Origin of the sequence: Amycolatopsis sp. cmx-4-83 (assembly GCF_046548815.1) — a bacterium.
GTDB lineage: Bacteria > Actinomycetota > Actinomycetes > Mycobacteriales > Pseudonocardiaceae > Amycolatopsis > Amycolatopsis pretoriensis_A.
Window position 1 is genome coordinate 1 of record NZ_JAEBEF010000026.1, and the last position, 55,540, is coordinate 55,540.

The 55,540-nt window shown below is 71.5% G+C and carries 54 protein-coding genes, 1 tRNA gene and 1 pseudogene (1 of these 56 cut by a window edge); 33 read left to right on the plus strand and 23 right to left on the minus strand.

The window, feature by feature from the left end; all coding sequences use genetic code 11:
* Positions 1–440: 440 nt before the first annotated feature.
* Positions 441–683 carry a transposase gene (locus ACLJQM_RS47770; protein ID WP_410636622.1) on the minus strand — a complete coding sequence of 81 codons (243 nt, stop codon included), beginning with the start codon at positions 681–683 and terminating at the stop codon, positions 441–443.
* Between the two features lie 129 nt (positions 684–812).
* Here ACLJQM_RS47770 and ACLJQM_RS47775 point away from each other — a divergent pair, with 129 nt between their 5' ends.
* On the plus strand, positions 813–1,346 hold the full coding sequence (locus ACLJQM_RS47775) for a TetR/AcrR family transcriptional regulator (RefSeq protein WP_360783050.1): 534 nt from the start codon (positions 813–815) through the stop codon (positions 1,344–1,346).
* Between the two features lie 4 nt (positions 1,347–1,350).
* On the opposite strand, the gene ACLJQM_RS47780 is transcribed toward ACLJQM_RS47775, so the two are convergent.
* Genes ACLJQM_RS47780 through ACLJQM_RS47790 form a run of 3 tightly spaced genes read right to left on the minus strand, consistent with a single transcriptional unit; the run spans position 1,351 to position 2,930 of the window.
* Positions 1,351–1,626, minus strand: coding sequence for a hypothetical protein (locus ACLJQM_RS47780; RefSeq protein ID WP_410636623.1), 276 nt, complete (start codon positions 1,624–1,626; stop codon positions 1,351–1,353).
* Positions 1,627–1,662: 36 nt separating this feature from the next.
* Complete coding sequence (locus ACLJQM_RS47785) at positions 1,663–2,337, minus strand: ubiquinol-cytochrome c reductase iron-sulfur subunit (protein ID WP_360783056.1); 675 nt, start codon at positions 2,335–2,337, stop codon at positions 1,663–1,665.
* Positions 2,334–2,930, minus strand: coding sequence for an RNA polymerase sigma factor (locus ACLJQM_RS47790; RefSeq protein ID WP_410636624.1), 597 nt, complete (start codon positions 2,928–2,930; stop codon positions 2,334–2,336). Before ACLJQM_RS47790 ends, ACLJQM_RS47785 begins: the two co-directional genes overlap by 4 nt.
* A gap of 112 nt (positions 2,931–3,042) precedes the next feature.
* On the opposite strand from ACLJQM_RS47790, the gene ACLJQM_RS47795 reads away from it, so the two are divergent.
* Together ACLJQM_RS47795 and ACLJQM_RS47800 are read left to right on the plus strand one after the other, a co-directional pair.
* Complete coding sequence (locus tag ACLJQM_RS47795) at positions 3,043–3,885, plus strand: hypothetical protein (RefSeq protein ID WP_410636625.1); 843 nt, start codon at positions 3,043–3,045, stop codon at positions 3,883–3,885.
* The gene (locus ACLJQM_RS47800; protein WP_410636626.1) at positions 3,828–4,298 is read left to right on the plus strand and encodes a vanadium-dependent haloperoxidase; all 471 of its coding nucleotides are present in this window, start codon (positions 3,828–3,830) and stop codon (positions 4,296–4,298) included. Before ACLJQM_RS47795 ends, ACLJQM_RS47800 begins: the two co-directional genes overlap by 58 nt.
* Positions 4,299–4,305: 7 nt before the next feature.
* Here ACLJQM_RS47800 and ACLJQM_RS47805 read toward each other — a convergent pair whose 3' ends face one another.
* From ACLJQM_RS47805 to ACLJQM_RS47815, 3 genes are all read right to left on the minus strand, one after another.
* Positions 4,306–5,106, minus strand: a complete 801-nt coding sequence (locus ACLJQM_RS47805; RefSeq protein WP_410636627.1) for an LLM class flavin-dependent oxidoreductase — start codon at positions 5,104–5,106, stop codon at positions 4,306–4,308.
* Between the two features lie 218 nt (positions 5,107–5,324).
* Positions 5,325–6,917, minus strand: coding sequence for a hypothetical protein (locus tag ACLJQM_RS47810; RefSeq protein ID WP_410636628.1), 1,593 nt, complete (start codon positions 6,915–6,917; stop codon positions 5,325–5,327).
* 574 nt (positions 6,918–7,491) lie between these two features.
* Positions 7,492–7,770 (minus strand): hypothetical protein, encoded by a 279-nt coding sequence (locus ACLJQM_RS47815; RefSeq protein WP_410636629.1) that lies wholly within the window; start codon positions 7,768–7,770, stop codon positions 7,492–7,494.
* A gap of 132 nt (positions 7,771–7,902) precedes the next feature.
* Here ACLJQM_RS47815 and ACLJQM_RS47820 point away from each other — a divergent pair, with 132 nt between their 5' ends.
* A complete protein-coding gene (locus ACLJQM_RS47820; protein ID WP_410636630.1) occupies positions 7,903–10,485 on the plus strand; it encodes an ATP-binding protein in 2,583 nt (860 codons plus the stop codon).
* Positions 10,486–10,638: 153 nt separating this feature from the next.
* Here ACLJQM_RS47820 and ACLJQM_RS47825 read toward each other — a convergent pair whose 3' ends face one another.
* The 3 genes and pseudogenes from ACLJQM_RS47825 to ACLJQM_RS47835 all read right to left on the minus strand — a co-directional run bounded on the left by ACLJQM_RS47825 (position 10,639) and on the right by ACLJQM_RS47835 (position 13,100).
* Complete coding sequence (locus ACLJQM_RS47825) at positions 10,639–12,054, minus strand: M1 family metallopeptidase (RefSeq protein ID WP_410636631.1); 1,416 nt, start codon at positions 12,052–12,054, stop codon at positions 10,639–10,641.
* Between the two features lie 98 nt (positions 12,055–12,152).
* Positions 12,153–12,625 (minus strand): annotated as a pseudogene (locus ACLJQM_RS47830) (nitroreductase).
* Between the two features lie 49 nt (positions 12,626–12,674).
* Positions 12,675–13,100, minus strand: coding sequence for a MarR family winged helix-turn-helix transcriptional regulator (locus ACLJQM_RS47835; RefSeq protein WP_360783091.1), 426 nt, complete (start codon positions 13,098–13,100; stop codon positions 12,675–12,677).
* Between the two features lie 104 nt (positions 13,101–13,204).
* Between ACLJQM_RS47835 and ACLJQM_RS47840 the strand changes: the two genes are divergently transcribed.
* Entirely contained in the window at positions 13,205–14,413 is a 1,209-nt protein-coding gene (locus tag ACLJQM_RS47840) for an Ig-like domain-containing protein (protein WP_410636632.1), read from the plus strand.
* Positions 14,414–14,473: 60 nt separating this feature from the next.
* Positions 14,474–15,211 (plus strand): hypothetical protein, encoded by a 738-nt coding sequence (locus tag ACLJQM_RS47845; RefSeq protein ID WP_410636633.1) that lies wholly within the window; start codon positions 14,474–14,476, stop codon positions 15,209–15,211.
* An 11-nt stretch (positions 15,212–15,222) separates the two neighbouring features.
* Here ACLJQM_RS47845 and ACLJQM_RS47850 read toward each other — a convergent pair whose 3' ends face one another.
* Positions 15,223–16,668 (minus strand): FAD-dependent monooxygenase, encoded by a 1,446-nt coding sequence (locus tag ACLJQM_RS47850; protein ID WP_410636634.1) that lies wholly within the window; start codon positions 16,666–16,668, stop codon positions 15,223–15,225.
* 116 nt (positions 16,669–16,784) lie between these two features.
* Here ACLJQM_RS47850 and ACLJQM_RS47855 point away from each other — a divergent pair, with 116 nt between their 5' ends.
* Positions 16,785–17,744, plus strand: a complete 960-nt coding sequence (locus tag ACLJQM_RS47855; protein WP_410636635.1) for an Lrp/AsnC family transcriptional regulator — start codon at positions 16,785–16,787, stop codon at positions 17,742–17,744.
* Positions 17,745–17,793: 49 nt separating this feature from the next.
* Entirely contained in the window at positions 17,794–18,144 is a 351-nt protein-coding gene (locus ACLJQM_RS47860) for a barnase inhibitor (protein WP_410636636.1), read from the plus strand.
* A gap of 74 nt (positions 18,145–18,218) precedes the next feature.
* Here ACLJQM_RS47860 and ACLJQM_RS47865 read toward each other — a convergent pair whose 3' ends face one another.
* Both ACLJQM_RS47865 and ACLJQM_RS47870 read right to left on the minus strand, forming a co-directional pair.
* Entirely contained in the window at positions 18,219–18,854 is a 636-nt protein-coding gene (locus ACLJQM_RS47865) for a TMEM175 family protein (RefSeq protein ID WP_410636637.1), read from the minus strand.
* Between the two features lie 6 nt (positions 18,855–18,860).
* A complete protein-coding gene (locus tag ACLJQM_RS47870) occupies positions 18,861–19,364 on the minus strand; it encodes a DUF6790 family protein (RefSeq protein ID WP_410636638.1) in 504 nt (167 codons plus the stop codon).
* Positions 19,365–19,420: 56 nt separating this feature from the next.
* On the opposite strand from ACLJQM_RS47870, the gene ACLJQM_RS47875 reads away from it, so the two are divergent.
* A complete protein-coding gene (locus ACLJQM_RS47875; protein WP_247013952.1) occupies positions 19,421–19,840 on the plus strand; it encodes a MarR family winged helix-turn-helix transcriptional regulator in 420 nt (139 codons plus the stop codon).
* A gap of 71 nt (positions 19,841–19,911) precedes the next feature.
* Here the strand turns inward: ACLJQM_RS47875 and ACLJQM_RS47880 are convergent.
* Positions 19,912–19,984 (minus strand) — tRNA-Ala (locus ACLJQM_RS47880).
* Between the two features lie 274 nt (positions 19,985–20,258).
* Here ACLJQM_RS47880 and ACLJQM_RS47885 point away from each other — a divergent pair.
* The 10 genes from ACLJQM_RS47885 (at position 20,259) to ACLJQM_RS47930 (ending at position 33,129) form a co-directional block, all read left to right on the plus strand.
* Complete coding sequence (locus ACLJQM_RS47885) at positions 20,259–22,439, plus strand: RICIN domain-containing protein (RefSeq protein WP_410636639.1); 2,181 nt, start codon at positions 20,259–20,261, stop codon at positions 22,437–22,439.
* Between the two features lie 160 nt (positions 22,440–22,599).
* Positions 22,600–23,154: an HdeD family acid-resistance protein gene (locus ACLJQM_RS47890; RefSeq protein WP_410636640.1), complete on the plus strand. Its 555-nt coding sequence runs from the start codon at positions 22,600–22,602 to the stop codon at positions 23,152–23,154.
* A 13-nt stretch (positions 23,155–23,167) separates the two neighbouring features.
* The gene (locus ACLJQM_RS47895) at positions 23,168–24,094 is read left to right on the plus strand and encodes a ribonuclease Z (protein WP_410636641.1); all 927 of its coding nucleotides are present in this window, start codon (positions 23,168–23,170) and stop codon (positions 24,092–24,094) included.
* Positions 24,095–24,104: 10 nt separating this feature from the next.
* Complete coding sequence (locus tag ACLJQM_RS47900) at positions 24,105–25,757, plus strand: response regulator (protein ID WP_247013925.1); 1,653 nt, start codon at positions 24,105–24,107, stop codon at positions 25,755–25,757.
* A complete protein-coding gene (locus tag ACLJQM_RS47905; protein ID WP_410636642.1) occupies positions 25,754–27,172 on the plus strand; it encodes an ATP-binding protein in 1,419 nt (472 codons plus the stop codon). The genes ACLJQM_RS47900 and ACLJQM_RS47905 overlap by 4 nt, the downstream gene beginning before the upstream one ends.
* Entirely contained in the window at positions 27,172–28,665 is a 1,494-nt protein-coding gene (locus tag ACLJQM_RS47910) for a carboxylesterase/lipase family protein (RefSeq protein ID WP_410636643.1), read from the plus strand. Before ACLJQM_RS47905 ends, ACLJQM_RS47910 begins: the two co-directional genes overlap by 1 nt.
* Positions 28,666–28,747: 82 nt before the next feature.
* A complete protein-coding gene (locus ACLJQM_RS47915) occupies positions 28,748–29,827 on the plus strand; it encodes a hypothetical protein (RefSeq protein WP_410636644.1) in 1,080 nt (359 codons plus the stop codon).
* A gap of 1 nt (position 29,828) precedes the next feature.
* Complete coding sequence (locus ACLJQM_RS47920; protein WP_410636645.1) at positions 29,829–30,956, plus strand: toxic anion resistance protein; 1,128 nt, start codon at positions 29,829–29,831, stop codon at positions 30,954–30,956.
* On the plus strand, positions 30,953–32,566 hold the full coding sequence (locus ACLJQM_RS47925; RefSeq protein ID WP_410636646.1) for a substrate-binding domain-containing protein: 1,614 nt from the start codon (positions 30,953–30,955) through the stop codon (positions 32,564–32,566). The genes ACLJQM_RS47920 and ACLJQM_RS47925 overlap by 4 nt, the downstream gene beginning before the upstream one ends.
* Complete coding sequence (locus tag ACLJQM_RS47930; protein WP_410636647.1) at positions 32,563–33,129, plus strand: hypothetical protein; 567 nt, start codon at positions 32,563–32,565, stop codon at positions 33,127–33,129. Before ACLJQM_RS47925 ends, ACLJQM_RS47930 begins: the two co-directional genes overlap by 4 nt.
* Positions 33,130–33,678: 549 nt before the next feature.
* On the opposite strand, the gene ACLJQM_RS47935 is transcribed toward ACLJQM_RS47930, so the two are convergent.
* From ACLJQM_RS47935 to ACLJQM_RS47945, 3 genes are all read right to left on the minus strand, one after another.
* On the minus strand, positions 33,679–34,491 hold the full coding sequence (locus tag ACLJQM_RS47935) for an LmeA family phospholipid-binding protein (RefSeq protein WP_360783134.1): 813 nt from the start codon (positions 34,489–34,491) through the stop codon (positions 33,679–33,681).
* Between the two features lie 81 nt (positions 34,492–34,572).
* Complete coding sequence (locus ACLJQM_RS47940) at positions 34,573–34,827, minus strand: hypothetical protein (protein WP_086865576.1); 255 nt, start codon at positions 34,825–34,827, stop codon at positions 34,573–34,575.
* A 161-nt stretch (positions 34,828–34,988) separates the two neighbouring features.
* Entirely contained in the window at positions 34,989–35,888 is a 900-nt protein-coding gene (locus ACLJQM_RS47945; protein WP_410636648.1) for an ornithine cyclodeaminase family protein, read from the minus strand.
* Between the two features lie 42 nt (positions 35,889–35,930).
* Between ACLJQM_RS47945 and ACLJQM_RS47950 the strand changes: the two genes are divergently transcribed.
* Genes ACLJQM_RS47950 through ACLJQM_RS47960 form a run of 3 tightly spaced genes read left to right on the plus strand, consistent with a single transcriptional unit; the run spans position 35,931 to position 37,881 of the window.
* The gene (locus tag ACLJQM_RS47950) at positions 35,931–36,539 is read left to right on the plus strand and encodes a pentapeptide repeat-containing protein (protein WP_410636649.1); all 609 of its coding nucleotides are present in this window, start codon (positions 35,931–35,933) and stop codon (positions 36,537–36,539) included.
* Positions 36,540–36,568: 29 nt separating this feature from the next.
* On the plus strand, positions 36,569–37,168 hold the full coding sequence (locus ACLJQM_RS47955; protein ID WP_410636650.1) for a sulfite oxidase-like oxidoreductase: 600 nt from the start codon (positions 36,569–36,571) through the stop codon (positions 37,166–37,168).
* Complete coding sequence (locus ACLJQM_RS47960; protein WP_360783144.1) at positions 37,138–37,881, plus strand: ferredoxin reductase; 744 nt, start codon at positions 37,138–37,140, stop codon at positions 37,879–37,881. The genes ACLJQM_RS47955 and ACLJQM_RS47960 overlap by 31 nt, the downstream gene beginning before the upstream one ends.
* Before the next feature lie 342 nt (positions 37,882–38,223).
* Here ACLJQM_RS47960 and ACLJQM_RS47965 read toward each other — a convergent pair whose 3' ends face one another.
* Together ACLJQM_RS47965 and ACLJQM_RS47970 are read right to left on the minus strand one after the other, a co-directional pair.
* On the minus strand, positions 38,224–40,632 hold the full coding sequence (locus tag ACLJQM_RS47965; protein WP_410636651.1) for a LuxR C-terminal-related transcriptional regulator: 2,409 nt from the start codon (positions 40,630–40,632) through the stop codon (positions 38,224–38,226).
* Positions 40,629–41,771 carry a molecular chaperone DnaK gene (locus ACLJQM_RS47970; protein ID WP_247013900.1) on the minus strand — a complete coding sequence of 381 codons (1,143 nt, stop codon included), beginning with the start codon at positions 41,769–41,771 and terminating at the stop codon, positions 40,629–40,631. The genes ACLJQM_RS47965 and ACLJQM_RS47970 overlap by 4 nt, the downstream gene beginning before the upstream one ends.
* Before the next feature lie 304 nt (positions 41,772–42,075).
* Here ACLJQM_RS47970 and ACLJQM_RS47975 point away from each other — a divergent pair, with 304 nt between their 5' ends.
* From ACLJQM_RS47975 to ACLJQM_RS47985, 3 genes are all read left to right on the plus strand, one after another.
* Complete coding sequence (locus tag ACLJQM_RS47975) at positions 42,076–43,053, plus strand: IniB N-terminal domain-containing protein (protein ID WP_410636652.1); 978 nt, start codon at positions 42,076–42,078, stop codon at positions 43,051–43,053.
* A gap of 101 nt (positions 43,054–43,154) precedes the next feature.
* Complete coding sequence (locus tag ACLJQM_RS47980; RefSeq protein WP_247013896.1) at positions 43,155–44,933, plus strand: dynamin family protein; 1,779 nt, start codon at positions 43,155–43,157, stop codon at positions 44,931–44,933.
* Entirely contained in the window at positions 44,930–46,132 is a 1,203-nt protein-coding gene (locus tag ACLJQM_RS47985; protein ID WP_410636653.1) for a GTPase, read from the plus strand. The genes ACLJQM_RS47980 and ACLJQM_RS47985 overlap by 4 nt, the downstream gene beginning before the upstream one ends.
* On the opposite strand, the gene ACLJQM_RS47990 is transcribed toward ACLJQM_RS47985, so the two are convergent.
* Positions 46,129–46,515, minus strand: coding sequence for a RidA family protein (locus tag ACLJQM_RS47990; protein WP_247013891.1), 387 nt, complete (start codon positions 46,513–46,515; stop codon positions 46,129–46,131). The two genes, ACLJQM_RS47985 and ACLJQM_RS47990, sit on opposite strands and share 4 nt — an antisense overlap.
* Positions 46,516–46,607: 92 nt before the next feature.
* Between ACLJQM_RS47990 and ACLJQM_RS47995 the strand changes: the two genes are divergently transcribed.
* The gene (locus ACLJQM_RS47995) at positions 46,608–46,970 is read left to right on the plus strand and encodes a winged helix-turn-helix transcriptional regulator (protein ID WP_360783158.1); all 363 of its coding nucleotides are present in this window, start codon (positions 46,608–46,610) and stop codon (positions 46,968–46,970) included.
* On the opposite strand, the gene ACLJQM_RS48000 is transcribed toward ACLJQM_RS47995, so the two are convergent.
* Positions 46,967–47,932 carry a helix-turn-helix transcriptional regulator gene (locus ACLJQM_RS48000; protein WP_410636654.1) on the minus strand — a complete coding sequence of 322 codons (966 nt, stop codon included), beginning with the start codon at positions 47,930–47,932 and terminating at the stop codon, positions 46,967–46,969. The genes ACLJQM_RS47995 and ACLJQM_RS48000 overlap by 4 nt on opposite strands.
* Before the next feature lie 92 nt (positions 47,933–48,024).
* Here ACLJQM_RS48000 and ACLJQM_RS48005 point away from each other — a divergent pair, with 92 nt between their 5' ends.
* The 3 genes from ACLJQM_RS48005 (at position 48,025) to ACLJQM_RS48015 (ending at position 50,600) form a co-directional block, all read left to right on the plus strand.
* Positions 48,025–48,420: a RidA family protein gene (locus ACLJQM_RS48005; RefSeq protein WP_410636673.1), complete on the plus strand. Its 396-nt coding sequence runs from the start codon at positions 48,025–48,027 to the stop codon at positions 48,418–48,420.
* Between the two features lie 93 nt (positions 48,421–48,513).
* Positions 48,514–50,058, plus strand: coding sequence for an acyl-CoA synthetase (locus ACLJQM_RS48010; RefSeq protein WP_410636655.1), 1,545 nt, complete (start codon positions 48,514–48,516; stop codon positions 50,056–50,058).
* On the plus strand, positions 50,058–50,600 hold the full coding sequence (locus ACLJQM_RS48015; RefSeq protein ID WP_247013877.1) for a TetR/AcrR family transcriptional regulator: 543 nt from the start codon (positions 50,058–50,060) through the stop codon (positions 50,598–50,600). Before ACLJQM_RS48010 ends, ACLJQM_RS48015 begins: the two co-directional genes overlap by 1 nt.
* A gap of 33 nt (positions 50,601–50,633) precedes the next feature.
* Here ACLJQM_RS48015 and ACLJQM_RS48020 read toward each other — a convergent pair whose 3' ends face one another.
* The gene (locus ACLJQM_RS48020) at positions 50,634–51,032 is read right to left on the minus strand and encodes a TIGR03618 family F420-dependent PPOX class oxidoreductase (protein WP_247013875.1); all 399 of its coding nucleotides are present in this window, start codon (positions 51,030–51,032) and stop codon (positions 50,634–50,636) included.
* Between the two features lie 156 nt (positions 51,033–51,188).
* Between ACLJQM_RS48020 and ACLJQM_RS48025 the strand changes: the two genes are divergently transcribed.
* Positions 51,189–52,394 carry a glycosyl hydrolase family 8 gene (locus ACLJQM_RS48025; protein WP_360783167.1) on the plus strand — a complete coding sequence of 402 codons (1,206 nt, stop codon included), beginning with the start codon at positions 51,189–51,191 and terminating at the stop codon, positions 52,392–52,394.
* 70 nt (positions 52,395–52,464) lie between these two features.
* Entirely contained in the window at positions 52,465–53,046 is a 582-nt protein-coding gene (locus ACLJQM_RS48030; protein WP_410636656.1) for an NADAR family protein, read from the plus strand.
* On the opposite strand, the gene ACLJQM_RS48035 is transcribed toward ACLJQM_RS48030, so the two are convergent.
* The gene (locus tag ACLJQM_RS48035; protein WP_410636657.1) at positions 53,007–53,993 is read right to left on the minus strand and encodes a Gfo/Idh/MocA family protein; all 987 of its coding nucleotides are present in this window, start codon (positions 53,991–53,993) and stop codon (positions 53,007–53,009) included. The genes ACLJQM_RS48030 and ACLJQM_RS48035 overlap by 40 nt on opposite strands.
* Before the next feature lie 96 nt (positions 53,994–54,089).
* Between ACLJQM_RS48035 and ACLJQM_RS48040 the strand changes: the two genes are divergently transcribed.
* Together ACLJQM_RS48040 and ACLJQM_RS48045 are read left to right on the plus strand one after the other, a co-directional pair.
* Positions 54,090–55,040: an ABC transporter substrate-binding protein gene (locus ACLJQM_RS48040; RefSeq protein ID WP_410636658.1), complete on the plus strand. Its 951-nt coding sequence runs from the start codon at positions 54,090–54,092 to the stop codon at positions 55,038–55,040.
* On the plus strand, positions 55,027–55,540 hold the 5' portion of the coding sequence (locus tag ACLJQM_RS48045) for an amino acid ABC transporter permease (RefSeq protein ID WP_360783177.1). The gene runs 374 nt beyond the window's last position; 514 of the gene's 888 nt are visible here — the first part of the coding sequence; its start codon is at positions 55,027–55,029; its stop codon lies beyond the right edge, outside the window. The genes ACLJQM_RS48040 and ACLJQM_RS48045 overlap by 14 nt, the downstream gene beginning before the upstream one ends.

Genomic DNA, 55,540 nt, shown 5'->3' on the forward strand with positions numbered 1-55,540 from the left:
GGCAGCAAGCACCGCCCGGAACCCGAGTCGACAGATCAAACTCAAGGCACCCAAGGCCGGTCGTATCGCGGGTCAGACCCGAGCACCGGACGGCACCCGATCATCCTCACAGTCGTAGCGAGTGGCCGGGCCGCGCCATTGTTCGAGCAGGGTGAAGTGACGTTCGACCGCGGTAGTCCCCATGTCGAAGGCGGGTGGACTACCGCCGCGGGAACCGCGGCGTTGGCGATGCCCGGCCTGATCGGCGGGTTCAGGGATGCGGCGGTCCGGGCGCGACCGCGTCCAGCCCGGTGGATGCGCAGGTGCCGCATCAGGTGCGGGAACATCGGTGCGTCACCGGCCTGGCCGGTCCGGCCGACGCCACCAGTGGTCGGCCGTTGCCGTCGACGAGGTGGTGCTCTTCGGTGCTCCCGCCGCCGCGGGAGCAGCCGATGGCGTGGTCAGGCGGCTCGGTCAGCAGTTCCGTGTAGTTCGACCCGGCTCCCTGTGGGCCGGGTGATGTCGGTGGCGTGCTGATGCGCCCGCGCTTCGGTGAGCAGGCGCCGCAGCGGGGTATCCCAGGTGCCGTCACCGGTCATCCGGCGGTGCCAGGTCCAGATCGTCTGCCACGGACCGAAAACCGCAGCCGCATCCCGCCACGCGATCCCACACCGATACCGGTGGGTGATCCCCTCGATCACCACCCACTGAGCATCCGGAAGCACCTGAAACCGCGACACGACCGGCAGCTTTTGCCAGACACTCCCTAGCCCGGTTGGCCCCTTGACACGCGACGGTGTCATGCTTTCGGGGTCAGGAGGGGGGAGCTGCTGGTGCACCCGAAGAACACGCCGATCGACCCCGAGTGGCGGGAGCGGCTCGTGCACGCCGCCGTCCGGCTGGCGCAGCGCGGCGGCATCGCGAGCGTCACGGCCGAGGCGGTGACGGCCGAAGCGGGCCTCCCGGACGGCGCCGCGGCCGAACACTTCACGTCGGTACCCGCCCTGTTGTTCGAGGTCGGCTCCCGCGTCCTGCGGCTGCGGACGGACACGCTGCGCGAGTGGCTCGACGGAACCGGCCCGGAGAACGTGGTGCCCCGGCTGGCGGAGCTGATCCACCACCAGCTGACCGAGCAGCGGGCGACGAGCGTGGTCGCCTACGAGCTGTACGCGCTGGGGACCAGGCACGAGGAGTTCCGCCAGGCCAGCCGCCTGTCGAACGCCCGCCTGCGCGAGCGGCTGGCGGAGGTCCTGCCCCCGGCGGAAGCGGCTCGCCTGGCCGCGACCGCCGACGGCTTCCAGCTCCAGTGCCTGTTCGAGGTGGAGACGCCGACCGTCGAGCAGATCGAGTGGGTCCTGACCGGCTGAGCTCTCAGCGGAACACCACCACGAGGGCGGGCGCCAAGCCCAGCACGACGCAGGCCAGGCCGGCACCCCAGCTCGCCCGGCGCCGCGCCGACCAGACCGCGAGCCCGCCGGCGAGCACCGTCCACCCGACGGCGACGGCGGCCGCCGTGAACATCGCCCCGGAGCCGGTCCAGTCGCGGCCACCGCTCGCCAGGCCGGCGATCAGCAGGAGCGCGCCCCCGGCGGCGACCCCCAGCGCGATCAGGACGAACCCCAGCGCTACGACCACGGTTCTCGCCACGCGCCCATCGTCTCGCACGCCCGGAATCCGCCGGCGTCACGTCCCCTCGGGCGGCACGAGCACCTCGACCACACCGCCGCTCTCCCGCACGACCAGGTGCGGCAACGGCGGCGGCGTCACCGGCAGCTGGTGCATCAGGACCGCCCCGTCGACGGCGAACGAAGTCCGGTGGCACGGGCAGTTCAGCCGCCGCGCCGGTGCGTCCAGGTTCAGCCGGCAGCCGAGGTGCGTGCAGGTCGCCGACACCGCCCGCACTTCGCCGCCGGAGCGGTGCACGAACCCCGCCACCGCGCCGAAGTCGAACGGCCGCACCCCACCCTCGGGCAGGTCGTGCACCGCGACGACGGTCCGCCACTCGCCGTTCTCCGGCCGCAGCGTGTCCTCCGGTGGCGGTGCCGCGGCCGGTTCGGCCCCGGCCGTCACCAGGTACTCGACGCCGGCGCCCGCCGCGGCCGCCACCGCGGCGGCCGAGGACACCTGGATGAACCGGCGCCGGTTGCCGGCCGGCGCCGGCTCCTCGAACTCCCTGGCGAGCCGCCGGTGCAGGTCCGCGACGAACTCCTCGCTCGCCGCGGCACCCCCGGGCCGGGCGGCGCGCAGCAGCACCGCGGTCCGCAGCTCGGCTTCGTCGCCCGGCCCGGCCGCGAACGGGTGCGGCCGTCGCCGCCGCAGGAGGTCCTTGACGAACCGGCGGACGCCTCGAGTGCTCACGTGTCCATCCCTTCCGCCAGCCGGGCCGCCTGGCGCAGCGCCCGGTGCTGCAGCACCTTCGCGTTGCCGACGGTGGTGCCCAGCTGCTCCGCCGCCTCCTTCAGCGAGCAGGCCTGCAGGAACCGCAGCCGCAGGATCCGCCCGTAGCGCTCGGGTAGCTGCGCGAGGATCGCTTCGGCGCGGACCAGGATGCGCGGGTCCACGGTGCCCGCTTCGACTGTGCCCGCTTCAAACATGGCGACGTCGTGCTCCTCGTCCAGGGTGGTGATCTCCCGGCCGAGCGTGCGCCGCCAGTGCCCGGCCAGCACCGTGCGCGCGGTGGCCAGCAGGTACGCCCGGACCTCGCCCACGCTCGCCGAGACCCGCAACGGCCGCAACGCCGTCAGGAAGACCTCGGTGGTGAGGTCTTCGGCGTCCGGCCGGTTGCCGACCTTCGAGAACATCAGCCGGAACACCCGGTCGACGTTGTCGCGGTAGACCGCCTCCCAGTCCGGGTAGACGTCCGCGCCGACCGCGTGCAGCCGCGGGCGCGGTGCCGCGCCCGCTTCGTCCTGTTCGGCGCGCTTGCGCCGGAACCGCTGTGCCACCGGCACCGCCCGCCTTCTCCCCGCCGGATTCTCCCGCCATCAGGGGATACGCGCCCGGGTTACGCCGTAACCCGTGGCCGTATCGGTGAGCGGACCCTCCGACGACCTGGGGAGCGAAATGACCACATCGATGTCGCGCCGGAACCTGCTCGTGGCGAGCGGAGCGGCGGCGGCCGCACTCGCCCTGCCCGCACCGGCCACGGCGTCACCCGCACGGGGTGGCGCCGACGTCGTCCTGGCCTGGAACCGGGAGCTGCTGACGATCGTCCGCACGCCCGGCCTGCAGCCCGCGACGGTGCACGCGACCCGCGGCTTCGCCCTGCTGCACGCGGCGATCCACGACGCGGTCGTCGCGACCACCGGCACCGGGCGGCCGTACCTGTTCACCGTCGACGCCCCGCCCCACGCGGCCCCGGAAGCGGCGGCGGCCCAGGCCGCCCACGACGTCCTGGCCGCCCTCTACCCGGCGCGGTCCGCGGAGCTCGCGAACCTGCTGTCCGGCCAGCTGGCCCGGCTGACCCCGGCCGGGCGCGACGCGGGTGCCCGCGCCGGTCACCTGGTCGCGCACCTGCTCCTCGGCCTGCGCGCGAACGACGGCTCGGCCGCGGTCCCGCCGGTCTTGCCGCCGGGCACCGCACCGGGGGAGTACCGCCCGACGCCGCCGGCGTTCGCCCCCGCCGCGTTCACGCACTGGGCCGCCGTGACGCCGTTCGTGCTCGACCGCGCGAACCGGTTCCGCCCGGGCGCTTACCCCGCGCTTTCCGGTGCGGCGTATGCGAAAGCCCTGCGTGAGGTCGCCGCGGCGGGCCGCGACACCAGCACCACCCGGACCGCCGGCGAGACGGAGCAAGCCCGCTTCTGGGCGGCCCGATCTGGAACTACTGGAACGAGATCGCCCAGTCGGTGGCCGGCGGCTCCCGCACCGGTCTCGTCGTCGCGGCCCGGGTGTTCGCCCGCCTGAACCTGGCCTTCGCCGACGCGGTGATCGCGTTCTACGAAGCCAAGTACCACCACCGGATCTGGCGCCCGATCACCGCCGTCCGCCTGGCCGGCGACGACGGGAACCCGGCCACGCAGGGCATCGCGGACTGGTCGAGCCTCGCGACGACCCCGGCCGACCCGGCGTACCCGGGCGCCCACAGCGTGGTTTCCCAGGCGGGTGCCCTGATCCTGAGCCAGGAGTACGGCCCGCGCCGACCGCTCGCGGTGACGTCCGAGGCCCTGCCGGGCGTGGTCCGCCACTTCACGACGTTCCAGGACGTGGCCGACGAAGCGGGCTTGAGCCGGCTCGTCGCGGGCGTCCACACCCGCCTGGACCACGACGCGGGCCGCCGGCTCGGCCAGGACGTCGCGGCGTTCGTCCTCCGCTCGTGACGCCGGCTCAGCGGGGCCCGTCGCGCAGCACCCCGCGGATGTGGTCCACGGAAAGGGATTCGGGCGCGAAGCCGGTCAGCAGCCAGGTCGCGCCCGCCCGCGCGTAGGGCGCGCTGTCCTCGCCGGGCTGGATTTCGGCGACGTAGTCGAACGGCCCGCCGCCGGTGCGCAGGGCCTCGACCTGGCCGACGGCTTCGGCGAAGCGGCCGGCCGAGTCGAGGTTCACCGGGAAGTACCCGTCGAGCCGCGCGGCCCGGCGCATCGGCCGGAGCTTGCCGGGAAAACCCGCCGCCCAGACGGGAATCCGCCCGACGGGCGTCGGCAGGAACCGGACGCCGTCCACGGTGTAGTGCTCACCGCGGTGGTGCACGACCTCGCCGGACCAGGCGGCGGCGAGGACTTCGAGTGCTTCGTCGAGCATGCGGGCGCGCACCCGGTCGTCGCACTCCTCACCGGTGCGCGAGAACTCCTCCCCGAACCGATCGCTCCCGAGCCCGACGCCGAGCGTGAGCCGCCCGCCCCCGAGCCGATCGAGACTAGCGGTCTCCCGCGCGAGCTTGACGGGCCGCCGCCGGCTGAGGGCGCTGACCATCGGCCCGAACCGCAGCCGCGAGGTGGCACACGCGACCGCGGCCAAGGTGATCCACGGATCGCCCACGGCGGCAACGGGTGCACGCCACCGGAGGTGGTCCCAGACGAAGAACCCGTCCCACCCGGCCTCTTCCGCCTCGGCGGCGAGCCGGGCGACGAGCGCGGGATCGGCGAGGTCGTCGAAGAGCGGCAGCCAGAGCGCGTGCTGTGGGGTCATGCCTGGAACGCTACGGAGCCGCGGCTTTCGTGAAAAGTGCGTGCCGGCCTCTTCGGTGGACGTGCCCGGCCGGCGTCGGCTGAGCCTCATGTCGAGGATCGGCGAGGGGAGAGTCAGCTGTTCGCAAGTGGTGAGGTGGCGCAGCCACGCCGGTCAAGCGCAAAACCCGGCACTGCGCACAGCACCGGCGCCACCGGTCACCCGTCGTCGGTGCCGGGTCAAGGGTTCGCGGCCGGGCCGAGCGTCGCCCACACCACCTTACCGCCCGACCACCGGCTGCTGCTGCCCCACCGCCGTGCGGTCTGCGCGACGATCTGCAGGCCGATGCCGGGATCGCGCAGCCCCGGTCGCTCGAGGAGGATCGCCGGGCGGGGGTTCTCGTCGGCGACGGCGATGGTGAGCAGCTTCCCGCGCAGATCGAGGCGCACGTCGGGCGCCGATCTCGTGTGCTGGAGCGCGTTGTCGACGAGTTCGCCCACGACCAGCAGCCCGTCGTAGGTCAGTTCGGGCACACCCCAGTCCGTCGTGCACTCCCGGAGGAAGCCGCGGGCGAGCGTCGCCGCCTCGACGGTCCGGGGGAACTCCTGCCGCGCGGACCGGCGGGCGGGGATCGCCTGGTGGCGTTCGGCGGTCTCGACGTCGTCGTGGACCGCGACGTGCCGGTCGGTGCCGTGGTGGCGGAAGGTGCGCAGGTGGGTCCGCTGCCGGGTGACGACGGCGAACGGGATGCCGGGCCAGTGCCCGAGCCGCCGGGCGACCAGGGGGAAGACCGTCGCGGGCGCCAGCTCGCCGATGATCAGGCCGCCGACGTCGGCGATCAGCCCGGGCGGACCGTCGGCGGCCACCTCCAGCAGGCCGTCGCGCAGCAACCCGTAGCCGGAGAGGTCGAGCTCCCCGGTGACGGTCACCAGTGTGCTGGCGGGCCGCCGCGCCGGTTCCAGGGTGATGCCGCGGGCGAGCACGGGGCCGTGCGGGTGGTCCGACGGCCGCGCGTCGGGCGGCCGGCTATTCATCGGCCGGGTGGCGCGACACCGGACCGTGTTTCCGGCGTCGTGCCCGTCGGCTTGTTCCCCGGTGACGGGGCGACGTCGCCGGCTGGGCGTCAGCACGGCCCAGACGACCTTGCCCCCGGCCCAGGACCGGCTGCACCCCCAGACGTGCGCGGTGTGCGCCACCAGCCGGAGCCCGAGACCGCGTTCGGTGGGCCGCTCGAGCAGCACCGCCTGCCGCGGGTCGTCGTCGGCGACCGAGACGGTCAGGGTGCCCGGACGCAGCTCCAGCCGCAGCCGCGGGCGCGAATCCGTGTGCAGGATCGCGTTCTTCACCAGCTCGGTCGCGACGAGCAGAGCGTCCTCGAGGTGTTCACGCGCGCTCCACAGCGCGCAGGTCCGTTCGACGAACGCCCGCGCGGCCGCGGGAGCCCCCGGCGAGGAGGCCAGCAGCTGAATGGCCCGCCGCCGGGCAGGCCGGATGCGCGCCCGTTCGGCCGCGCCGACATCGGGGTGGACCGGCACCCCCCGGGCCGCCAGTGCCGCCACGTGGTCCGCACGGTCGGTGACCACGGCGAACGGAAGCCCCGGCCAGTCCCTGATCCGGGCGGCGATCACGGCGAACACGCTCGGCAACAGATCGTCGTCGGCTTCGAGGCCCCGGATGTCGGCGACGACGCTTTCCGGCGCGTCCGTGGCCACCTTGAGCACCCCGTCGCGCAGTTCGGGGTAGCCGGCCGTGGTCAGGGTCCCGGTCAAGGTCGCCACGGTCGACTCCGCCCGGTAGCTCGGCACCAGGTGCAGGCTGTTTTCAGTGCTCATGTTCCCGCCTCGACCCCACCACACCCTCGGCGGCTTCGAGCCCGAGCGCTGCCAGCAGCGACGCACAGTCACGAGCATCGTGGGCGGCCGAGGCGACCACCCGGGCGCCGCGATACCGCTGCTCGGGGGTGAGCCCCGTGCTCCCGGTGACCGTAGGCGGCCCCGGGTCCCGCTTCACCGGGTCGGCAGCACGCATGGGAACGCCGTTCCACGGAACGTCGCGGTGATCATCGAATCCTCCGCCGGTCTCGACCACTTTGGTGGCACCGCCGGGGGCTGGGGCGGAACGCGCCGCCGCCCGACATCGACGTCGCGCGGCTGATGCGCCCAGTCTAGCCCCGGACAAGCCGCGGCGACACCGCTTCCGGTGGGGACGACGGAGTCCAAAATGGAGAGAAAGGGGGTGCGGCAAAGCGAAACCCGCCCGGCCGGCCCCGGTGGAATTGCTGTCCATCGGCCAATTGACCATTCATCCGCCCCGACGCGCCGTTCGGCGACTTCGCGATTGCCGCCCCGGCTGGCGCGTCCATACCCTCGAATCCAGGGCAAGTGTGTGTGGGGGGAAATGGAGCACTCACGACTGGTCGTCCATCGCACGGTGCTCGCGGTGGATATCGAAGGATATGGTCACCAGGGGAGGACCACGCCGCACCGGCTGGTGGTCCGGCAAGGTCTCGACCTCGCGTTGCGTCGTGCCTTCAAGGAGGCCGGCGTACCCTGGTTCGACTGCAAGCACGAGAGCACCGGCGACGGAACCCTCGTGCTCGTACCGGCGCAGGTGCTCAAAGGTCCTTTCGTCGAGGTTCTTTCCGCGGCTCTTGCCCGGGAACTCCGGCAGCACAATGACGCGCACCGGGCGGAGGAGCAGATCCGGCTGCGAATGGCACTTCACGCGGGAGAAGTCGCCTATGATGACCAAGGGGCGACCGGCCCCGCGATCAATCAGACATTTCGCCTGATTGATGCTCCGCAGCTCAAGATCGCTTTGGCCGAATCGCCGGGAACGCTCGCGCTGATCACTTCGACGTGGTTCTTCGACGAAGTCGTCCGCAGCAGCACGGTGGTGGACGCCTCGACGTTCCGGCCCGTGCAGGTGGCCGTGAAGGAGACCGTGACCGTCGGCTGGATCAGCCTGCCGGACCACCCGTACCCGTCGGCCGCCGAAGAGCCCGTCCCGGTGGAAGCGGAGCCGCGGCGGGCGGAAGCGGCGCACCTCCCGGCTCCGGTGAGCGGCCGCTCCACGCTCCCGCGCGACCTCCCGGCCTTCACCGGCCGTGACCGGGAGCTGGCCGAGCTCACCGCGACCGTGTCCACCGCCGCGGGGCAGGGCACCCTGGGGATGGCCGTCCACGTCGTGGACGGCATGCCGGGCATCGGGAAGACGACGTTCGCGGTCCGCGCCGCCTACCAGCTGGCCGGCTACTTCCCCGACGGCCAGGTCTTCCTCGAACTGCACGGCCACAGTCCCGGGCAGGCACCCGTGGACCCCGGGGACGCCCTGGCCTCGCTGCTGCTCCTCTGGGGCGTCCCGGCGATCGACATCCCCGCCGGTCTGGACGATCGTGCTCGCTTGTGGCGCGAGAAGCTGGCCGGGCGGAAGATCCTGTTGCTGCTCGACGACGCCGTCGGCGACGAGCAGGTCCGGCCGCTGCTGCCCGGCAGCCCGGGAAGTCTCGTGCTGATCACCAGCCGGCGCCGGATGGAGTCCGTCGCCGACGCGAGCCCGGTTTCGCTGCAGACCCTTCCGCCCCAGGACGCCGCCGCGATGTTCGAGCGCTACACCGGTGCGCACCGGCACGATCCCCGGGCCGTGGCCGAGCTGATGGCGATGTGCGGGTACCTGCCATTGGCCATCACGCTCACGGCCGGGCGGCTGCGCAACCACCCCTGCTGGACGCCCGAGAACCTGGCCGACGACCTCAGGTGCTCCCGCAACCGGATCACGGTGCTGCGCGCGGGCAACCGCACCGTCGCCGCGGCGTTCGACCTCTCCTACCGCGACCTGAGCCCGGACGAGAAACGGCTCTTCCGCCGCCTCGGCCTGCACCCAGGCACCCGGATCGAGGCGCTCGCGGCCGCGGCGCTCGACGGCGAAGACCCGGAACCGACCGGCGAGCGCCTCGATGCGTTGTACCTCAACCACCTGCTGGAAGAAGTGGCTCCCGGTCGCTACCGCCTGCACGACCTGACCCGGGCCTACAGCCTGACCCTGAGCACCGAAGACGGCGACGACAAGGCCCTGCACCGCCTGCTCGACTACTACCTCCCCGCCGTCCGGTCGGCGACCCGGTTCGTCGCCACCCGCGGCCCGCGGCCGGAGATCGCCGCCGAGGCGCCGGCGGGGACGCACGAATTCGGGTCGGAAGCCGAGGCGATCGCGTGGTTGAGCGCCGAACGCGCCAACCTCGGTGCCTGCATCACCTACGCGGCGGTCCACGACCACCTGCACCGCGCCGCGGAACTCGCGGTCGCGCTCCACCCGTACCTCGAGCAGCACGGGTACTGGCACGACGCCCACCGGCTCGACCAGGCCGTACTGGCCGCGGAACAAGCGGCGGGCAACCTCACCGACGAAGCGGCCACGCGCGCGGATCTGGGCCGGGTGCGGAGCCTGCTCGGCGACCACCCCGCGGCGGTCGAGGACCTGATGCGCGCGCGGGAGCTGTCCGCCAGATCCGGCGACCGGCTCGGCGAAGCCGCGGCGCTGACCGAAATCGGGTTCGCGCGGATGGAGCTTTCCGAGTACCCGGAAGCGATCGAGTACCTCACCCGCGCCCACGCGCTGTACGAACAGCTGGAGAACCCGTTCGGCATCGCGGGCGCACTCGGCAGCCTCGCGAGCGTGCAGTTCCGGCTCGGCCGGCACGACGCCGCCCGAGCCGATGGCGAGCGGGCCCTCGCGCTGTACGTCGAGCTCGGCAACAAGCTCGGCGAAGCCTTGAGCCTGCTCTGCATCGGCTGCACGTACGGCGTCCGCGGAGACTACGCGAGCGCGATCGGGATCTTCGGGCAAGTCCTTTCCCTGTCCCGGGAACTGGGCGACCGGTACACGGAGGCGAGGGCCCTCAACAACCTCGGCCGCATGCACTTCGAGCGCGGTGACTACGGTACGGCGGACAGTTGCTACAGCAGCGCGCAGCTCATCTACAGCAGGCTGGACAGCCGGACCCGGGAAGCGGTGGCCCTGAACAACCTCGGCCGGCTGCACCACGCGGGCGGCAACTTCCGGCTGTCGCTCATGTACCTGGAACGCGCCCGGGCGTTGTTCAGCGACGACCGGGCGTGGCAGGCCGAGAACCTCAACAACCTCGGCGGCCTTGCCCTGGCCTGGCCCGAAGCGGGCGACCCCGGCGAGTTCTACCGCCAGGCGCTCGACCGGTCGCGGGCCATCGGGATCCGCCTGCAGGAAGGACGAGCGCTCGAAGGTCTGGGCCGGTGCTCGCTGAGAGCCGAGAACGTCGCGGACGGCGTCGCCCGGCTGTCGGAGGCGTTGACGGTGTTCGACGAACTGAAGGCGCCGGAGGCGAAGGCGGTGAGGACCGCTCTCGCGAACCTGGCCGATGCCTAGCTGTGGTGTCCGGGGAGGTTGGTCGGCCGGGTGATGGAAGTACAGTCATCCGGGCAGGCCTGAGCGGCGGTTTTTCGTCGGGGCAGATTTCGCGGTCCTGCTCGACGACCAGGCGGGCCAGTCGTTTCCGGACATCCCACCTGGCTCACGGGGTCAGAGTGCCGGCTTCCCCGGCTGGTAGAGCCAGGTGCGGAAGAACGAGCCGAGGTCGCGGCCGGTCAGCCGCTCGACGAACCGGATGAAGTCGCGCGTCGAGACGTTGCCGTACCGGTTGACCGTCGGCCACTGCGTGAGCACCTGGAAGAAGGCGCGGTCGCCGATCTTCAGGCGCAGTGCCTGCAGGGTCATCGCGCCGCGGTTGTAGACCAGGTCGTCGAAGATGTGGTCACGGCCGGGATCGGCGACCTTGCCGCTCCAGTCCTTCTCTTCGGCGTAGGTCTTCGCGAAGCTCTGTTGCACGGGGACGCCGGTGAACTTCTCCTGGTAGAGCCACTCCGAGTAGGTCGCGAAGCCTTCGTTGAGCCAGATGTCCGACCAGTGCACCGGGGTGAGGCTGTCGCCGAACCACTGGTGGCCGAGTTCGTGGGCGAGCAGATCGCCGTCGACGTCGCTGGTGTCCTGGTCGTAGACCGGCCGGCTCTGCGTCTCGAGGGCGTAGCCGACACCGACGTCGGCGAGGATGCCGCCGGTCGAGTCGAACGGGTACGGCCCGTACACCGAGGACTCCCACTGGACGACCTGCGCCGTGGTCTGGTTGAACACCTTGCCCTGACCGGGTTTCGTGTCGATCGACTGGCCGATCGCGGTGATGTTCGGCAGGCCACCGGCCGTCACGCCGCGGGTGACGTCGTAACGGCCGATCGCGAGCATGCTCAGCTCGCTCGCCATCGGCCGGTTCATGCTCCAGCGGAAGGTGGTCCGGTGATCGCGAGTGGTGGTGGGCCCGGGTTCGCCGTTGGCCAGCACGGTCAGTCCGGCCGGGACGGTGATGGTCTGGGTGTAGGTCGCCTTGTCGTCGGTGGTGTCGTTCACCGGGTAGTAGGTCGCGGCGCCGATCGGCTGGTTGAGCGCGACGGCGCCGTCCTTGGTGGCGACCCAGCCGGAGACGCCGAGGGCGGGGTCGTCGATCTTCTGCGGGACGCCGGCGTAGCTCACCGAGACGACGAACGGGCTGCCCTTCCGCAGACCGTGCGGCGGGGTGATCACCAGCTCCTGGGCACCGCTGCGGGTGTAGGCGGCGTTCAGGCCGTCGACCGTGAGCTTGCTGATCGTCAGCGGTCCCCGGAAGTCCAGGTCGAAGCGGGAGAGGTCCTGGGTGGCCGTGGCGAGGATCGTCGTGGTCGCGTCGATCGCCTGGGTGTCGGGCCGGTACGCCAGCCGGATGTCGTAGTGGCCGACGTCGTAGCCGCCGTTGCCCATGTCGGGGAAGTACGGATCCCCGGCCCCCGGCGCACCGGGGGAGTACCGCGGCGGGTGCGCGGGCGCCGCCTCCGCCTGGCCCGTCGCGACGAGCAAACCGGACAGTGCACAAGAGATGATCACCAAGTGGCTACGGGTGACGCCTCGCATGGATCCTCCTCGGCCATCATCGACGCTGAAGAGTAGGTCCGACCCGACACGAGTATCAACCCCGTTGCGGCGCCTCGAAGTCCGATTTGGTCGCTTCGTCAGTCCTCGACGAAGGTGACCGTGTCGCCGAGCGGTGCGCGGCCCGTCCGGCCGCGATCCGCCGACGGGGCTTCGAACCCGATCGACGGGCGCACGATCCCGGCGGCGGTCTCGTGGAACTTCGCCCACGCCACCTGCGGGCAGCTGTGCAGTCCTTCCGCGCGCAGCAGCAGCATGACGGTCTGCAGGTACATGCCCGCGTCGGACCACTGTGGCCGGCACAGGTCGCGGTCGAGGTAGCAGAACAGCGCCGCCGGGGCGCCGAAGCAGTCCCAAGCCGCTCGCTCGTGCGCTTCTTGAGTTCGGCCAGCGGCGCCCCCGTCACGACGTAGCTCCGCCAAGGCTGCAGGTTCGAGCCGGACGGGGCCCGGGCCGCGGCGGACAGCACCCGCCGCACCGTCGCCCGCGGCACGGGCCGGTCGGTGAACCCGCGCACCGCCCGCCGGCTTTCGACCGCCTCGTAGACGTCCATCGTCGGCCTCCCACCCGGTTCGTTACAGGTGAGATAGTATCATTCAATACTAATCTTCGGGAGGAGCGAACCGGGTCAGCAGATCCGCCAGCCGTTCGGGCTCGCCGGGTTCCAGCTCGGCGACCAGGCGCCGGGCCAGCGGCTCGGCCGCCACGTGCGCCGCGTCGAAGAGCTCCAGTCCCTCGGGAGTGATCTCCACGGCCCGCGCCCGCCGGTCCCCGGGGACGGCCTTGCGCGCGGCCAGCCCCTTGCGTTCCAGATCGTCGACGACGCGCATGATCCCCGCCTTGTCGGACCCGGTCGCCGCCCCGAGGTCCCGCTGCAGGGTGGGTCCGCGCTCGGCCAGCACGATCAGCACGGCGAAGTGCCGCAGTTCGATCCCGAGCGGCCGCAGCGCCTCGGACATCACCGCGGCGGCGTGCCAGTGCGCGCGCCGCAGGAGAAGTCCCAGCGCGAACGGCGATTCAGCGGTCATGGCCGGACGCTACCAGCGGCGAATCACTCGATACGGTATCGATCGACACCAAACTGGTCCGGATCGTTACACAACTTCGGGCGGCGTGAGACGTCTGGTGGTTCGTGAGATCGATCCGTATCGCCGGGCTCGGCCTGGTTGCCCTCCTGCTGGCGGCGTGCAGTGGACAGACCGACGGGACCGCGCAACCGGTCGGCGCGGCCGGACCGGCCGGGACGGCGACGGCACCCGGGGTGCCGGCGTCGACGGTGGCGTTCGAGGGCGGGGACCAGCTGAGCCCCAAGGACCCGATCGTCGTCAGGGCGTCGGGTGGCACGCTGCAGGCGGTCACCGTCACGAACCCGCAGACCGGGAACGGCGTCAAGGGCGAACTTTCGCCGGACAAGACGACCTGGACCAGCAACGACCGCCTCCGCTACGGGGCCACCTACCAGGTGGTCGCCACCGCGGTGAACCAGGCGGGCGCGACGACCGAGCAGCGCGGCGAGGTCCACACCATCAAGCCGTCCGGGATCGCCACGCCGGCGCTCTTCCAGCCGGCGTCGAACGATGTCGGCGTCGGCCTGATCATCGGCCTGAAGTTCGACCACGACATCGCCGACAAGGCGACGGTGGAGAAGTCGTTCAAGGTGACGTCGTCGCCCGCGCAGGACGGCGGCTGGTACTGGGTGAGCAAGCGCGAAGTGCACTACCGGCCCAAGGACTACTGGAAGGCCGGCTCGACGGTGAAGCTCGAGACGACGACCTTCGGCACCCCGATCGGCGGCGGCGTGTACGGCGGCCAGGACGTCTCGGCCACGTACAAGGTGCACGACTCCTGGATCGCCAAGGCGGACGGCAAGACCCACCAGATCAACGCGTACCACAACGGACAGCTGGTGAAGACCGCGCCGACCAGCATGGGCAAGACCGCCGACACCCCGCCGCGGGGCCCGACGCCCACCTTCAACGGCACCCACACGGTGCTGGGGAAGGAGGAGCACAAGATCATGGACTCCTGCAGCTACGGCGTGTGCGAGGGCGACCCCGGTTACTACAGCGCCCCGGAGAACTGGAACGTCCGGATCTCCAACGACGGCGAATACCTCCACGAGAACCTGAAGACGGTCGGCGTCCAGGGCAGCGCCAACGTCTCCAACGGCTGCCTCAACATGAACACCGAGAACGCCAAGTGGTTCTTCGACAACTTCAACGTCGGCGACATCGTGGAGGTCACCAACTCGGGTGGCCCGCAGCTGTCCATCAACAACGGCCACGGCGACTGGGCGATCAGCTGGAGCGCCTGGCAGGCAGGCAGCGCCCTACGCGGCTGAGTCCGGCCCGTGGCGCGGGTGCGAGACTGGGCGAACTCAACGACGTGAATGGAGTTCGCTGTGGTCTCCAAAGCCCTTGAAGGACCGGTCCCGGCGTCGAGCGGGCCGGGTCAGCCGGTCCTCCAGCTCTTGGACAAGGCCATCGGCTTCCAGACACCGCTGGTGCGCAAGAACATCGCCCGGGCCCGCCAGCGCAACCCGGACGCGACACCGGCGGAGGTCGTGCGCACCCTGGAGCGGATGTACGTCAGCGCGCTGGCGGGCACCGGGGCGGCGGTCGGGGCCACCGCGGCCGCGCCCGCCGTCGGCACCGGCGTGGCACTGGCGCTGTCGGCGGGCGAGGCCTTCTCCTCGCTCGAGCTGAGCACGCTGTTCGTGCTCTCGGTCGCCGAGGTCCACGGCGTCCAGCTGGACGAGATCGAACGCCGGCGCACGCTGGTCATGGGGATCCTGCTCGGCCAGTCGGGTTCCTCGACCATCGTCGGCAAGGCCGCCGAGCGCACCGGTCAGCACTGGGCCCGTCAGCTCGTCAGCAAGGTGCCCGCGACGGCGCTGAAACAGATCAACGGCGTCCTGGGCAAGAACTTCGTCACCAAGTACGGCACCAAGCAGGGCATCATCGTGCTCGGCCGGGTGGCCCCGTTCGGCATCGGCGCGGTGATCGGCGGTGGCGCCAACGCCACCGTCGCCGCCATGGCGGTCCGCGCCGCCCGGCGCGCGTTCGGCCCCGCGCCGGAAGCGTGGCCCGAAACCGAGCTGGACTCCACGCCTCCGGACTCGGAGTTCTCGGATCGTTGAGCGCGTGCAGCTCAGAGCAAGTTCTGGCTACCGAACCAGTGGCCCAGCGCAGCCCGAAGGCCGTCCGGGTCGCCGGCCCAGCACACGTACCCGTCCGGCCGGATGAGCATCGGCTCGGCATCAGTGCCCTGCCCCACGCGGTCCACCCGATCGCGCCAACGGCCGGCGACCTCACCGAACCTGTCGGCCGGATCGATGAGAAGCCCCCGCCCGCACCGCAGCAGTTCGTGCGACCGCACCGGACCGAGGTGCTGATCCGGCGCGGGAAGACCGACCAGGGGCTGGTCGTCGCTGCCCGGCATCGGGTACCGGATGCCCATCCCGGACAACACGTCGTCGAGGTGGTGCTGCACCTCCCGCAGCTCGGCCAGCGCCGCGAACAACCCCTTGGCCGCCGCCAGGTCCGGGTCGCCGGTGCCCTGCTGGTCCATCAGCAGGCTCTGCGCCTGGACGTTGCGCAGCACGGCGGCCCCGACCGGGTGGCGTTCGGCGTGGTAGGTGTCGAGCAGGTGCGCCGGCGCCCAGCCGCGCACGGCGGCGCCGAGCTTCCACCCGAGGTTCAGCGCGTCCTGGATCCCCGTGTTCATGCCCTGCGCCCCGATCGGGAGGTGGACGTGGGCGGCATCGCCCGCCAGGAAGACCCGCCCGTGCCGGTACCGCGCGGCCTGCCGGGCCGCGTTGGTGATGCGGCGGGCGTAGCGCAGTTCGAGCAGTTCCACCCGCGAGCCGAACACGACCCGCAGCCCCTCCCGGATCTCCTCCTCGGTGACCGGGACGTCCCGGGGCAGCGACCGGCCCGGCCCGCCCAGCGCGAGCCGGCGCAGCGGCCTGCCCCGCGGATCGGTGCCGAGCGGGAACACCGACACCCAGTGCCCGTCCTCGCTGCGGGCGTGCGTCATCGCCTGGCCGGCGCCACCCAACCGCACGTCGGCGGCGACGGAGGTCATCGTGCCCGGTCTGCCGGGGAACTCCGCGCCCAGCAGCGACCGCACGGTGCTGCGGCCGCCGTCGGCCGCGACCAGGTAACGGGAGCGGACGACCCCGCCGCTCGCGAAGGTCGCGGTGACCCCGTCGTCGTCCTGGGCGAGGCCGGTCAGTTCGTGGTCACGCCGGACGTGGATGTCGTGCGCGGCCAGGTGCCGTTCGAGGAATTCCTCGATCACCACCTGCGGGATGGACCGCCACGGCTGGGCGTGCCTGTCCCGGGTCAGCGGAAGCGTGATGCCGGCGAAGTGGGCGGTGCCGACCGGGTGATTCCCGTTGGCCAGCAACGGTTCCAGCAGGCCACGCTGGTCGAACGCCTCCTGCGTGCGCGACTGCACGCCACCCGCCTTCGACAACGTGCTGCGCTGCGACAGCTTGTCGGCCAGCACGACCGGCACCCCCGCCACCCGCAGTTCGTTGGCCAGCGTCAAACCGGTCGGGCCCGCGCCGACGACGAGCACATCGGTGTCCATGAGTTCTCCCCTGGATGTGTCGATCAGAACGAGAGTGACGCTCCACCCACCGAGGCGGGTCGCGCCAGAAACCCGCTCGATTGCGTCGGTATCCGACACGGATTAGCTTGGATGCGGTGGAATACGACGAGTTGGATCGCAGGCTCGTGCACGCCCTGCAGGTCGACGGCCGGGCGCCGTTCAGCACGATCGCCGAGGTCCTGGGCGTGTCGGATCGCACCATCGCCCGCCGGTACGCCCGCCTGCGGTCGGCGGGCGCGGTACGGGTGCTCGGCGGCGTCGACCCGGCCGCACTGGGCGCGGTGCTGTGGTTCCTGCGGGTGCGCTGCGCACCGTCCGCGTCGGTCCCGGTCGCCGAGGCACTGGCCCGGCGCCCCGACACGTCCTGGGTGAGCATCACCTCCGGCGGCACGGAGATCACCTGCACGGTCCGCACCGAAAGCGAGGCCGACAGCGAGGCGCTGCTGCTGGCCAAGCTGCCGCGCACCCCACGCGTGGAGGGAGTGACGGCGCACTCGGTGCTGCACGCGTTCTACGGCGGCCCGGACAGCCTGGTCGCCAAGCTCGGCTCGCTGGACGAGGAGACGATCGAGCGCCTGCGCCCGCCCCCGCTACCGCACCGCCCGGGCCCGGTACGGCTCGACGACGGAGACCGCAAGCTCCTGGCCGCACTCGCCACCGACGGCCGCACCGAGGCAGAGCGCCTGGCCGCGTTGACCGGCTGGTCCCCGACAACGGTCCGCCGCCGGATGACCGAGCTCCGCGAGCGCGGGGTGCTGTACCTGGACATCGACGTCGACGGAACGATGTTCGGCGTCGGCCCCCGAACGATGCTCTGGCTTTCGGTCGCCCCGGCTTCCCTGGAGGAGGCCGGCACGGCGCTGGCCGGACATCCGGAGATCGCGTTCGCCGCCGCCACGACCGGGCCGACGAACCTGTACGCGAGCGTGGTGTGCGCGAACCAGCAGGAGCTGTACCGGTATTTGACGGGCCGGCTGGCCGGGCTGACGGCCATCACCCACATCGAGACGGCACCGGTGATCAAGACCGTGAAGCGGGCAGCGAACCGGCCGTAGGCCCGCGAAACACGCGAATGGCGGAAGCTCCGCATGCCATGCTCGGATCATGGCCGACCGTAGAGACGACCTCCCTGTGCTGACCATCGACGGAGCCCGCTTTTCCGACTTCGACGGATTCACTCGCGAGTTCTCACGGCTACTCGGCGACTACAGGTGGCGAGGAAGCCTCGACGCCTTCAACGACATCCTCGGCGGAGGCTTCGGGACACCTGACCACGGCTGGGTTTTGAGGTGGCTGAACTCGGGGCTGTCCCGGTCCGCGCTCGGCTACGAGGCGACGGTCCGAAGGCGAGAGCAGCTTCTCCTCACCTGCCACCCGTCGATCGTCGGGATCATCCGCGAGCACGAACCCGATGGAGACGGGACAGGACACGGCATCCGTCTGGAGCTGCTCTGACCGATCAGGGCGGTGGGAGCGCGATCCCCGCACGCCGGCACGACCGGACGTCGAGGGCCGAGTGGTGCGTGCGGTCATTGCACCGCACGGCTCTGGACGCGACGGGCGACGGCGAGCACGACCGGCGCCGTGAGCCAGCACAGGTACGCGCCGGTGCCGCCGATCAGGAACGAGACGGGAACGGACACCGCGAAGACGGCGGCCAGGCAGATGCTGCGCACGAGGCTCTGCGCGAATTCCGGCGGCGCGACGTCCGAGCGGTGCAAATGCTCGCGCCGGATCTTGCGGATGATGAGCGCGAACGTCGCGGACGCCAGGACCTGCACGAGCGCGTAGAAGCTGAACCGCGGCGGGAAGGCGCCGTCGGCGGTGAGCAGCCGGGTGGCGAACGGCATCAGGACCTGCATGAACAGCCAGGCCAGGGTGAGGCTGGTCAGGCGCCCGCTCAGCGAGCCGACGTAGCGGAAGATCTCGTGGTGCGCGCGCCAGTGGGCGGCGATCACCGTGAAGCTGAGCGCGAAGGCCAGGTACTCCTTGCCGTGGGCCAAAGCCGAGCTCAGCATGGCGTCGGTGGTGTCGCCGGTGGGGGCGGGGAGGTCCAGGGCGAGCAGGGTGAGCGCGATCGCGATCACCGCGTCGACGAACGTCGTGAGCCGATCGGCGGCGACCGCTCGGGCTTCGCCGGTTTCGTTGCTGTGCCGGGTTTTCACGGTGGCTCAGACCGCGACCGGGGCCAGGCGCCGCGAACGCACGGCGAGGACGATCATGACCGCCGGGATCAGCAGGTCGTTGACGAGCACGCCGCCGGTGTTGCCGGGAGCGTGGTCGCCGCCCGCGAACCATTGGTAGACGTGGCCGGCGAGGGCGCCCCACAGGAACATGCCGCCGCCGAGCCCGATGGTGATGCGCTCACGCGCTGACGCCGAAGCCGCGCGGAAGCCCATGACGGCCAGCCCGAGGTTGGCGAAGGCGATCTCGAACAGGAACGGCGTCCGGGGGAAGCCGATGGCGGTGGCCATCACGTCCGGGAAGGCGAGGAACGCGACCGTCATCCACAGGCTGCCGATGCCGAAGGCGCCGATGGCCCACCAGCGCTGCCAGATCTCCAGCCGCTCCCGGGCCGAGGTGACGTGGCGGGCTCGCAGGTAGGCCCCGACAGCCGGGACCACGATCCAGACCAGGGGAAAGGCCGACTGGGCGAAGTAACCGAAGGTGTCCATGCCGCGAGTCTTGCATGGTTAACATTAACCAGTCAACACTCTGCTAGGCTGACGGCGTGGACGAAGGACTCGCAGACTTGCTGCACCGCGTGGTCATGCTGCTGGGCGACGCGGCCCGCCGCCGCACCGACGGCGAGGACGGCTTGACGTACAGCCAGATCCGGCTGCTGGGCACGCTGGAGGACATCGAGCCGGCAACGCAACACCGCCTGGCCCAGGCGTTGTCGGTCTCGGACCCGGCGATCAGCCGCTCCCTGCGCACCCTGGAGGCGGACGGCCTGGTCCAGGTCGTGGTCGACCCCGCCCACGCCCGACGGCGTCTGGTCACGCTCACGGAAACCGGCCGGAAGGCGTTCCAGGTCAACGGGAAGCCCCTCTACGACGAGTTCCGCGCCGGGCTCATCGCCGCCGGATTCCCGTACGAGCGCTACCTCGAAGACACGCTGCGGCTGGCCGAGATCCTCGAATCCGACTGACCACGGCCCCGGAACGCGGAAAACCCCTCCGGTCAGCCCGCGAGGACTGAAACGAAGGGGTTTTGCGAGAGTGGAGCTAAGGGGACTCGAACCCCTGACCCCCTCACTGCCAGTGAGGTGCGCTACCAGCTGCGCCATAGCCCCGAGGCGAAGGTGAACTCCGCATCTCGTATGCCCATACATTACACCCCTCCAGTGCCCCCTCCGCGCGGGGGTACCTACACCCACCCCAAGCTCCTGACCTGCACTTTCACACCTTATTTTTAGTCGTGTATTGACTCCCGGTGTGGCCCCCGTTACATTTTGCGCGGTTGTGACGCCGAGGTCCCCGCCCGTTACGCCGCGTCTACCCAGACCGGGCACGCCTCTGCCGTTTCCTGCTCGATGGATGCCGCGAACGCGGCGGAGGAGGTTTCGCATGAAGAGGGTGATGACGTTGCTCGCGGCAGCGTCAGTCCTGGTCGGGAGCGCGGTAGCGGCGCCGAGCGCCCAGGCCGCCATCACGCCCGACGGCTGGTACACCGTGGCCGCCGTCAACAGCGGGAAGTGCGTGGACGCGCGGGCCGCGGGCACCGCCAACGGGACCGTCGTCCAGCAGTACTCCTGCAACCAGAGCAGCTCGCAGCAGTGGCAGTTCCAGTCGACCGGGGACGGCTACTTCCGGGTGAACGCGCGCACCAACCCGGCCGCCGCCTGGGATGTCACGAACGTCTCCACCGCCGATGGTGGGCTGGTGCAGCTGTGGTCCTACTCGAACGGGGCCAACCAGCAGTGGCAGGCCGTCGACGAAGGCAGCGGCCGGTACCACTTCGTCAGCCGCAACAGCGGGAAGTGCCTCGACGTCCCGGGCGCCTCCGTCGCCGACTCGGTTCAGCTCCAGCAGTACGCCTGCAACGGCACCACCGCGCAGTCCTTCATGCTGACCCCCGTGAACACCAGCCAGCCGCCGGGCCAGCCGGACTTCGGGCCGAACGTCGTGATCTTCGACCCGTCCATGCCGAGCTCGACCATCCAAAGCCGGCTCGACAGCATTTTCGGCCAGCAGGAACGCAACCAGTTCGGCAGCCAGCGCTACGCCGTGATGTTCAAGCCGGGCACCTACGCCAACGACGTCAACGTCGGTTTCTACACGCAGGTCCTCGGCCTCGGTCTGAGCCCCGACGCCGTCAACATCAACGGCGCCGTGCACGTCGAGGCGGACTGGTTCCCGCCGCAGAACGCGACCCAGAACTTCTGGCGGGGCGCGGAAAACCTGTCCGTGACGCCGACCGGGGGCGCCGACCGGTGGGCGGTCAGCCAGGCCGCGCCGTACCGCCGCATGCACGTCCGCGGTGACCTGCAGCTCGACGACGGCGGCTGGGCCAGCGGCGGCTGGATCTCCGACACGAAGATCGACGGCCAGGTCCGCTCCGGCTCGCAGCAGCAGTGGATTTCCCGCAACTCGCAGTTCGGCAGCTGGAACGGCTCGAACTGGAACATGGTCTTCGCGGGCGTCCAGGGCGCTCCGGCGAACACCTTCCCGAGCCCGCCCTACACCACGGTCGCCCAGACGCCGGTCGTGCGCGAGAAGCCCTTCCTCTACCTCGACGGCGGCGGCAACTACCAGGTCTTCGTGCCCGGCGTGAAGACCAACGCGTCCGGCACGAGCTGGGCGAACGGCACCGCGCCCGGCACGTCGCTGCCGATCGGCCAGTTCTACATCGCCAAGCCCGGCGCCACCGCCGCCGACATGAACGCCGCGCTCGCCGCGGGCAAGAACCTGCTGGTCACGCCCGGTGTCTACCACCTGAACCAGACGCTGCGCGTCACCCGGCCGGACACCGTCGTGCTCGGCCTCGGCATCGCCACGCTGGTCCCGGACAACGGCATCACCGCCATGACCGTGGACGACGTCGACGGCGTCAAGGTCGCCGGCCTGCTGATCGACGCCGGCACGACCAACTCGGCCACGCTCATGCAGGTCGGCCCGGCCGGCTCGAGCGCGAACCACGCGGCCGACCCGACGTCGCTGCACGACGTGTTCTTCCGGATCGGCGGCGCCGCCGTCGGGAAGGCGACGAACAGCCTGGTCGTCAACAGCAGCAACGTGATCGGCGACCACATGTGGATCTGGCGCGCCGACCACGCCGACCGCAACGAGTACGTCGGCTGGGGCACGAACACGGCCGACACCGGGCTCACCGTCAACGGCAACGACGTGACGATGTACGGCCTGTTCGTCGAGCACTACCAGAAGACGCAGGTCGTCTGGAACGGCAACGGCGGCCGGACCTACTTCTTCCAGAACGAGATGCCCTACGACGTGCCGGACCAGGCGAGCTGGATGAACGGCTCCACGCCGGGCTACTCCGCCTACAAGGTGGGCCCGAACGTCACCAGTCACGAAGCGTGGGGCCTGGGCAGCTACTGCTACTTCAGCACCAACCCGTCCGTGGCCAGCGCGCACGCCTACGAGGCGCCGAACACGGCGGGTGTCCGCTTCCACGACATGGTGACCGTGTCGCTCAACTACCAGGGCACGATCACGCACGTCATCAACAACACCGGGCCGGCGACGCCGTCGGGCACCAAGGCGGTCAACCTGGTGAGCTACCCCTGAGCAACCGGCGTGCGCCGTGGTGGCGGCCGCGGCGCACGCCGGTCCTTCAAGCCCACGTCCGTCAAGTCCACAATGGAGTTACCCCGAACGGGGTGTTCGAGGAGCCGGCCGGGCGGGATCGTCGCGATACTGGAGTCCCCAACCGATCCGGGAGCGGCAGATGACCTCCTTCGCAGCGTTCTCCGTCGTCGAACCCCGCCGGGCCTGGCCGCTGGTGGCCCTGCGCGGCGTGTTCGCCGTGCTCTTCGGGCTCTTCGCGCTGATCTGGCCGGGCGCCACCGTCCTCGTCCTGGCGATCCTCTACGGCGTCTACGCGATCGTCGACGGCATCGGCGCCCTCATGCAGGCCTTCCGCCCGGGCGACGCCGGGCACCGCGCCGCCTACGGGGTCCTCGGCGCGCTCGGCATCGTCGCCGGGATCCTCGTCCTCGTCTGGCCGGGCATCACCGTCCTGCTGCTGGCCCTGCTGGTCGGCCTGTGGGCGATCGTCACCGGCATCGCCGAAATCGCCGCGGCGATCCGCCTGCGCAAGCAGATCCAGGGCGAGGCCTTCCTGATCCTGGCCGGCGCGATCTCCGTGCTCGCCGGCATCCTGATCGTGATCAACCCGATCGCCGGCGCGTACGGCGTCGCGCTGCTCGTCGGCATCTACGCGCTGATCTACGGGATCGTGCTGCTGGTTCTCGCGTTCCGGCTCCGGAAGCTCGCCGGCTGAGTACCGTGCGGGGGTGTCGACCCGCGAACTGGTGGTGCTGGGCACCGCGAGCCAGGTGCCCACGCGCCTCCGCAACCAGAACGGCTACCTCCTGCGCTGGGACGGCGAGGGCCTCCTCTTCGACCCCGGCGAAGGCACCCAGCGCCAGATGCTGCGGGCCGGCGTGGCCGCCACGGACATCACCCGCATCTGCATCACGCACTTCCACGGCGACCACAGCCTCGGCCTCCCCGGGGTGATCCAGCGGCTGTCGCTGGACGCCGTGGCCCACCCGGTCCACGCCCACTTCCCGGCGTCCGGCGCGCACTACTTCGAGCGCATGCGGCACGCGACCGCGTTCTACGAGCGGGCCGACCTGCGCGAGCACCCGATCGCCGGAGACGGCCCGATCGCCGGCGGGAAGTTCGCCCTCGAGGCCCGGCGCCTGAGCCATCCCGTCGAGGCGTTCGGCTACCGCCTGACCGAGCCCGGCGGCCGCACCATGCTGCCGGGGAAACTGGAGGAACACGGGATCACCGGCCCCGATGTCGGCCGGCTCCAGCGCGAAGGACACCTGGACGGCGTGAAGCTGACCGACGTCAGCACGCCCCGCCCCGGCCAGCGGTTCGCCTTCGTCATGGACACCCGGCTGTGCGACGCCGTGTACGCGCTCGCCGAGCACGCCGACACCCTGGTGATCGAAGCGACGTTCCTCGCCGAGGACACGAAGCTCGCCAGTGACTTCGGGCACCTGACCGCGCAGCAGGCGGCCCGGGTCGCCGCCGAGTCCGGCGTCCGGCAGCTCGTGCTCACCCACTTCTCGCAGCGCTACCCCGACCCGGCGCGGTTCCTGGAGGAGGCGAAAGCCGAGTTCGAGGGGGAGATCGTCGTGGCCGAGGACCTGGAGCGGGTCCAGGTGCCGAAACGCCGGTCCTCCCCAGCCGGTCGCGCGGCGCCGTAGGCTGCAAGGCGTGAGCCAGCCGATCCTGATGACCGTCGACGACGATCCCGCCGTGTCCCGCTCGGTCGCCCGTGACCTGCGGCGCCGCTACGGCAAGGACTACCGCGTCATCCGTGCCGACTCCGGCATGGACGCGCTCGAAGCGCTGCGCGAGATCAAGCTGCGCGGCGACGCCGTCGCGGCCATCCTCGCCGACTACCGGATGCCGCAGATGGACGGGATCGCCTTCCTCGAGAAGGCGATGGACCTGTTCCCGCACGCCCGCCGCGCCCTGCTGACCGCCTACGCCGACACCGACGCCGCGATCCAGGCGATCAACGTCGTCGACGTCGACCACTACCTGCTCAAGCCGTGGGACCCGCCGGAGGAGAAGCTCTACCCGGTGATCGACGCGCTGGTCGAGACCTGGAAGGCAGTCGGCGACAAGCCGGTCGAAGAGGTCAAGCTCATCGGTCACCGGTACAGCCAGCCGTCCTTCGAGCTGCGCGACTTCCTCGCCCGCAACGCCGTCCCGTACCGCTGGTACTCCGTCCAGGACGACGAAGGGTGCCGGATCCTGCAGGCCGCCGAGGCGACCGAGGCCGACATCCCGGTGGTCGTCACGCCGGACGGCAAGGTGCTCAAGCAGCCGACCGGCGGCGAGATCGCCGACGCGGTCGGTTTGTCGACCCGGCCGGCGCAGGAGTTCTACGACCTCGTCGTGATCGGCGGCGGCCCGGCCGGCCTCGGCGCCGCGGTGTACGGCGCTTCCGAGGGCCTGCGCACGGTGCTCGTCGAGAAGAAGGCCACCGGTGGCCAGGCCGGCACGAGCTCGCGCATCGAGAACTACCTCGGCTTCCCCGACGGCGTCTCCGGCGCGCAGCTGACCGACCGGGCGCGCCGCCAGGCCCAGAAGTTCGGCGCCGAGGTGCTGACCGCGCGCGACGTCGTCGGCCTGGAGGCCCGCGGCTCGTCGCGGGTGATCACCTTCGGCGACGGCAGCGAGATCGCCGCGCACTCGGTGATCCTCGCCAGCGGCGTCAACTACCGCGCCCTGGAGGCCGAGGGCATCGAGGAGCTCACCGGCCGCGGCGTCTACTACGGCTCGGCCGCGACCGAGGCACCCGAGTGCAAGGGCGAGCACGTCTACATCGTCGGCGGCGCCAACTCCGCCGGGCAGGCGGCGGTGTTCTTCTCCCGGCACGCCAGCGACGTCACGATCCTGGTGCGCGGCGCCTCCCTCGAGGCGTCGATGTCGCACTACCTGATCGAGCAGATCGCCGGCATCGAGAACATCCACGTCCGCACGCACACCACGGTCAAGCAGGCCCACGGTGACGAGCACCTCGAGCGGATCACGCTGTGCGAGAACGGCGTCACCGAGACGGTCGACTCCGGCCACCTGTTCATCTTCATCGGTGCCGCGCCGCGCACCGACTGGCTCGGCGAGACCATCCACCGCGACGAGTACGGCTTCGTCCGCACCGGCCCCGACCTGCTGACCGCCGGCCAGCGCCCGGCGGGCTGGACCCTCGACCGTGATCCGCACTACCTCGAATCCTCGATCCCCGGCGTGTTCGTGGCCGGTGACGTGCGGTCCCAGTCGGTCAAGCGGGTGGCCTCCGCGGTCGGCGAGGGCGCGATGGCCGTGACGCTGGTACACCGGTACCTGGAGGAACAATGAGCGCACTGCCGCGGGACGAGCTTCGCGGGCTCTTCCTGTTCGAACACCTTTCCGAAGAGCAGCTCGACTGGATCGCCGGCAACGCGGTCCTCGAGGAGTACGAGGGCGACTCCACCGTCATCAGCGAAGGCGGCGAAGCGACCTGCTTCTACGTCCTGCTCACCGGCGCGATCCGGATGACGCGGCTGGTCAGCGGCACCGAGGTGGAAACCAACCGGTCCGACCAGCGCGGCGCCTACTTCGGCGCGACGCAGTTCTTCGTGCACCAGGAAACCGAGCACACCTACAACGCGACGGTGCGCGCGCTCTCCGACGTCACGTTCCTGACGCTGCCCTCGAAGGAGTTCTCCTTCGAGTTCCGCCGGTGGTTCCCGATGGCGACGCACCTGCTCGAGGGCATGTACCTCGGCTGGCGCAACAGCGACACGGTGATCGGCTCGCGCCGGCGCCTGCTGGCGCTGGGCGAGCTGTCGGCGGGCCTGACGCACGAGCTGAACAACCCGGCCGCGGCCGCGGTGCGGGCGACGTCCGCCCTGCGCGAGCGCGTCGCCGGCATGCGGCACAAGCTGGCCTTCCTGGCGAAGAAGGACATCGAGCCGGAGCTGCTCTACCAGCTCATCGACGTCCAGGAACGCCTGGTCAAGCAGGTCGCGCAGGCGCCGAAGCTGACCGCGATGCAGCAGGCCGACCGCGAGGACGAGATCACCGATTGGTTCGACGAGCGGGGCATCGACGGCGGCTGGGACCTCGCCGACATCTACGTCCGCGCCGGGCTGACCACGCCCGACCTGGACCACGTGCTGGAGCAGGTCGGCGACACCTTCATCGACGGCGCCGTCCGCTGGCTCGCCTACGCGCTCGAGACCGAGATGCTGATGGGCGAGATCGAGGACTCCACCACGCGCATCTCCGCGCTGGTCGGCAAGGCCAAGCAGTACTCCCAGATGGACCGCGCGCCGCACCAGTGGGTCGACGTCCACGACGGCCTCGACTCCACGCTCGTGATGCTCTCGGGCAAGATCGGCGACATCCGCGTCGTCAAGGAGTACGACCGCAGCCTGCCGAAGATCCCCGCGTACCCGGGCGAGCTGAACCAGGTCTGGACGAACATCATCGACAACGCGATCGGCGCGATGCGGGGCGACGGCACGCTGACCCTGCGCACCTGGGGCCAGAACGACCAGGTCCGCGTGGAGATCGGCGACACCGGCCCGGGCATCCCGGCGGACATCAAGCCGCGGATCTTCGAGCCGTTCTTCACCACGAAGCCGGTCGGCGAAGGCACCGGGCTCGGCCTGGACATCTCGTGGAAGATCGTCGTCGAACGCCACCAGGGTGACCTGCGCGTCGAGTCGGAGCCCGGGAACACCCGGTTCGAAGTCTGCCTGCCGACGGTCGAGCAGGCTTCGCTCTGATGGTCTCCGTCCCAACGGTCACGACCGAGCTCGGGGCGCTGGTGGGGCTGGCGGGGGACGGCGTCCGCGTCTGGCGCGGGATCCCGTACGCCCGCCCGCCGGTCGGCGAGCTGCGGTGGAAGGCGCCGCGGCCGCCGTCGCTGTCCGGTGGCGTGCACGTCGCCACCGAGTACGGCCCGCACGCGATGCAGTCGCCGGACCCGATGAACCCGTCCGCGGTGTGCGACGAGGACTGCCTGTACCTCAACGTCTGCACGCCGGAAGGGCCCGCGCCCGAAGGCGGCTGGCCGGTGCTGTTCTGGCTGCACGGCGGCGGTTACCGCGTCGGGCACGGCGAGCAGCTCGGCGACGGCGAGGAGTTCGCGCGCGCCGGGATCGTCGTCGTCACGATCAACTACCGGCTCGGCTCGCTCGGCTTCCTGCACCTCGCCGGGATCTTCGGCGAGTCCGAAGCGGACGCCGGGGTGTGCGGCCTGCTCGACCAGATCGAGGCCTTGAAGTGGGTGCGCCGCAACGTCTCCGCGTTCGGCGGCGACCCGGCGCGGATCACCGTCTACGGCGTCTCGGCGGGCGCGAAGAGCCTCGGGAACCTGATGGGCAGCCCGCTGGGCGCGGGGTTGTTCGCCCAGGGGATCAGCAGCAGCGGCGGCGCCGACCACGTGGCGACGCCGGAGGCCGGCACGGCGCTGGCGAAGCGGCTCCTCGACGAAGTCGGCTGCCACGACGCCGAAGCGTTGCGGTCCTTGCCCGCCAAGGAGTTCGTCGAGGCGCAGGAACGGATCCTGACCGGGCTGCAGGCGTTGTGGCTCTGGCGCCCGACCCTGCACCCGCGGGTGCTGCCCGAGGTGCCGATCGAGCCGATCCGGCGGGGGAGCGCGGCCGGGGTCCCGCTGCTGATCGGCTGCAACAGCAACGAAGGCAGCACGTACGCGCTGATGCTCGGCGACGACGTCGCGACGGCGCCCGCGAGCGGCACCTTGAGCGGCATCCTCGGTGAGGAACGGGCTTCGCACCTGCTCGAGACCTACCTCCGGCGCGTCCCCGACCTGAAGTCCGCGAAGATCGCCGCGATGGGCGACGAGCGCTACGGCATCCCGACGCAGCGCCTCGCCGACGCGCAGTCCGCGCACGCGCCCGTGTTCCGCTACCGCATCGACATCGCCGCGCCCGGCGTGCCCGAGCAGCTCGACGGCGGCCACGGCACCGAGACCACCATGGCGTGGAAGGTTCCGATGCCGCTGTTCGACCAGGCCATCGACGTGAACCCGAAGCGGGAGCGCGCCGCGCTGCTCATCCACCGGGCCTGGGTGCGGTTCATCCGCGACGGCGTCGCCGACGCCGACGGCCCCGAATGGCCTTCCTACGGCCCCGAACTCCGCCCGGTGCTGGTTTTCCGGGAAGACACCGATCTGGTGCTCGACCCACGGCCGGACGAGCGGAAGGCCTGGGGCGACACGGAATGGGCGTCCGGGACCTGGTTCCCGGTGACCTGAGACCGTTCCTTCACCCGCCGTTCACTTCGAACGGGCCCGCTCCCGCGTCCAATGAGCGAAAGCCCGTCGAGGGGAGTGGCTCGTGAAACGCCGGGTGTCGATCGGACTGGCCGTGGTGCTCGTGCTGGCCGTCGTCGGGGTGATCATCTGGGGGCGCGGCGACGGCGCCGCGCAGGGTGGCGACCTCACCACGGTGCGCGGCACCATCGGCTCGGAGAAGCAGGCGTTCTTCACCGACCGGCGCGTCGTCGACGCCTTCGCGCGGCACGGCCTGAAGGTCGAAGTGGACACCGCGGGCTCGCGGCAGATCGCGACGAGCGTGGACCTCGGGAAGTACGCGTTCGCGTTCCCGTCGTCCTCGCCGGCGGCGCAGAAGATCCAGCGCGACCGCAAGGTGACGACGGTGTACACGCCGTTCCAGTCGCCGATGGCGGTGGCCAGCTTCGAGCCGATCGTGGCGCTGCTGCGCGCGAACGGCGTGGTGCACAAGGGGGCCGGCGACTACGACGTCCTCGACATCGCGAAGTACCTGGGCCTGGCGAAGGCCGGGACGCGCTGGGACCAGCTGCCCGGCAACACCGCGTACCCGGCCCGCAAGAACGTCCTCGTCACCACGACCGACCCGCGCGAGTCGAACTCCGCGGCGATGTACCTGTCGATCGTTTCCTTCGTGGCCAACGGGAACGCCGTCGTCAGCACGCCCGAGCAGGAGGCGAAGGTGCTGCCGCCGGTGTCGAAGCTGTTCCTGGACCAGGGGTACACGCAGAACAGCACCGAAGGGCCGTTCGAGGACTACCTGTCGGCGGGCATGGGCAAGACGCCGCTGGCGCTGATCTACGAGTCGCAGTTCGTGGACCGGGTGGTGCGCGGCGACGGCTCCATCCGGCCGGACATGCGGCTGCTCTACACCGCGCCGACGGTGTACTCGAAGCACACGCTGGTGCCGCTGACCCCGGACGGCGACAAGGTCGGCCAGCTCCTGTCCACCGACCCCGAGCTGGGCAAGCTCGCCGCGACCTTCGGCTTCCGCACGACCGACCCGAAGCTGTTCGCCGAGGTCGCCGCGCCCGCGCACGTGCCCGCCGACCTGGTGGACGCCGTCGAACCGCCCTCGTTCGAGACGCTCGAGCGGCTGCTCGACGCCGTCGGCAAGCAGTACTGACATGGACTTCGCGCTCAGCCCGCCCGAACCGGTCGCCGCGATCCCCGTCGAGCGCGCGGCCGGCCTCATCACGCTCAGCGAAGACACCCGCGCCGACGTGACCGCGCGGGCCGGCGAGTTCGCGTCGCGGCTGGAGGCGCTGGACGTCCGGTCGCCGGAGTTCACCGACCTGCTGGACGAGCTGCTGGCCGTCGGCGAGGCCGACATGCGGGCCGCCGCGGGCGTCGCGGGCACGATGCTCGACCGGTCGATGCGCAGCGTGGCGTCCCCGCAGGACGGCGTCACGACGAGCCTGGCCGGCCTGCGCCGCACGGTCGCCGAGCTGGACCCGGCGAAGCTGCCGCTGACCGGGCGGAAGCTGCTCGGGATGTTCCCGGTCGCCGCGGGCGCGAAGCGCGCCCTGGACCGCTACCGCGCGGCGAACGAGCCGGTCAACGCGCTCGTCGTCGACCTCCGCGGCCGCCAGGACGTCCTGCGCCGTGACAACGCGGCGATCAAGGGCGAGCGCGAGCGGCTGTGGAAGGTGATGGGGAAGCTGGCCGAAGCGGCCGCCTTCGCCGAGGCCGTCGACGGCGCCATCGAGCGGCAGGCGTCCGTCTTCGACTTCACGGACCCGGTGCGCGCGCAGGCGTTGCGCGGGGACGTGCTGTACCCGATCCGGCAGCGGCACCAGGACCTGCTCACCCAGCTCGCCGTCGGCGCGCAGGGCTACCTCGCGCTGGACCTGGTGCGCAAGAACAACGACGAGGTGATCCGCGGCGTCGAACGGGCGGTGTCGGTGACCGTATCCGCGTTGCGGGTCGCCCTGCTGGTCAGCGGCGCGCTGGCGAGCCAGCGGGACGTCCTGGACGAGGTCGCCGCGCTGCAGGCCACCACGGATGGGCTGATCCGCGCCAACACCGAGCTGCTGGACCTGCAGTCCGCGGAGATCCGGAAAGCGAGCAGCGACCCGGCGGTCGCGACCGAGACGATCCGGCGGTCGTTCGACCGGATCTACGCCTCGATCGACGCGATCGACGGGTTCCGCGCGGACGCCGTCCGCTCGATGGCGGCGACCGTCGAGTCGCTGTCCGGCGAGATCCGCCGCGCCGAAGACCACCTGCGCCGTTCGCACGAGGGGGAAGCATGATCAGGAAGCTGGGGGCGCTCGCCCTCGGTGTGCTGCTGCTGGCGGGGTGTTCGGACTCTTCGTCCGCCCCCTTGGGCGACCCGGAGCCGGGCACGCTCAGGATCCTGGCCGGCAGCGAGCTGGCCGACCTGCAGCCGGTGCTCGACGAAGCCGCTCGCGCCACCGGCGTAACGGTCAAGTTCACCTTCACCGGGACGCTGGAAGGCGCGGAAGCGCTCGCGAACGGCAGTGTCGACGGGAAGTACGACGCGGTGTGGTTCTCGTCGAACCGCTACCCGGCGGGCATCCCCGAAGCGGCGAAGCGGCTCGGGAACCAGGTCAAGATCATGAGTTCGCCGGTGGTGCTCGGGCTGGCGACGTCGGTGGTGCAGCGGCTCGGCTGGGCGGGGAAGCCGGTGAGCTGGGGCGAAATCGCCGCGCAGGCCGGGAAGAAGGCGTTCAGCTACGGCATGACGGACCCGTCGGCGTCGAACTCGGGGTTCTCGGCGCTGGTCGGCGTCGCTTCGGCGCTGGCCGGTGCGGGCAACGCGATCGACGCCCGGCAGATCGCGTCGGTGACGCCGCAGCTGACGCAGTTCTTCAGCGCGCAGGCGCTTTCGGCGGGCTCTTCGGGCTGGCTGTCGGACGCGTACACACGGCGGGCGAGCGGGCAGGACCCCGGCCAGAAGGTCGACGGGCTGATCAACTACGAGTCCGTCCTGCTGTCGGCGAACGCGTCCGGCAAGCTGCCGGAGCCGCTGACGCTGATCTACCCGAGCGACGGCGTCGTCACGGCCGACTACCCGCTGACCCTGCTGTCGGACGCCAATTCCGACGCGCGTTCGGCGCACCAGCGGCTGTCGGACTACCTGCGGACGCCGGACGTCCAGAAGCGGATCATGGAGACGACGCAGCGGCGCCCGGTCGTCCCGGGTGTCGCACTGGGGCAGCAGTTCGCCGCGCGCGACCTCGTCGAGCTGCCGTTCCCGGCGACGCAGCAGGCGATGGACGCGCTGCTCCAGGCGTACTTCGACAAGATCCGCCGCCCGTCGCGGACGCTGTACGTGCTCGACACGTCCGGGTCCATGAAGGGCGACCGCATCGACTCGCTGCGCTCGGCGCTGGCCGGCCTGACCGGGGCGGACAACTCGCTCACCGGGCGGTACCGGCGGTTCCGGAGCCGCGAGGAGGTGCTGATGCTGCCGTTCAGCACGCGGCCGTCGGGGGTCACGACGTTCACCGTGCCGGAGCAGAACCCGGCGGCGGAACTGGCGCGCATCAAGGCGTTCGCGGAGGGCCTGCCGGCGAGCGGCGGCACGGCGATCTACGACAGCCTGTCACAGGCCTACCGGGACCTGGAACCGTTGCAGGCACGCGACCCGGACCGGTTCACGTCGATCGTCCTGATGACCGACGGCGAGAACGCGAACGGCTCGTCCCTGGCGGACTTCCAGCTGACGTTCGGCACGCTCCCGCCGTCGGTCAAGCGGGTACCGGTGTTCACGGTGCTGTTCGGCGAAGGCAGCAGCGACGAGCTGACCCAGGTGGCGACGATGACCGGCGGCAAGGTGTTCGACGGGCGCGAGACGCAGTTGCCCGACGTGTTCAAGGAGATCCGCGGGTACCAATGATGCTGCGCTACCTGGGCTCGACCAAGAACCTCACCGGCTGCGTCGGCGGCCTGGTCGGTGTCGTGCTGTACCTGACCGGGGTGGTCGGGTGGTTCTGGCCGTTCGTGGTGGTGGCGTTGTACTTGGCGGGGGCGTTGCTCGCGCCGGGTGAGAAGGTCCGGCTGGTACCGGATACGTCGGCTTCGCTGCGGTCTTCTTTGGAGACGCTGGTTTCTTCGGTTGACACGCAGTCTTCCCGGCTGCCTGCGTCCAGTGTGGACGCTGTACGCCGGATCGCGGAGGTCCTTTCCGACCTGCTTTCCCACCCGGACCGGCTCGCGGCTGACCCCGACCTGCAGCATGCGGTGGTGCGGTTGGCGGGCACGGACCTGCCTTTGTCGGTCCAGGCGTACTTGAACCTCCCGTGGTGGTTCGCGGCCCGGCGGGTGGGTGCGGGGGAGGAGCTGGTGGCGCAGCTGGGTTTGCTGGAGACGGAGGCGCACCGGGTGGCTGAGCGGTTCTACGCGACGGAGATCGACCGGCAGGCGGACCACACCCGGTACTTGCGGGATCGCGACGCTTGAGTCGACCGGCGTCGCTCTGGTCAAGTTCCCGTACCCGGCTGATCACGTGAGCTGTCGCGCGGTTGTTTTGCCTTGGCTTGGCCGGGTTCCCGCCCTTGGTCGGTCACTCGGGCCGTCCCACGTCGGTCTCGCGCCGTCCGGGCAACGTTTCCGTGCTTGGCCGCGACTCGGGCCGTCTCGCGCCACTCAGGCAAAGTTCCCGCGCTCGGCCGACCGCCCGAGCTGCCCCGGTTTGCGTCGCTCTGGCCAGAATCCCGTACTCGCCGACCATCCGAGCTGCTTGCCGTTGATTCCCGCGGTTGTTCCGCACCGCTTCCCGCAACCCCGCCACCTCGCAGTCCCGCGGAGGCCGCGACGCCACCGGCGGCCAACCCGCCCACCCGGCTACTCAGCCACCCCACTCACCCATCCGAGCCCGCGACCCACGCGACCTTTCCCTTACCTCGCAACACTTACCCACCTCTACCCGTGTGAGTGATGTGTTCGAACGAACGTTCGAGTACGTTGGCCAGTGAGAGCCACCACCGGCTCACCCCAAGCAAAGGAGAGTCATGAACGACCGCCGAGTCTGGGCAGGGTCAGCGTCACAGCCGCCGTCGTCAGCCAGCTCAGCAAGTCGGGCAAGGGGATGCGGGAAAGCCGCTCCGGCCATTCCTCCGCCACGGTGTGCAGCACCAGCTCGTCCTGCCGCGGCTCCACCTTCGTCAGCCGTATCCCCGGCGGCAGTTCCGGCAGCGGAAGCACGATGGGCCGGAAACGCCGTGGCGGCCGTAGTCGTCGTTGTCCGATGTGGAGGGTCTCCGGCACGAGAACGACGACGTCGTCGCCCACCTCGGGGCGCAGGGTCAAGTGGCCCCAGAGGGGGCGCTTCGCCCAGTGGATCTGCAGCAGCCCGCTACCCGCCGGAGCCGCGACGATCCCGGGGCGGACTTTCGCCACCCGTTCTCGCAGCACGTCCGCGGAAACCGCGATCTGCAGCTCGACCCGCGCGGGCTTGGCGGCCGGCGTGGGCAGCGAGCGGAGGCGGACGTCTTCGGCGAGCACGGTGACCCGGCGCAGCGGAATGCTGCCGCCTTCGGGTTCGGGCCAGTCGACGTCCTCGGCGACGATCCGGACGTCGCCGATCCGCCCGGTGGCCAGCCGGAGGTTGCCGGCCGGGTAGTCGAGTTCGGTGAGCGTCAGGCCGACCTCGCGGTCGTCGACCTTCGCGGTCAGGCGCCGTCCGACGAGCTGCTCGGTGACGGTCCGCGCCAGCGCGGCCGGCGTGACCGGGACGTTCGGCAACAGCGAACGCCCGGCCGCGGCCAGCCCGGCCAGCTCAGGCCAGGGCGACCAGCCGTCGAACCACCTGCCGTCGCTCATCCATCCAGTGTCGCCGAAAGACACCGCGGATGCCGACGGCGGGTGGCCCGACAGTGGTACCTGTCGGCAGCCCGCCGACCGTCACCGTCCGGCGAAGCGGGCGATGATGCCGGTCACGACCAGCCAGAACACCGCGGCCAGGCCGAAGTCGAGGATGACGGCCAGGCTCGGGTTGCTGACCGGGAACAGCCCCGGGAAGAACAAGGCGAGAGGAACCGCCAGTGACTTGATGAAAACGAAGAACGCGTTGCCGGCGTTGGCGCCGGCGAGCACCATGATCATGTAGAGAACTTCGATCCCCGCGAAGATCGCGCCGATCGCCGTGATGACCCGCACGGCCGTGTTCCGTCTGGTGGTGGTTCGCCAAGGAGACATGTCGCGAAAATTCCCGGATCGGGTGACCGATCAAACGCTCCAAGGCCCAGATTGCGCCGTTTGGCCGCTCCCTATTGCTCTCTGCTCCGCTCCGAACACGGGTGGTGAGCCCATTCGGCCGTTCAAGCGTGCGCATCTCCGAGCAACCGGGCGACAGCCCAGTCCTGCACGGCGAGACCGACGGACTTGAACACCGTCCGCCCGCGCACCACCGGTGGCTCACGCAGGGCGTCGCCCAGCTCGATCAGCTGGCCACGGCCGAGGAGCCCGGTCTCCACCGCGTGGATCACCTCGCCGGCTTCCGCCAACGCGGCCTCGACCTGATCGACGACCACGCACCCCGCGGTGGCGAGCAACTCGGCGGGAAGTTCCCGCATGGACGGCAGGTAGGACCCGATCGCGTTCACGTGAACCCGTTCGGGCAAGGCATCGACAGCGAAGAGAGGAGTACTCGACGAAGTAGCGCAACACACGATCTCCGCGTCGGACACCGCGTCCTCCGCGCTCCCGGCGACCCGCATGGCCACATCCGGGAACTCGGCACCCAGCCGAGCCGTGAACGCCGACCCGCGCGACCGGTCCCGCCCGAACACGGCCAAGTGCCGCACCGGGCGCACCGCCGCCACCGCACGCACCTGGTCGGCGGCCTGCGCGCCGGTCCCGAGCAGGGCGAGCTTGGTCGCGCCGGTCGGGGCGAGAAGGTCCGTCGCGACGCCGGAAGCGGCGCCGGTGCGCAGCGTGGTGAGCTCGACCGCGTCGGCGACCACCTGGCCTTCAGCGGTGTTCCAGACCAGCGTGCCCAGGATCATCGGGGTGCGCCCGGCGGCCAGGTTGAGCGTCTTCACGACCGTCGTGGACGACGGGGTGTGGCAGGCGCTCATCACGAGCGTCGTGCCGCCGCCGAACGACAACCGTTGCGGCACCGCGAAACGACCGGCGGCGAGGTCGAGGAACGCCTCGCGCACCGCGTCGACGGCGGCCGCCATCGGCACGGCCTTCCGGACGTCGTCGGCGTCGAGCATGCGCGGCTCCTTCGGGCTCGGCTCTGCCGTTAGCCTGACGGGGTGTCCGAGGCCACGCAAGATCCCGTCGAAGAGCAGCGGTTCTCCCGTGACGACTGGTACGGAGAGGAGATCACCGGACGCCACTACGTGCGGTGCGAGTTCCACGAGGTCGACTTCTCCGAGGCCGTCGTGCGGAACTCGGTGTTCACCGACTGCGGGTTCGGCAACGTGCGCTTCAACGCGTCGCGGCACCTGGACTCGTCGTTCGCCGGCTGCGCCTTCAAGCGGTGCAACTTCTTCGACGCCGAGTTCACCGGCTGCAAGCTCGTCGGCGCCACGTTCGCCGAGTGCGAGCTGCGACCGCTGCGGGTCATCGGCGGCGACTGGTCGTTCGCCGGGATGGCGGGCGCGGACCTGCGTTCGGTCAGCTTCCAGGGCGTGCGGATGCGGGAAGCCGACCTGACCGGGGCCGACTGCGGTGGTGCGGTGTTCGCCGACGTCGACCTGTCCGCGGCGATGCTGCACGCGGTCAAGCTGCCGCGCGCCGAGCTGCGGGGCAGCGACCTCTCGGCCCTCGACCCGCTGAACGCCGAGCTGGCGGGCGCGATCGTGTCACCCGAACAGGCTGCGGTGCTCGTCACGTCGCTCGGGCTGCAGGTCCGGGCGTAGGCTCGGCGGGACCGCGAAGGGAGTGCCGCATGGGTGTCGTGACACCGGGTTTCCAGGGCCGCGCCCGCAGCGGCGACCCGCGCCTGCCGCCCGGTCAGTACCTGGCCGAGGACTTCCCGGTGCTGTCCGCGGGGCCGACGCCACGCGTGCGCACCGAGACGTGGGAGTTCGCGGTCACCACCGAAAAGGGTGACAAGCACACGTGGAGCTGGGCCGAGCTGCTGGCGCTGCCGAGCGAAAAGCCCACTGTGGACATCCACTGCGTCACCCAGTGGTCCAAACTGGACACCCGCTGGCGCGGCGTCGCGGTCGACACGCTGGTCGGCGGGCTCGACACCGAGGCCGACTACGTCATGGTCCACTCCTACGGCGGCTACACGACGAACCTGCCGCTGGCCGACCTGCTCGACGGCCAGGCCTGGATCGCGTACGAGTACGGCGGCAAGCCGCTCACCCCCGAGCACGGCGGCCCGGCGCGGCTGCTCGTGCCGCACCTGTACTTCTGGAAGTCCGCGAAGTGGGTGCGCGGGCTGGAGCTGAAGACCCGGGACGAGCCGGGCTTCTGGGAGAACGTCGGCTACCACGACTACGGGGATCCATGGCGCGAACAGCGGTATCAGGGCGACTAGCCTGGCGGGTCGCCCGCCTGGCCGAATTCCGCGACGAAACACCGACGGCCCGCACGCTCGTGTTCGACCTGCCCGGCTGGCCGGGACACCTGGCGGGCCAGCACGTCGACGTCCGCCTGACGGCCGCGGACGGTTACCGCGCCCAGCGCAGCTACTCCCTCGCCGCCCCCGCGAACGGCGACCGGGTGGAACTGACGGTCCAGCGCGTCGCCGACGGCGAAGTCTCGGAGCACCTGACCGGCCCGTACGCGATCGGCGACCCGGTCGAAATCCGCGGCCCGATCGGCGGCTGGTTCGCGTGGCGCCCCACGAACCCGGAACCGGTCCTCCTCATCGCGGGCGGCTCGGGCATCGTCCCCCTGATGGCGATGATCCGCGCCCGCCGCGCGGCGGGCGTCCGCACCCCGTTCAAGCTGATCTATTCCCTGCGCACCCCGGCCGAGCAGTACTACGCCGACGAGCTCCGCACCCCAGTGGCAGGCCTGGACATCACTTACGTCTACACCCGCGAGCTCCCCGAAGGCCGCCCGGGCATCCCCCGCCGGATCGACGTGGCGACCCTCAACACAGCAGCCTGGCCCGCCGAGTTCGGCGCGACAGCGTTCATCTGCGGCCCGACGGCCTTCGTGGAAACGGCAGCGGACATCCTGCTGGCCCTCGGCCACGACCCGCACCGCATCCGAACGGAACGCTTCGGCCCCAGCCGCGACTGACCGCAAGACGCGGTGGGGGCTGCCCCGCGCCCGCGTGATAGCGGTGTGGTGGGAGCTGCGCCGCGCCAGCTCCAGCCCTGACTGACTGCACGGCATCCGTGCGAGTGGGGCCGTGCCGCGCCCGCACCGCTTTGCGTCTGCCCGCGCGACACCAGCGTGGTGGAGCTACGCCGCACCTCCCCGAGCCGCGGCTGGCCACGCGACGTTGCCCCCGGTCGAGCCGCGCCGCGTAGTCGGCGCCCGGGCGCGGCCGGTGTGCAGCGGGCCGGGGATCTGCCGTCTGCAGCGCTCGCCCGAGCGATCACCAACCCAGGGAACAGCCGCAAGCTCAGCGGGTGCGGCTCAGGGCGCGTCCGGCCGTGACAACAACTCCCGCAGCGTCGCCAGCAGCTCCCGCCGGTCCGCTGCCCCCAGCTTTCCGCGGATCCGGGCCATGTGGTGCTCCACCGTCTTCCCGGAAATGAACAGTTTGCTCCCCGCCTGCTTGTACGTCAGCCCCTCCACGACAAGACGGGCCACCTCCAGCTCCCGCTCGCTCAACGCCGCCAAACCGGTCCCAGCCGCAGCCGGCTCCGTCGCCCCCTGGTCCCGCCGGGCCGCCGTGCCCTGGAACTGCCGGGCCGCCTCCAGCAACTGCACCATCGCCTTGCGATCGGACGTGCGGATCGCCGCCTGGCCGGCCAAGCGGGCCGCGTCCCAGCGGAGGTCCAAGTCGTGCAGTTCCGCGGCCGCCGCGGCGATCGGGTTCGGGGCGAACGTTCCGCTCAGGACCTCCAGCCAGCACTGGGCCGCCGTCGCGAGGGCTCGGGGGTGGCGGCCGCAGTGGGCGTGGGTCGTCAACGTTGCCAGGTGTGCCTTCGCCGACTCCGCGTCCTCCAACGTGATCGCCGCGTGGAGCTCGTGCCAGATCAACGACACCGTCCACAGTGGAGGCTCGCCGAGGCGGGACAGGAGTGCGTGGGCGCGCTCCAGCTGGGGGGCCAGCTTCGCGAACGCCCCCGTGCGGGCCGCCGCGATCGCCAGCTCGCCCAGTGGCAGCAGCGAAAACAGGTCCGTCTGCTGCCGCATCGACGCCTGGTACGCGCGGTTCCACGCCCGCTGCAAGCCGACCAGGTCGCTCGCGCGACGGGCCAAGCCGAGGTCCAACGTCGCGAAGAACAGCTCGTCGCGGGCTTCCAGGGGGCGACCGGCGACGGCGTCGCGGTGTTCCGCCGCCTTGGCGAGGTCGCCGGCCGTCATCGCCACCCAGCCGAGCAGGAGGCGGTGGCGGGACTCCAGGAGGTCGCCGCCGGTGTGGCCCTCCAGCGCGCGCGTCAGGACCGACTCCGCCAGCGCCAGCTCGCCGGTGTGCAACGCCGCCAGCGCGGCGAGCGCGGCCGGGCTGTCCGGGAGCAGCGTGCCGCCCAGGGCCGGCTCCAGCATCGCCGCCGCGCCCAGCAACGTCGACAACGTCTCCGACGCGTAGCCGGACACCGAATCCGCGATGCCGCCCGCCATCCGGGTGGCCGCGCCCGCGAACAACGTCGGAGCGACGCCGGGGGCGGGGGTGTCCAACAACTGCCGGGCGCCGGGGAGGTCGCCGGTGCCGACGAGGGCGATGGCCGCGAACGCGTCTGCGCCCGCCCAGCTCGTCGCGGGGAGCTCGGCCGTGCGGGCCGCCCAGTGGTAGAGCTCCGCGCTGCGGGCCAGCTCGCCGCGGTGCGCCAGCACCGTCGCGGCGATCGCGGCGCCGGCCGCGCGCGTCTCCGCGTCGGTCGCGCCGAGCATCCCGTCGCCGAGCCGCAATGCCGTGTCGAGGTCGCCGGACAACGCCGCCGCGCGGGCCCAGCCCGCCGTCACCGCCGGGGAGCGGTCGCCGGCTTCGGCGGCGGCTTCGAACAGCCGGACCGCCAGCCGCGCGTCGGACGGCAGCGCTTCGCCGGCCGCCGCCGCGAAGGCCGCCGCCGCGGACGCGCCGGAACTGCCCGTGCCGAGCAGGGACCGTGCCAGGTCGAGCACCGGCAGGCCGTTCGCCAGCTGCAGCTCCACCAGCCGCTGCACCGTCGCCAGGCGGCGGGCGGGCGGGCCGAAGTCGCGGACGGCGGTGGCGGCCAAGGGCAGCAGCGTGTCGTCCGGGGCGAGGAGGCCGGTCGCGCGGGCGCCCTCGACGACGGCGGGGAGCTGGTCGGGGTCGCGGTCGAGCAACGCGGACAACAGGTCCAGGTTGCGTCCCGCCCCCGCTTCGGCCGCGATCAGGTAGCGCAGCACGGCGTCGTCGAGCTCGTCGAGCTCCGGCCGGAACTCCTCGAGCCGCCCGAGCAGCGCGCGCTCGGCCAGCCTCGGCACGCCGCCGCTGCGCGCGTGCAGCTCCGCCGCGGATTCCGCGTCGGCGGGCGAACCCGTCACCGCCGTCATCATCCGGGCGATGTCCTCGACGCCGAGCGGGCCGAGCTGCAGCAGCGTCCAGCCGGGCGCCACCGCGGCCGGCCGGTGCGCGACGACGATCGGGCCGTCCGCGCCGGCGAGCAGGTCCTCGAGCTGGTCGGGGCCGAGCCGGTCGGCGTCGTCGACGAGCACGGCGTCGACGCCCGCCTCGCGGTAGCAGCGGTCGAGCGCGGCGAGCAGGACGCTCTTGCCGTAGCCGCCGGGGGCGACGACGGCGAGCCTCAGCGGTTCGGCGGGTTCGGCCGCGACCCGGTCGAGGAGCTGCCGGGCCGCCGGGTGCGCGGGAACGGTGTGGAGCGGGGAAACCTGCGTGAGCAGAGTGTTCAACAGTGACCTTCACCGGAGGGGGCGCCGGGGCGGGCGCAGTGGCTCGGGGCGGGGGAGGGAGCGGGGGAGGTGCCGGGGCCCGCGGTGGCTTCACGGGCGGTGAGGGTGATCGCGCCGGCGGAGACGCCGGCGGCGAGCAGCAGGATCGCGGCGGCGAGGGGGCGCCGCCGCCGGAACAGGTTCATCGGGGTGGCGCGCTCGGGCAGTTCGAACGGCGTGATGTCGACTGGCGGCCGGGGCGGCCGCTCGCCGAGCTCACCGAGCGTGTCCACCTGGGGGAGCAGGGTGGTCTCGACGGCCGGGGGTTCCAGGGGACCGCCCCGGCCCTCGGCGCGCAGCACCGCGAGGGCGGCCGCACCGAGCGCGGCGGTCGCCGGCGGAACCGGTCCCGCGAACATCGGGCACGGCGGCCGGGCGGGCAGCGCGTGCGGGGGAACGTCGCCGCAGAACACCACGCCGGCGAGCCCCCGGGGCGACGTCGACGCCGCGCCGGCGAGGGCGAACAGCGTGCTCAGCGCGGCCGCCGGGGCCACGCCTTCGGCGCTCGTGCCGGGCTGCCAGCCGCTGGCGGCGGTCGCCGTCGCCAGCGTGACGCTCACGCCGTCGGCGCCGAACTCGCACACCCCGGCCGCGGTCGCGCCGGGGCCGGGCACGGCCAGGTGCGCGCCGAGCGCGGCGATCGAGCCGGGGACCAGCGTGACGGCGGTGAACCCGGCGCCGGCCAGTGCCCGCCGCAGCACGTCACGGCGGTAGCCGCCCCAGTCGCCGGGGTGGGTCAGCACCAGGTGGTCCGGTGGCCCGCCGAAGAGGTCCGCGGCGTGCTCGGCGATCCCCTCGACGAGCACGGTGGTCAGCGTCTCGGGCGGGAACGCCTCGCCTTCGACGAGCATCGGCACGTCGTCGCCGATCCGCCGGTGGAAGCCGGTGAGCAGCCGGGACGGGACCCGGGCGCCGGCCTGCGCGGCCGCGTCCCCGGTGAGCAGGTACCCCTCGTCGTCCAGGAACAGCGCGGACGCCGCGGCCGGGGACCGTTCGCCCAGCCAGAGGGGTTCGGGCTCGCCCCAGCCGGTGCCTTGACGGCGGCAGGTCGCGGCGTGGGTCCGCGCCTGTGCCACATCGATCCCGAGGACGTAGGGCAACGGCGGTTCCTCCTCACCTCGCGGGGGCTGATCAGGGGTACGGAATCCCCCTAGGGCTCGGGGCATCCTCACCCAAACGGGTTAGTCAATCAAGGGCCTGGGGGGATTTAACCCAACTGAGCGCGTCTCGGATGAGCCCCTAACTCCCTAACGATGACATATCGATCCCCTATCGGCTGACCGGACTGCGACTCGGAGTGATCCCCGATGTGCGCTGGGGGGTCGGCTCCCTACCTTGATGACGGAGAGCAGCGGTCCTTGCGGCCGATGCCGTCCCCCGAACCACCGGACCAGGAGAAACCCCATGGACTCCGTGCAGACGTTGCACGATTTCGCGCTGAACCTGCTCAACGACCCGACCGCGCTGGCGGCCTTCGGGACGGACCCGCAGGGCGTGCTCGCCGCCGCCGGTCTCGGCGACGTCAGCGCCGCCGACGTGCACGAGGTCATCCCGCTGGTGCTCGACTTCGTGCCGGTCGACAGCCTCCCCGCCGTGGACAGCCTCCCGGCCATCGGCGGCCTGTCCGGCGTCGGCACCGACGCCCCGGGCATCCAGGGCGCGATCGACCAGCTCACCGCCCTCACCGCGGGCCTCGGCCTGCCGGCCACCTCGGCGCTGCCGGGTGTCGGCGACCTGGGCGTCGGCGAACTGCCGGTCGTCGGCGACCTCGGCCTGTCCGGTGTCGGCGGCCTCGGCCAGCCGGTGAGCACCGTCACCGACGTCACCAACAACGTGGCGAGCGTGACCGCCCTCGCCGGTGACGCCACCAGCTCCCTCGGCTTCGGCGGCGACCTCGCGCAGAGCATCGACGCGGGCGTGCTGGGCAATCTGGGCGGCGCCGTCACCGGTGCCGTCGAGAGCGGCGACGTCGTCGACCAGGCCGCGACCGCCGTCACGGGTACCGTCGCCGCGCCGGTCCACGGTGGCGACCTGACCGGGGCCCTCACCGGCGCCGTGACCACCGCCACCGGCGACGCCACCAGCCACGTCGGTGACTTCAACGGCACGCTGAAGCACGTCGGCGACCTCGACGTCAAGCACGTCGCCGGGGACGTCACCAGCGCCGCTCAGGGCGTCGGCGACATCACCCACAACGCCGTCACCACGGTGACCGGCGCCGTGGGCGTCGACCACAACGTGGTCGGTGAAATCGGCAGCAACAACGGCGTCGACGCCGTGCACGACGTGGTGTCGGACGTCACCGGCAACCTCAGCCACAACGCGCTCGGCAACATCCACGTCGGTGACCTCGGTCACAACGACATCCACATCGGGCACTGAGCCCCGAACCGGTCACCGGTGCCCGTCCCGCGGTCTGGGTGCGACCGCGGGACGGGCACCCGGTGTGCGCACGGGGAGTAAACCGGGGACACTCCTTCGCTGTGACCGCCCCCGCTTGGCTCGAAGTGCTCAACGAGACGATGGACGCGTGCCGCACGCACGGCCGCGCCGATCTCGCCGAGCGCCTGCGCAGACGCCGCGACGCCCCGCCGGGGCAGATCCGGCTCGGCGTGCTCGGCTTTCCCAAACAGGGCAAGGGTTACTTGCTCAACGCGGTGCTGAACGCGCCGGTGTGCGCGGTCGGCGACGCCCCGACCCCCGCCGTGCCCACCGAAATCGCCTACTCCGCCGAACCCGCCGCGACGCTGGTCGGCCGCTCCCTCGAACGGATCCCCGTCGCGGTCGAACGGCTCACCGGTGAACTCGGCGCCCGCCCCGCCGGCACGCTCAGCCGCGTCGAAGTCGGTGTGCCGCGCGAACTCCTGTCGGCCGGGCTCGTCCTCGTCGACACGCCGCCGGTCGGTGACCCGCGGTCACCGCGGACCGCCGCCGCCCTCGACCTGCTCGCCGAAGCGGACGCGGTGATCCTCGTCTCCGACGCGACCGCGCCGCTGAGCCCCGCCGAACTCGCCCTCGCCCGGCACGTGCGCACCTGGTGCCCGCACGTCCTGGTGGCGCTGACCAAGATCGACGCCTCCCCGGGCTGGCGCGCGGTGGCCGAGCGCAACCGCGCGATGCTCGCCGAGGCCGGGATCGACGCCCCCGTCCAGCCGGTTTCGGCCGTCGTCCGCCAGGCCGCCGCGAAGGCCGGTGACGCGGATCTCAACGCCCGCTCCGGTTTTCCCGAACTGCTGAACTGGATCGCCGAGCAGGCCGCGCGCCCGGCGGAGCAGTCCCGCGCGCTGCTGGCCGCCGTGGGCGTGCGGGCCGCCGCCACGGAACTGGTGGAGTCGCTGCGCGACCGCGTCGACACGGTCGCCCAAGACGCCGGGCTCGGGCAGGCCGCGCTGCTGCAGCGCGCGCAACGCCGTGCCGACGACCTGCGGCGGCAGAACACCAAGTGGCAGAACCTGCTTTCCGACGAGATCACCGATCTGCTGTCGGACGCCGAATACGACCTGCGCGAGCGGACCCGCAAGATCGTCAACACCATCGACCGCACCTTCGACGAGGGCGACCCGGCGAAAGTGTGGGACGAATTCGCGCCGTGGCTGGACAACGCGCTGGCCGAAGCCGTCGACGTCAACTACACGTGGCTCGCCGACCGGGCGGAGTGGATCGCGCAGGCCGTCGCCGCGTGCTTCGGCGCGCAGTACGACCGCGCGCTGCCCGACCTCCGGCTCGACGGATCCGGCGTGGAGGGCCTCGACGACGTCCGGCGGCCGAAGATCGAGAAGTTCAAGGTGGGGCAGCAGGCCTTCACCGGCCTGCGCGGGTCCTACGGCGGCGTGCTGATGTTCGGCCTGGTCACCAGCCTCGCCGGGCTGCCGCTGATCAACCCCGTCTCGATCGGCGCCGGTGCGGCGTTCGCCGCGAAGACGATCAAGGACGAAGGCGGCATGCGGCTGCAGCGCCGTCAAGCCGTGGCCAAGCAGGCGGCGCAGCGGCACGTCGACGACGTGTTCATCCGCTTCAGCAAGGAATGTCGCGACTCGATCCGCCTCGTGCAGCGCCGGCTGCGCGACCACTTCACCGGGCTGGCCGAGGAACTCGCCGACGAGCTGACCCACGAGCGCGAGACGATCATGGCCGGCACCGCCGAACGCGAGCGCCGGACCGTCCACATCAGACGCGAGATCGACCGGCTGGCCGGCCTGCACCAGCGCGCGGGCGAGCTCGGCACGATCGCCGGACGGCAGCGGCGGGAGCTTTCGGCGTGACGCGGGACGTCCGCGACCTGCTGGCCGCCGCGGCCGGGCTCTACCGGGACGACCCGCGGGCTTCGGCGCTCCTGCACGACTGCCTGAACCGGCTGGAGCAGCCGCTGCGCGTCGCGTTCACCGGCGCGCCTTCGTCGGGCAAGTCGACGCTCGCCGCGGCGCTCGGCGAATGGCCGACGCGCGCGCTGCGCGACCTCGTGCTCCTCGACGACCCCGGCCCGGCCGACGACGTCCCGGACTCGACCGTCCGGCTGGTCCGCCACCTGGAACCGGACGAACTCGCCGCGGCGCACCCGCCGGGCGGCTCGCCGTTCGCGCGGCAGAGCGCGGTCAACTCGGTGCTGGTGCTGTCCCGGGCCGACGAGGTGGGCGCGGGCCGCATCGACGCGTTGCTGACCGCGAAGCAGCTCGCGCGCCGCGCTTGGCGCGAAGACCCGCTGTGCACGGGGTTCCTGGGCGTGATCGCGGTGGCCGGCCAGCTGGCGTACGGCGGCCGGTCGTTGCGCGACGACGAGTTCGACCTCCTGGCCGCGTTCGCGGCCGTGCCGCGGGAGGAGCTGGAACGCCACGTGCTGTCGGTGGATTCGTTCACCGACCCGGCGTTCCCGGGCCCGATCCCGGTGGAGACGCGGCGGTCGCTGGTGGTGCGCTTCGGGATGTTCGGCGTCCGCCTGGCGCTGACGCTGATCCGCACCGGCTGCGACGACCGGGTCAAGCTGTCGGCGGAACTGGTGCGCCGCAGCGGGCTCGGCGAGCTGCGCGACACGCTCGCGGGCTGTTTCGTCGCGCGGGCGGAGGCGTTGAAGGCCCGCACGGCGGTGATTCGTCTCGAAGCGTTGCTGGCGGCCCAGCCCCGTCCGGGCGGCGACCGCCTGGTGTCCCGGGTGGAGCGCTTCGCGGCGGCCGCCCACGACTTCCGCGAGCTGCGCCTGATCGCGGACATCCGCGGCGGCCGGACGGCGTTGTCCGGCGACCCCGCGGAGGAGGCGGTCCGCCTGCTGGGCGCCCAGGGCACGGCCCCGGCCGACCGGCTGGGCCTGGAACCGGACGCGGACCCGGGCGAGATCTACGACGCGGGCCTGGACGCGTTGCGGCGCTGGCGCCACGAGGCGGAGCGCCCGGACCGCCCCCACGCGGAACGGACGGCGGCCCACGTGGTGGTGCGGTCGGCCGAGGGAATGCTGGCGCTGTTCGCCTAACGCACCGCGGTCGCTTCGATCTCCACGAGGTGCTCGGGGACGTCCAGTGCCGCGACGCCGATGAGCGTGGCCGGCGGTTTCGCGGTGGTGCCGACCTTCGCGGCACCCCGGGCGATGCCGTCGAGGAGGGCGGGCATCTTCGCGGGTGTCCAGTCGACGACGGAGAAGTTCAGCTTCGCCACGTCGTCGAAGGTGGCGCCGGCCGCTGCCAGTGCGGCGGCGACGTTGACGTAGCACTGCTCGACCTGCGCGGCCAGGTCGAGTTCCGTTTCCCAGGCGACCTGCCCGGCGACGAAGACGAGCTTCGTCCCCTCGGCGATCGCCACCTGGTGGTAGGGGTCGACTGCGGGCAGCTCGGGCGGGTTGACGAGGGTGACGGCCATCTTTCCTCCGTGGTCACTTGTGGTTACCCAGGAACCGTAGGAGAGTATTGGTCCATGCGGAAGAAGGCACTTTTCGGTGACGGGGGAACCAGGTGGTGACCAAGCAGGACGCGGACCTTTCCCGCGCGGATTCGCTGGCGCGGGAGATCTTCTCCGACGTCGCCAACAAGTGGGCGTTCCTGATCATCGAGACGCTCGGCGAGCGCACCCTGCGATTCAGCGAACTGCGGAACGAGGTCGAGGGCATCAGCCACAAGATGCTGACCCAGAACCTGCGCATGCTGGAGCGCAACGGGCTGGTCGAGCGCGAGGTGTTCCCGACCGTCCCGCCCCGGGTCGAGTACACGCTCACCGCGCCGGGGCAGGGGTTGCGGGCGACGGTCGACAGCATGTGCGGCTGGACCCAGCGCTACCTCGGCGAGATTGAAACCGCCCGGCTCCGCTTCGACGGCTAGGTCTCGTAGAGACCGGCGATCGCCGTGGCCCGGTCGTGCAACGCGGTCCGCAACCACTGCGGCGCAAGGACTTCCGCGTCCACGCCGAGCTGCCACAGCGCCCACTCGGCGTGCCGCCGGTCCTGGAAGGCCAGTGAAAGCCGTACCCAGTCGCCGGCGCCGGCCGGCTCGGTGGCGGTCAGCGCGGTCGCCGTCAGCTCCTCCCGCCGGGCCGCGGCCACCCGGGCCTGCACGGTGACCTGCTCGCCGCCGGTGCGGAACCGCGTGCTGCGCTCCTGCCACGCCCGGTCCAGGTCGACGCGCTCCGGTCGCTGCGCGGGCTCGTCCAACTCCTCGGCCGCGTGGATCCGGGACAGCCGGTAGGTGCGGTCCTCGCCGGACCTCGTGGCCAGCAGGTAGCCCTGTTCGCGCACGGTGACCAGCCCGATCGGGTCCACCGTCCGCCACTTCGGCGGCTCGTCGACGGCCGCGTAGCGGATGCGCAGCCGGTGGCCGGCGAACACCGCGCGCCGGACCTCGGCCACGATCTCGTCGGGCACCTCCTCCGCGGCCGGCCGGCGGGCGAGGAGGTCGGTCGCCGGGTCGACGAGCAGCCGCTCGGCCACGCTCGCCGCGGTGTCGCGCTGGCTCTCGGGCAGTGCGTCGACCACCTTGAGCATCGCGGACGCCAGCGCCGAGCCGAGGCCGAACGCCTGGGCGCCGCGGCGGGAGCCGGCGATCAGCAGGGCGAGGGCCTCGTCGTGGGTCAGGCCGGTGAGCTCGGTCCGGAACCCCGGCAGCAGCGCGAAACCGCCGTGCCGCCCGCGCTCGGCGTAGACCGGGACGCCCGCCGTGGACAGCGCCTCGATGTCGCGCAGCACCGTGCGGGTCGACACCTCCAGCTCGCGCGCCAGCGTGGCCGCGGACAGCCGGCCGTGCCGGCGCAGCAGCAGCACCAGGGACACCAGCCGGTCGGCGCGCACGCGGAAACCGTAGCCGAATACACGACACAGGATGTCGTGTATTGGTTGCGAGGCTCTTCGCACTGTCTACGAACGGATGGAGTGAAGTGGCTGTGGAACGAACGGCGGTCAACCCGTGGCCGTGGTCGGTGGCGCTGGGCTACCACCAGGGCGAGCTCGTCGCCGGGCCCGCCCGGACCCTGTACTGCGCCGGGCAGACCGCGATGAACGGCGACGGCGAACCCCAGCACGACGGCGACCTCGCGGCGCAGCTGGCGTTGAGCCTCGACAACCTCGAGGCGGTGCTCGGCGAGGGCGGGATGACGTTGGGCGACCTCGTCCGGCTGACCGTCTACACGACCGACGTCGACCTGCTCTTCCAGCACTACGGCGTGCTCGCGGGCCGGCTCGGTGCGGCTGGGGCCGCGCCCGCCACCACGATGCTCGGCGTGACGCGGTTGGCGATTCCCACGCTGCTGGTGGAGCTGGAAGGTACTGCTGTCGCGTGAAAAAGCCGCCGGCCCGCCGGGTGTTGACGCCCGGCGGGCCGCGGCGCACCATAGACCGGTCTATGGTCCAGCGCCGGCCGGAGGGAACCCGCCATGCCCCACGACGTCCGCCCCTGGGTCCGGCTGTTCGGCGAGCTCCTCGCGCACTGGGCGCGCGAACGCCCGGCGGACACCGCGCTGCGCTTCGGCGACCAGGCGTGGACCTGGGCGGAGTTCGACGAGCGCGCCCGGCGGCTCTCGGGTGCTCTCGCGGCCGCCGGGGTAGGCCGGGGCGACCGCGTCGCGTTCGTCGACAAGAACCACCCCGCCTGCCTGGAGACGACCTTCGCCGCGGCCGGGATCGGCGCCGCGAACGCCGTGGTCAACTGGCGGCTCTCCGGGGACGAACTCGCCTACGTGCTCGGGGATTCCGGCGCGAAGGTGGTCTTCGTCGGCGCCGAACTGCGGCCCGCGCTCGACGCGGTCCGCGACCGGCTGCCCGCGCTCGAACGCGTGGTCGTCGTCGGCGGGGACGAAGACGAGTACGAACCCTTCCTGGCTTCCGCGGAGCCACACGCGGGGTCCGAAGTGGACCCCGGCGACGGCGTGCTCGTCATGTACACCAGCGGCACCACCGGCTTCCCCAAGGGCGCGGTGCTGACCCACCGCGGCGTCATCGCCCACGGCCTCGCCGCCGGCACCGCGTTCCCGATCGGCCCCGGCGAGGTCAACCTCGTCGCGATGCCGCTGTTCCACGTCGGCGGCAGCTGTTACGCGGTTTCCGGGTTCCTCTACGGCGAACCGTCCTACCTGACCCGCGAACCGGACGCGGCTTCGCTGTTCGCCGCGCTGCGGGCCGGGATCACGCACGCGTTCCTCGTGCCCGCCGTCGTGGCCGGGATCGCGCAGGCCGGCGAAGACGCGCTCAAGGCGTTCTCCCGGTTGAAGTACCTCTGCTACGGCGCTTCGCCGATGCCGCTCCCGTTGCTACGCACCGTGCTCGCCGCCTGGCCGGACGTGAAGTTCGCGCAGGTCTACGGGATGACCGAGCTGTCCGGCGCGGTCACCGCCCTGGACCCGGAGGCGCACCGGGACACGTCCCGGCCCGAACGGCTGGCTTCCGCGGGCACCGCACTGTCCGGAGTGGACATCCGGATCGTCGACCCGGTGACCCTCGAGGACGCCGCCACCGGCGAAGTCTGGATCCGCACCGAGCAGCGGATGGCGGGCTACCTCGGCAAGCCCGAGGCGACCGCCGAGACCATCGTGGACGGCTGGGTGCGCACCGGCGACGTCGGGCGCCTGGACGACGGCGGGTTCCTGTTCCTCGAGGACCGCGTCAAGGACATGATCATCACCGGCGGCGAGAACGTCTACTCGCCCGAGGTCGAGCGCGTGGTGGCGGAGTTCCCCGGCGTCGCCGAGGTGGCCGTGATCGGTGTCCCGGACGAGCGGTGGGGCGAGCAGGTCAAGGCTGTCGTGGCCGGTGATCAGCTCGACGCCGACAAGCTCATGGAGTTCTGCCGCGAGCGCCTGGCCCACTACAAGTGCCCGCGCAGCGTCGACGTCGTGGAAGCGTTGCCGCGCAACGCGACCGGCAAGATCCTCAAGCGCTCGCTGCGCGAACCGTACTGGCGAAACCGGGACCGGAACGTCTGATGCCCCCGGTGACGCGGGACGCGTACTTCGCGGCCGCATTGGACGTGCTGGCGGAGCACGGGTTCACCGAGCTGAACGTCGGCCGGCTGTGCCGCGGCCTCGGCGTCACGAGCGGGTCGTTCTACCACCACTTCGGCGGCTGGCCGGGGTTCGTCGAGCAGCTGCTGGACCACTGGGAGAACCGGCAGGTGCGCATCCTGCGCGAAGGGAACTTCGGCAGCGGCGGCCCGTCGGCCGACTTCGCCGCGCTGATGGACCTGACGCTCGGGCTGCCGCACGAGGCCGAAGCCGCCATCCGGGCGTGGGCGGCGAACGACGAAACCGTGCGGGCGGCGCAGAAACGCGTCGACTCCGCGCGGGTGCGCACGGTCGGCAAGGCGGTCAAGGGTATCGTCGGCGACGGCGACCTCGCGCGGACGCTGACGTCGCTGGGCATGGCGATGCTGGTGGGTCACCAGCAGCTGGCGTCGGCGGGGGAGCACAGCGAGCTGGCCACCCTGCTGGCGGAGTACACGCGGCTGGTGCACGCCCGCGCCTCGTGAGTGTTCAGGGCGGTTCTCACCGCCCTGAACACGTCACGAGACGTTACCGAGTACCCGGGTGACGGCTATCTCCAGGACCACCCGCTGGGGGTTGGGCTTGGGCTGGCGGTAGCGGGCGGCGTAGCGGTTTTCCGCGTCGCGCACCGACTCCGGGTCGTCGCGCAGCACGGCTCGACCCTCCAAAGTGGACCACTTCGGGCCGTCCAGCTGGCAGGCCGCGACGGGGACGCCGTCGGCGCCCGCGGCCCGGATCAGCCGCGCCTTGACCGAGGAGGCGAACGTGATCACGCGGGCGAGACCGGCGTCGAAGTCCACGGTGACGCCGACCGCGACGACATGCGGCGTGCCGTCGGGCCGGACCGTGGTGAGGGTGGCCAGCCGGCGTTCGGTCCAGAACGTGCGGAAGTCGGGGCCGCGGTCGTCGAGCTTCATGGGACCCACGCTAGTCCGTCCGGGTGGCCGGGGTCCTGGTGAGACCACTCACGGTCATAGTAAGGAAAGTTTCCTAACAGTCTTGACCGGGTCTTGAACCTTCTGTCACGCTCACATCGCCCTCGCCGCAGCCAACGATGTCTTTACGGAGGAGCGATGAAGAAGATCGTCCGGGCGGTGGTGGCTTCGGCCGCGCTGGCCGCCGGGCTGCTGAGCGTGCCGACGACCGCGTCCGCGGCGGGCACCCCGTACGTGCCGGGCACGCTGCGGCCGTCCGTCTCGCAGGCCACCCAGGATGCCGCGCTGCAGAAGTACTACGACTTCTGGAAGAAGAACTTCCTCACGACCAAGTGCGGCAGCGGCACCTACGCCGTGCTGTCGAAGGACGCCGACCACTCGTTCGTCGCCGAGGGCGAGGGCTACGGCCTGACGATCTCGGCGATGATGGCGGACAAGGACACGCAGGCGCGCTCGATCGTCGACGGGATCCTGAAGTTCGTGAAGGCGCACCCGTCGGTCAACAACAAGGACCTGCACGCGGCCGAGCAGGACTCGAACTGCAAGAGCGTCAACGGCAGCGACTCCGCGACCGACGGCGACCTCGAAATCGCCTACGGCCTGCTGATCGCGGACAAGAAGTGGGGCAGCACGGGCTCGGTCAACTACAAGGCCGAGGCCGTCCGGATCATCAACGCGATCAAGAAGAGCGAGGTCAACGGGTCCACGAAGTTCACGCTGCTCGGCGACTGGGGCAACGACGCGGAGTACAAGAACAGCTCGCGCTCGTCGGACTGGATGCCCGGGCACCTGCGGGCGTTCGCCACGGCCACCGGCGACAGCTTCTGGACGTCGGTCCGGACCCGGTCGGAGACCGCGGTGAGCCAGTTGCAGTCGCAGTACGCGCCGAACACGGGCCTGCTGCCGGACTTCGTGGTCAACACGAACTCGACCCCGAAGCCGGCGCCGGCGGAGTTCCTGGAAGGCCCGTACGACGGCAAGTACAGCTGGAACGCCTGCCGTGACCCGTGGCGCCTCGGCGTCGACGCGATCACGGCCCCGAACAGCGCCGCGGCCGCGCAGGTCCGCAAGATGACGACGTGGATCAAGTCCGCCACGGGCAGCGACCCGGCGAAGATCCAGAGCGGCTACTCGCTGTCGGGCTCGAAGACCGAAAGCGGTCAGCACCCGTGCTTCACGGCGCCGTTCGCGGTGGCGGCGATGGCGGACCCGGGCAGCCAGGCGTGGCTGGACAAGCTGTGGACGGCGGTCTCGTCGTGGTCCCCGGACGCGACGGACTACTACGGCACGGGCATCACGATCCAGGTCCTGCTCATCCTGAGCGGCAACTACGTGGCAGCTTGAGCCGACGCGCCGGCCGCTCCGCCCCGAATTTCGGGTGCGGAGCGGCCGGTTCGTGCGTGAAACTGGCGCCATGAGCAGCCAGCCGCGCAGCGTCGAGGAGCTGACCCGCGCCCTCGACGCGGGGAAGCGGTTCAAGTACCTCTGCTTCTGGGGCCATCGCCCGCCTCGCGGCGGCGGAGTCGGCTCCGGGTGCTTCAGCCAGTGGTGGCCGGCGCCGTTCGTGCTCGACGACGTCCGGTTCGCCACCGCCGAGCACTACATGATGTGGCGCAAGGCGCTGCTCTTCGGCGACGAGGAGGTGGCCGCGCGGGTGCTGACCGCGGTGCACCCGAAGCAGGCCAAGGACTTCGGCCGCCAGGTGCGCCGGTTCGACGAAGCGGCTTGGGTCGCCCACCGCCGGGAAATCGTGGTGGCGGGCAACGCCGCCAAGTTCGCGCAGCACCCGGAACTCGGGGACTACCTGGCCGGGACCGGCGAGCGGGTGCTCGTCGAGGCGAGCCCGGTCGACCGGGTCTGGGGGATCGGCCTGGCGGCGGACGACCCGCGGGCCGAAAAGCCGCGGGCCTGGCGGGGGCTCAACCTGCTCGGCTTCGCCCTCGCCGACGTCCGGGCTCAGCTCGGTTCGCGCAGCGGCAGCCCGGCCGCGCGGTAGATCTCGTCGAGCACCGTCATCGTCTCCACCGCGTCCGCCGCCGACGTCTTCACCGGCGCACCCTCCAGCACCGCGGCCGCGAACGCGTCCAGCTGATACGCGTACGTGGCCCGGCGCGGGAACTTCTCCGTGCGGCGGGCGCCGTCCACCTTGATCGACACCCGGTGGTACGCCTGGGGCATCAGCGGGTTGAGCACACTGATCGAGCCGTGTGAGCCCGTCACCTTCGCGCTGATCCGAAGCACCGACGACGACCACATCGAGCACGTCACCCGGCCCGTGTGACCCGACGGGAAGCGCAGCTCCGCCGTCATCGCCCGGTCGACCCGCGGGGACCGCAGGCGAGCCGAAGCCGAGACCACCGACGGGGTCTCGCCGCCGCCGAAGATCCGGGCCATGTGGACCGCGTAGCAGCCCGCGTCCATCGTCGCGCCGCCCGCCAGCGCGTAGTCGTAGCGGATGTCCGAGAACTTCGGCAGCGGGAAGCACACCGCCGTCTCGACGCGCGCCAGCTCGCCCAGCTCGCCGGACGCCACGATCTCCTCGACCCGCAGCGCCAGCGGGTGGTAGCGGTAGTGGAACGCCTCCATCACGACGCGGTCCGACGAAGAAGCCAGCGAAGCGATCTCCCGGGCCTCCGCCGCGTTCGCCGTGAACGGCTTCTCGCACAGCACGTGCTTGCCCGCCTCCAGCGCCGCCCGCGTCCACCGGCCGTGCAGGCCGTTGGGGAGCGGGTTGTAGACGGCGTCGATGTCCGGATCGGCCAGCAGGTCCTCGTACGACCCGTGCGCCCGCGGGATCCCGTGGCGGGCCGCAAACGCTTGCGCGCGCTCGAGCGAACGCGCCGCGACGGCGCCGACCGTGACCGAGGAGTGCCAAGAAGCGGGCTTGACCAGGGCGGTGGGGGCGATTCGGGCCGCACCCAGGATGCCGATCCGCAGGCTCATCCGCGCAAGTTAGCACCGGACCAGATTTCAACAGCCAGTTGACCTCTTCAACAAAGAGTTGTACCGTTCCGGCCAGCCGAACAGTGGAGGTCCGCTATGTCCCGTTCACGTGCCGCGCAGGCGGTGTTGCTCGCGAGCCTGGCCGTCCTGGTGACCGCCTGCGGTGGGGGCCCGGACGGCGCGGGCGGGACGTCGCAAGCCGCCGGCGCGCCCGCGTCCGGCATCCCGGACACCGCCGCGATCGTCCAGGGCGTGCAGAAGGACGCGCAGCTCAACGCCGCCCTGCCGGACAACGTCAAGCAGGCGGGCGTGCTGCACCTGGCGTCGAACCTGCAGTCCGCGCCCAACAACTTCTACGCCGCCGACGGCAAGACCCCGATCGGCTACGAGGTCGACCTCGCCAAGGCGGTCGCCGCCAAGCTCGGCGTCACCGTGACCCACCAGGACATGGCGTTCGGCTCGCTGATCACCAGCCTCCAGTCCGGCCGCATCGACCTGACGATGGCCGGCATGAACGACACCAAGGCCCGTCAGGCGCAGATCGACTTCGTCGACTACTTCACCTCGGGCATCACGATCATGACCCGCAAGGGCAACCCGGACGGCATCACCGGCCCGGACGCCCTGTGCGGCAAGAACGTCGCCGTCGTGCAGGGCACCAGCCACCAGAAGTTCGCCGAGGCGCAGAGCGCCAAGTGCACGTCGGCGGGCAAGCCCGCGGTGAACGTCACCGCGACCGACAGCGACAACCAGAACCAGAACCAGCTGCGCACCGGCCGCGTCGCCGCGATCCTCAACGACCTGCCCAGCGCCGTCTACATCTCGCGCACCGCGGGCGAGGGCAAGTTCTTCGAGGTCGTCCCGGGCGAGCCGATCGAGGGCGGGCCGTACGGCATCGGCGTCACCAAGGCGAACGCGCCGCTGCGCGAGTCCGTGCAGAAGGCGCTGCAGGCCCTCATTGCCGACGGCACCTACGGCAAGATCCTGCAGGCGTGGGGTGTCGAGCAGGGCGCGATCAAGGAGGCCGCGGTCAATGGCGGGTCCTGAGCCACTGCCCATCGTCCGGCTCCGGCACTGGGGCCGCTGGGTCGCCGCCGCGATCATCCTCGCGCTGCTCGTGCTGCTGGGCATCGCGCTCGGCAACGCGCAGATCGAGTGGAACCAGGTCCCGGACTTCGTCTTCTACAAGGTGATGGCGACCGGCCTGCTCAACACCGTCGTGCTGGCGGTGCTGTCCCAGGCCGTCGCGATCGTGCTCGGCATCGTCATCGCCCTGCTGCGCCGCAGCGCCAACCCGGTCGCCCGGTGGTTCGCCGCCGGGTACATCTGGATCTTCCGCGGCCTGCCGGTGCTGCTGCAGATCCTGCTCTGGTACAACCTGGCGCTCGTCTTCCCGGTCATCGACATCCCGTTCCTGGTCCACGAGCAGACGAACGTGCTGATCAGCGCGTTCACCGCCGCGTTCCTCGGCCTGGCGCTCAACGAAAGCGCGTACATGGCCGAAATCGTGCGGGCGGGCCTGAACAGCGTCGACAGCGGGCAGACCG

What these genes read in the sequence shown, in the direction of transcription:
- ACLJQM_RS47990 (WP_247013891.1), bottom strand. Translation starts at nt 46,515, where the DNA reads ATGGCCGTCACCCTCGTCAACCCGCCCGAGCTGCCCGCAGTCGACCCC.
- ACLJQM_RS47870 (WP_410636638.1), bottom strand. Translation starts at nt 19,364, where the DNA reads ATGGACACCTTCGGTTACTTCGCCCAGTCGGCCTTTCCCCTGGTCTGG.
- ACLJQM_RS47905 (WP_410636642.1), top strand. Translation starts at nt 25,754, where the DNA reads ATGAGCGCACTGCCGCGGGACGAGCTTCGCGGGCTCTTCCTGTTCGAA.
- ACLJQM_RS47910 (WP_410636643.1), top strand. Translation starts at nt 27,172, where the DNA reads ATGGTCTCCGTCCCAACGGTCACGACCGAGCTCGGGGCGCTGGTGGGG.
- ACLJQM_RS47930 (WP_410636647.1), top strand. Translation starts at nt 32,563, where the DNA reads ATGATGCTGCGCTACCTGGGCTCGACCAAGAACCTCACCGGCTGCGTC.
- ACLJQM_RS47810 (WP_410636628.1), bottom strand. Translation starts at nt 6,917, where the DNA reads ATGAGCACTGAAAACAGCCTGCACCTGGTGCCGAGCTACCGGGCGGAG.
- ACLJQM_RS47850 (WP_410636634.1), bottom strand. Translation starts at nt 16,668, where the DNA reads ATGGACACCGATGTGCTCGTCGTCGGCGCGGGCCCGACCGGTTTGACG.
- ACLJQM_RS47860 (WP_410636636.1), top strand. Translation starts at nt 17,794, where the DNA reads ATGGCCGACCGTAGAGACGACCTCCCTGTGCTGACCATCGACGGAGCC.
- ACLJQM_RS48025 (WP_360783167.1), top strand. Translation starts at nt 51,189, where the DNA reads ATGAAGAAGATCGTCCGGGCGGTGGTGGCTTCGGCCGCGCTGGCCGCC.
- ACLJQM_RS48040 (WP_410636658.1), top strand. Translation starts at nt 54,090, where the DNA reads ATGTCCCGTTCACGTGCCGCGCAGGCGGTGTTGCTCGCGAGCCTGGCC.
- ACLJQM_RS48010 (WP_410636655.1), top strand. Translation starts at nt 48,514, where the DNA reads ATGCCCCACGACGTCCGCCCCTGGGTCCGGCTGTTCGGCGAGCTCCTC.
- ACLJQM_RS47945 (WP_410636648.1), bottom strand. Translation starts at nt 35,888, where the DNA reads ATGCTCGACGCCGACGACGTCCGGAAGGCCGTGCCGATGGCGGCCGCC.
- ACLJQM_RS47885 (WP_410636639.1), top strand. Translation starts at nt 20,259, where the DNA reads ATGAAGAGGGTGATGACGTTGCTCGCGGCAGCGTCAGTCCTGGTCGGG.
- ACLJQM_RS47890 (WP_410636640.1), top strand. Translation starts at nt 22,600, where the DNA reads ATGACCTCCTTCGCAGCGTTCTCCGTCGTCGAACCCCGCCGGGCCTGG.
- ACLJQM_RS47935 (WP_360783134.1), bottom strand. Translation starts at nt 34,491, where the DNA reads ATGAGCGACGGCAGGTGGTTCGACGGCTGGTCGCCCTGGCCTGAGCTG.
- ACLJQM_RS47925 (WP_410636646.1), top strand. Translation starts at nt 30,953, where the DNA reads ATGATCAGGAAGCTGGGGGCGCTCGCCCTCGGTGTGCTGCTGCTGGCG.
- ACLJQM_RS48030 (WP_410636656.1), top strand. Translation starts at nt 52,465, where the DNA reads ATGAGCAGCCAGCCGCGCAGCGTCGAGGAGCTGACCCGCGCCCTCGAC.
- ACLJQM_RS47805 (WP_410636627.1), bottom strand. Translation starts at nt 5,106, where the DNA reads ATGACCCCACAGCACGCGCTCTGGCTGCCGCTCTTCGACGACCTCGCC.
- ACLJQM_RS47975 (WP_410636652.1), top strand. Translation starts at nt 42,076, where the DNA reads ATGGACTCCGTGCAGACGTTGCACGATTTCGCGCTGAACCTGCTCAAC.
- ACLJQM_RS47795 (WP_410636625.1), top strand. Translation starts at nt 3,043, where the DNA reads ATGACCACATCGATGTCGCGCCGGAACCTGCTCGTGGCGAGCGGAGCG.
- ACLJQM_RS48015 (WP_247013877.1), top strand. Translation starts at nt 50,058, where the DNA reads ATGCCCCCGGTGACGCGGGACGCGTACTTCGCGGCCGCATTGGACGTG.
- ACLJQM_RS47920 (WP_410636645.1), top strand. Translation starts at nt 29,829, where the DNA reads ATGGACTTCGCGCTCAGCCCGCCCGAACCGGTCGCCGCGATCCCCGTC.
- ACLJQM_RS47825 (WP_410636631.1), bottom strand. Translation starts at nt 12,054, where the DNA reads ATGCGAGGCGTCACCCGTAGCCACTTGGTGATCATCTCTTGTGCACTG.
- ACLJQM_RS48020 (WP_247013875.1), bottom strand. Translation starts at nt 51,032, where the DNA reads ATGAAGCTCGACGACCGCGGCCCCGACTTCCGCACGTTCTGGACCGAA.
- ACLJQM_RS47835 (WP_360783091.1), bottom strand. Translation starts at nt 13,100, where the DNA reads ATGACCGCTGAATCGCCGTTCGCGCTGGGACTTCTCCTGCGGCGCGCG.
- ACLJQM_RS47955 (WP_410636650.1), top strand. Translation starts at nt 36,569, where the DNA reads ATGGGTGTCGTGACACCGGGTTTCCAGGGCCGCGCCCGCAGCGGCGAC.
- ACLJQM_RS47960 (WP_360783144.1), top strand. Translation starts at nt 37,138, where the DNA reads ATGGCGCGAACAGCGGTATCAGGGCGACTAGCCTGGCGGGTCGCCCGC.
- ACLJQM_RS48035 (WP_410636657.1), bottom strand. Translation starts at nt 53,993, where the DNA reads ATGAGCCTGCGGATCGGCATCCTGGGTGCGGCCCGAATCGCCCCCACC.